48 protein-coding genes (1 of these 48 only partly in view) are annotated in these 57,282 nt (G+C 69.2%); 23 read left to right on the top strand and 25 right to left on the bottom strand.

Going from position 1 to position 57,282, the window contains the following annotated elements; genetic code table 11:
* Positions 1-809: the 5' portion of a LacI family DNA-binding transcriptional regulator gene (locus ACFC1W_RS08275; protein WP_375990874.1), read on the bottom strand. The gene continues 268 nt to the left of window position 1, outside the view; the window shows 809 of its 1,077 coding nt (coding positions 1-809); the start codon lies at positions 807-809; its stop codon lies off the left edge, out of view.
* A 140-nt stretch (positions 810-949) separates the two neighbouring features.
* Between ACFC1W_RS08275 and dinB the strand changes: the two genes are divergently transcribed.
* On the top strand, positions 950-2,146 hold the full coding sequence (gene dinB, locus ACFC1W_RS08270; protein ID WP_375990871.1) for a DNA polymerase IV: 1,197 nt from the start codon (positions 950-952) through the stop codon (positions 2,144-2,146).
* A gap of 79 nt (positions 2,147-2,225) precedes the next feature.
* Here the strand turns inward: dinB and ACFC1W_RS08265 are convergent, their stop codons facing one another.
* Positions 2,226-2,849 carry an NADPH-dependent F420 reductase gene (locus ACFC1W_RS08265; RefSeq protein WP_375990868.1) on the bottom strand — a complete coding sequence of 208 codons (624 nt, stop codon included), beginning with the start codon at positions 2,847-2,849 and terminating at the stop codon, positions 2,226-2,228.
* 119 nt (positions 2,850-2,968) lie between these two features.
* Between ACFC1W_RS08265 and ACFC1W_RS08260 the strand changes: the two genes are divergently transcribed.
* The 3 genes from ACFC1W_RS08260 (at position 2,969) to ACFC1W_RS08250 (ending at position 6,593) form a co-directional block, all read left to right on the top strand.
* Positions 2,969-3,466 carry a MarR family winged helix-turn-helix transcriptional regulator gene (locus ACFC1W_RS08260; protein WP_375990865.1) on the top strand — a complete coding sequence of 166 codons (498 nt, stop codon included), beginning with the start codon at positions 2,969-2,971 and terminating at the stop codon, positions 3,464-3,466.
* Between the two features lie 124 nt (positions 3,467-3,590).
* Positions 3,591-4,694: an aromatic acid exporter family protein gene (locus ACFC1W_RS08255; RefSeq protein ID WP_375990862.1), complete on the top strand. Its 1,104-nt coding sequence runs from the start codon at positions 3,591-3,593 to the stop codon at positions 4,692-4,694.
* Between the two features lie 9 nt (positions 4,695-4,703).
* Positions 4,704-6,593, top strand: coding sequence for a BCCT family transporter (locus tag ACFC1W_RS08250; protein ID WP_375990861.1), 1,890 nt, complete (start codon positions 4,704-4,706; stop codon positions 6,591-6,593).
* A 62-nt stretch (positions 6,594-6,655) separates the two neighbouring features.
* Here the strand turns inward: ACFC1W_RS08250 and ACFC1W_RS08245 are convergent, their stop codons facing one another.
* The 3 genes from ACFC1W_RS08245 to ACFC1W_RS08235 form a co-directional block, all read right to left on the bottom strand.
* A complete protein-coding gene (locus tag ACFC1W_RS08245) occupies positions 6,656-9,661 on the bottom strand; it encodes a family 43 glycosylhydrolase (RefSeq protein ID WP_375990859.1) in 3,006 nt (1,001 codons plus the stop codon).
* Positions 9,662-9,784: 123 nt separating this feature from the next.
* A complete protein-coding gene (locus ACFC1W_RS08240) occupies positions 9,785-10,405 on the bottom strand; it encodes a hypothetical protein (protein WP_375990857.1) in 621 nt (206 codons plus the stop codon).
* 150 nt (positions 10,406-10,555) lie between these two features.
* Positions 10,556-12,982, bottom strand: coding sequence for a family 43 glycosylhydrolase (locus ACFC1W_RS08235; RefSeq protein ID WP_375990855.1), 2,427 nt, complete (start codon positions 12,980-12,982; stop codon positions 10,556-10,558).
* Positions 12,983-13,249: 267 nt separating this feature from the next.
* Between ACFC1W_RS08235 and ACFC1W_RS08230 the strand changes: the two genes are divergently transcribed.
* The 3 genes from ACFC1W_RS08230 to ACFC1W_RS08220 are packed head-to-tail and all read left to right on the top strand — an operon-like array spanning position 13,250 to position 16,322.
* Positions 13,250-14,590, top strand: coding sequence for an ABC transporter substrate-binding protein (locus tag ACFC1W_RS08230; protein ID WP_375990852.1), 1,341 nt, complete (start codon positions 13,250-13,252; stop codon positions 14,588-14,590).
* The gene (locus ACFC1W_RS08225; protein WP_375990849.1) at positions 14,587-15,498 is read left to right on the top strand and encodes a carbohydrate ABC transporter permease; all 912 of its coding nucleotides are present in this window, start codon (positions 14,587-14,589) and stop codon (positions 15,496-15,498) included. Before ACFC1W_RS08230 ends, ACFC1W_RS08225 begins: the two co-directional genes overlap by 4 nt.
* Complete coding sequence (locus tag ACFC1W_RS08220; protein ID WP_375990847.1) at positions 15,495-16,322, top strand: carbohydrate ABC transporter permease; 828 nt, start codon at positions 15,495-15,497, stop codon at positions 16,320-16,322. Before ACFC1W_RS08225 ends, ACFC1W_RS08220 begins: the two co-directional genes overlap by 4 nt.
* Here ACFC1W_RS08220 and ACFC1W_RS08215 read toward each other — a convergent pair.
* Positions 16,309-17,349 (bottom strand): LacI family DNA-binding transcriptional regulator, encoded by a 1,041-nt coding sequence (locus ACFC1W_RS08215; protein WP_375990845.1) that lies wholly within the window; start codon positions 17,347-17,349, stop codon positions 16,309-16,311. The genes ACFC1W_RS08220 and ACFC1W_RS08215 overlap by 14 nt on opposite strands.
* A 164-nt stretch (positions 17,350-17,513) precedes the next feature.
* On the opposite strand from ACFC1W_RS08215, the gene ACFC1W_RS08210 reads away from it, so the two are divergent.
* Positions 17,514-18,509: a LacI family DNA-binding transcriptional regulator gene (locus tag ACFC1W_RS08210; protein WP_375990842.1), complete on the top strand. Its 996-nt coding sequence runs from the start codon at positions 17,514-17,516 to the stop codon at positions 18,507-18,509.
* Positions 18,510-18,610: 101 nt separating this feature from the next.
* Here the strand turns inward: ACFC1W_RS08210 and ACFC1W_RS08205 are convergent, their stop codons facing one another.
* From ACFC1W_RS08205 to ACFC1W_RS08195, 3 genes are all read right to left on the bottom strand, one after another.
* Positions 18,611-21,547, bottom strand: a complete 2,937-nt coding sequence (locus ACFC1W_RS08205; RefSeq protein WP_375990840.1) for an immunoglobulin-like domain-containing protein — start codon at positions 21,545-21,547, stop codon at positions 18,611-18,613.
* A gap of 268 nt (positions 21,548-21,815) precedes the next feature.
* Positions 21,816-23,468, bottom strand: coding sequence for an FAD-dependent oxidoreductase (locus ACFC1W_RS08200; protein ID WP_375990837.1), 1,653 nt, complete (start codon positions 23,466-23,468; stop codon positions 21,816-21,818).
* A 105-nt stretch (positions 23,469-23,573) separates the two neighbouring features.
* Positions 23,574-24,488 (bottom strand): NAD(P)/FAD-dependent oxidoreductase, encoded by a 915-nt coding sequence (locus ACFC1W_RS08195; RefSeq protein ID WP_375990833.1) that lies wholly within the window; start codon positions 24,486-24,488, stop codon positions 23,574-23,576.
* A gap of 76 nt (positions 24,489-24,564) precedes the next feature.
* Between ACFC1W_RS08195 and ACFC1W_RS08190 the strand changes: the two genes are divergently transcribed.
* Together ACFC1W_RS08190 and ACFC1W_RS08185 are read left to right on the top strand one after the other, a co-directional pair.
* Positions 24,565-25,155, top strand: coding sequence for a helix-turn-helix domain-containing protein (locus ACFC1W_RS08190; protein WP_375990832.1), 591 nt, complete (start codon positions 24,565-24,567; stop codon positions 25,153-25,155).
* A gap of 140 nt (positions 25,156-25,295) precedes the next feature.
* The gene (locus ACFC1W_RS08185) at positions 25,296-28,052 is read left to right on the top strand and encodes a LuxR C-terminal-related transcriptional regulator (protein ID WP_375990829.1); all 2,757 of its coding nucleotides are present in this window, start codon (positions 25,296-25,298) and stop codon (positions 28,050-28,052) included.
* Between the two features lie 54 nt (positions 28,053-28,106).
* On the opposite strand, the gene ACFC1W_RS08180 is transcribed toward ACFC1W_RS08185, so the two are convergent.
* The 4 genes from ACFC1W_RS08180 to ACFC1W_RS08165 form a co-directional block, all read right to left on the bottom strand.
* Positions 28,107-28,352, bottom strand: coding sequence for a hypothetical protein (locus tag ACFC1W_RS08180; protein ID WP_375990827.1), 246 nt, complete (start codon positions 28,350-28,352; stop codon positions 28,107-28,109).
* Entirely contained in the window at positions 28,349-28,969 is a 621-nt protein-coding gene (locus tag ACFC1W_RS08175; RefSeq protein ID WP_375990825.1) for a DUF2306 domain-containing protein, read from the bottom strand. Before ACFC1W_RS08175 ends, ACFC1W_RS08180 begins: the two co-directional genes overlap by 4 nt.
* A gap of 46 nt (positions 28,970-29,015) precedes the next feature.
* Positions 29,016-30,053, bottom strand: a complete 1,038-nt coding sequence (locus tag ACFC1W_RS08170; protein ID WP_375990824.1) for an NAD(P)-dependent alcohol dehydrogenase — start codon at positions 30,051-30,053, stop codon at positions 29,016-29,018.
* 131 nt (positions 30,054-30,184) lie between these two features.
* Positions 30,185-30,640 (bottom strand): MarR family winged helix-turn-helix transcriptional regulator, encoded by a 456-nt coding sequence (locus ACFC1W_RS08165; RefSeq protein ID WP_375990821.1) that lies wholly within the window; start codon positions 30,638-30,640, stop codon positions 30,185-30,187.
* A 93-nt stretch (positions 30,641-30,733) separates the two neighbouring features.
* Between ACFC1W_RS08165 and ACFC1W_RS08160 the strand changes: the two genes are divergently transcribed.
* From ACFC1W_RS08160 to menE, 5 genes are read left to right on the top strand one after another with little or no spacing between them, the layout of a single operon-like run.
* A complete protein-coding gene (locus tag ACFC1W_RS08160) occupies positions 30,734-31,651 on the top strand; it encodes an SDR family oxidoreductase (protein ID WP_375990818.1) in 918 nt (305 codons plus the stop codon).
* Positions 31,648-32,538, top strand: a complete 891-nt coding sequence (locus ACFC1W_RS08155; RefSeq protein ID WP_375990815.1) for an amidohydrolase family protein — start codon at positions 31,648-31,650, stop codon at positions 32,536-32,538. Before ACFC1W_RS08160 ends, ACFC1W_RS08155 begins: the two co-directional genes overlap by 4 nt.
* A 1-nt stretch (position 32,539) precedes the next feature.
* On the top strand, positions 32,540-33,730 hold the full coding sequence (locus ACFC1W_RS08150) for an acyl-CoA dehydrogenase family protein (RefSeq protein WP_375990813.1): 1,191 nt from the start codon (positions 32,540-32,542) through the stop codon (positions 33,728-33,730).
* 43 nt (positions 33,731-33,773) lie between these two features.
* The gene (locus tag ACFC1W_RS08145; RefSeq protein ID WP_375990811.1) at positions 33,774-34,226 is read left to right on the top strand and encodes a MaoC family dehydratase; all 453 of its coding nucleotides are present in this window, start codon (positions 33,774-33,776) and stop codon (positions 34,224-34,226) included.
* Positions 34,227-34,242: 16 nt separating this feature from the next.
* Complete coding sequence (gene menE / locus ACFC1W_RS08140) at positions 34,243-35,763, top strand: o-succinylbenzoate--CoA ligase (RefSeq protein WP_375990808.1); 1,521 nt, start codon at positions 34,243-34,245, stop codon at positions 35,761-35,763.
* A gap of 21 nt (positions 35,764-35,784) precedes the next feature.
* Here the strand turns inward: menE and ACFC1W_RS08135 are convergent, their stop codons facing one another.
* The 5 genes from ACFC1W_RS08135 to ACFC1W_RS08115 all read right to left on the bottom strand — a co-directional run bounded on the left by ACFC1W_RS08135 (position 35,785) and on the right by ACFC1W_RS08115 (position 40,175).
* A complete protein-coding gene (locus ACFC1W_RS08135; protein WP_375990806.1) occupies positions 35,785-36,636 on the bottom strand; it encodes a PaaX family transcriptional regulator C-terminal domain-containing protein in 852 nt (283 codons plus the stop codon).
* Positions 36,633-37,436, bottom strand: coding sequence for an ABC transporter ATP-binding protein (locus ACFC1W_RS08130; RefSeq protein ID WP_375990804.1), 804 nt, complete (start codon positions 37,434-37,436; stop codon positions 36,633-36,635). The genes ACFC1W_RS08135 and ACFC1W_RS08130 overlap by 4 nt, the downstream gene beginning before the upstream one ends.
* Positions 37,429-38,253 carry an ABC transporter permease gene (locus ACFC1W_RS08125; RefSeq protein WP_375990801.1) on the bottom strand — a complete coding sequence of 275 codons (825 nt, stop codon included), beginning with the start codon at positions 38,251-38,253 and terminating at the stop codon, positions 37,429-37,431. The genes ACFC1W_RS08130 and ACFC1W_RS08125 overlap by 8 nt, the downstream gene beginning before the upstream one ends.
* The gene (locus ACFC1W_RS08120) at positions 38,250-39,104 is read right to left on the bottom strand and encodes an ABC transporter permease (RefSeq protein ID WP_375990799.1); all 855 of its coding nucleotides are present in this window, start codon (positions 39,102-39,104) and stop codon (positions 38,250-38,252) included. Before ACFC1W_RS08120 ends, ACFC1W_RS08125 begins: the two co-directional genes overlap by 4 nt.
* A gap of 84 nt (positions 39,105-39,188) precedes the next feature.
* A complete protein-coding gene (locus tag ACFC1W_RS08115) occupies positions 39,189-40,175 on the bottom strand; it encodes an ABC transporter substrate-binding protein (RefSeq protein WP_375990797.1) in 987 nt (328 codons plus the stop codon).
* Between the two features lie 251 nt (positions 40,176-40,426).
* Here ACFC1W_RS08115 and ACFC1W_RS08110 point away from each other — a divergent pair, with 251 nt between their 5' ends.
* The 4 genes from ACFC1W_RS08110 (at position 40,427) to ACFC1W_RS08095 (ending at position 44,307) form a co-directional block, all read left to right on the top strand.
* Positions 40,427-41,302 carry a methylenetetrahydrofolate reductase gene (locus ACFC1W_RS08110; RefSeq protein ID WP_375990795.1) on the top strand — a complete coding sequence of 292 codons (876 nt, stop codon included), beginning with the start codon at positions 40,427-40,429 and terminating at the stop codon, positions 41,300-41,302.
* A complete protein-coding gene (purU, locus tag ACFC1W_RS08105) occupies positions 41,299-42,174 on the top strand; it encodes a formyltetrahydrofolate deformylase (RefSeq protein WP_375990792.1) in 876 nt (291 codons plus the stop codon). Before ACFC1W_RS08110 ends, purU begins: the two co-directional genes overlap by 4 nt.
* A gap of 53 nt (positions 42,175-42,227) precedes the next feature.
* Positions 42,228-43,637 carry an aminomethyl transferase family protein gene (locus ACFC1W_RS08100; RefSeq protein ID WP_375990789.1) on the top strand — a complete coding sequence of 470 codons (1,410 nt, stop codon included), beginning with the start codon at positions 42,228-42,230 and terminating at the stop codon, positions 43,635-43,637.
* Between the two features lie 88 nt (positions 43,638-43,725).
* The gene (locus ACFC1W_RS08095; protein WP_375990787.1) at positions 43,726-44,307 is read left to right on the top strand and encodes a PadR family transcriptional regulator; all 582 of its coding nucleotides are present in this window, start codon (positions 43,726-43,728) and stop codon (positions 44,305-44,307) included.
* 162 nt (positions 44,308-44,469) lie between these two features.
* On the opposite strand, the gene ACFC1W_RS08090 is transcribed toward ACFC1W_RS08095, so the two are convergent.
* The 4 genes from ACFC1W_RS08090 to ACFC1W_RS08075 all read right to left on the bottom strand — a co-directional run bounded on the left by ACFC1W_RS08090 (position 44,470) and on the right by ACFC1W_RS08075 (position 50,733).
* The gene (locus tag ACFC1W_RS08090) at positions 44,470-47,340 is read right to left on the bottom strand and encodes a DUF6351 family protein (RefSeq protein WP_375990785.1); all 2,871 of its coding nucleotides are present in this window, start codon (positions 47,338-47,340) and stop codon (positions 44,470-44,472) included.
* 148 nt (positions 47,341-47,488) lie between these two features.
* Positions 47,489-48,364, bottom strand: a complete 876-nt coding sequence (locus tag ACFC1W_RS08085) for a PaaX family transcriptional regulator C-terminal domain-containing protein (protein WP_375990783.1) — start codon at positions 48,362-48,364, stop codon at positions 47,489-47,491.
* 82 nt (positions 48,365-48,446) lie between these two features.
* A complete protein-coding gene (locus ACFC1W_RS08080; RefSeq protein ID WP_375990781.1) occupies positions 48,447-49,559 on the bottom strand; it encodes a 5-methyltetrahydropteroyltriglutamate--homocysteine S-methyltransferase in 1,113 nt (370 codons plus the stop codon).
* 172 nt (positions 49,560-49,731) lie between these two features.
* Positions 49,732-50,733, bottom strand: a complete 1,002-nt coding sequence (locus ACFC1W_RS08075; RefSeq protein ID WP_375990778.1) for a helix-turn-helix transcriptional regulator — start codon at positions 50,731-50,733, stop codon at positions 49,732-49,734.
* A 62-nt stretch (positions 50,734-50,795) separates the two neighbouring features.
* Between ACFC1W_RS08075 and ACFC1W_RS08070 the strand changes: the two genes are divergently transcribed.
* Positions 50,796-51,935, top strand: a complete 1,140-nt coding sequence (locus ACFC1W_RS08070) for an epoxide hydrolase family protein (protein WP_375990775.1) — start codon at positions 50,796-50,798, stop codon at positions 51,933-51,935.
* A 197-nt stretch (positions 51,936-52,132) separates the two neighbouring features.
* Here ACFC1W_RS08070 and ACFC1W_RS08065 read toward each other — a convergent pair whose 3' ends face one another.
* Both ACFC1W_RS08065 and ACFC1W_RS08060 read right to left on the bottom strand, forming a co-directional pair.
* A complete protein-coding gene (locus ACFC1W_RS08065) occupies positions 52,133-52,486 on the bottom strand; it encodes a hypothetical protein (protein ID WP_375990772.1) in 354 nt (117 codons plus the stop codon).
* A gap of 255 nt (positions 52,487-52,741) precedes the next feature.
* A complete protein-coding gene (locus ACFC1W_RS08060; RefSeq protein WP_375990770.1) occupies positions 52,742-53,359 on the bottom strand; it encodes a TetR/AcrR family transcriptional regulator in 618 nt (205 codons plus the stop codon).
* Between the two features lie 70 nt (positions 53,360-53,429).
* Here ACFC1W_RS08060 and ACFC1W_RS08055 point away from each other — a divergent pair, with 70 nt between their 5' ends.
* The 3 genes from ACFC1W_RS08055 (at position 53,430) to ACFC1W_RS08045 (ending at position 56,353) form a co-directional block, all read left to right on the top strand.
* Positions 53,430-53,909: an ester cyclase gene (locus ACFC1W_RS08055; RefSeq protein WP_375990768.1), complete on the top strand. Its 480-nt coding sequence runs from the start codon at positions 53,430-53,432 to the stop codon at positions 53,907-53,909.
* Between the two features lie 277 nt (positions 53,910-54,186).
* Positions 54,187-54,936, top strand: a complete 750-nt coding sequence (locus ACFC1W_RS08050) for a hypothetical protein (RefSeq protein ID WP_375990766.1) — start codon at positions 54,187-54,189, stop codon at positions 54,934-54,936.
* A gap of 289 nt (positions 54,937-55,225) precedes the next feature.
* Entirely contained in the window at positions 55,226-56,353 is a 1,128-nt protein-coding gene (locus tag ACFC1W_RS08045) for an FUSC family protein (protein ID WP_375990763.1), read from the top strand.
* A 398-nt stretch (positions 56,354-56,751) separates the two neighbouring features.
* Here ACFC1W_RS08045 and ACFC1W_RS08040 read toward each other — a convergent pair whose 3' ends face one another.
* On the bottom strand, positions 56,752-57,174 hold the full coding sequence (locus tag ACFC1W_RS08040; protein ID WP_375990760.1) for a hypothetical protein: 423 nt from the start codon (positions 57,172-57,174) through the stop codon (positions 56,752-56,754).
* Positions 57,175-57,282: the final 108 nt, after the last annotated feature.

Raw genomic sequence — 57,282 nt, 5'->3', positions numbered from 1 at the left:
ATCTCGAGTCCGCGATGGTGCGCGGCAGTGTAGACACCGACCGCCATGCGGTCGTTGAAGCAGAAGACGGCGGTCGGCCGCCGGTCGTCGGGCAGGTCGAGGAGCCCGTCGAAGGCGGCACGACCACCCTGCGCGGAGGTCTCGCCGGCCACGCGAAGTGCCGGATCGACCGGGATGCCCGCCTCGGTCAGCGCCTCGACGTAGCCGTCGTAGCGCAGCGTCGAGGCGATGGGCGCATCGTCGGTGTCGAGGAAGGCGATCCGCCGGTGGCCCGCCGCCACGAGCTCGCGTACGGCGGCGAGGCCGCCGGCGCGGTCGTCGGGCACGACGCTGCGGAAGCCGCCGCCGTCGGGGCGACAGTCGAGGAAGACCGTCGAGGCGGGGAGTCCTTCGGGCGCCTCCACGACGCGGTGCCACATGCACGCGTAGATCATCGCGTCGACCTGCTGCGCCGAGAGGGCGGTGATCGCGTCGCGCTCGATCACCGGGTCGCCGTCCGTGTTCACGAGGAAGACGAGGTGCCCGCTCTCGCGGGCGGCGTCCTGCGCTCCAGCAAGCATCCGCCCCGCGAACGGCGTCGTCGCGATCTGGTCGGAGATGAGCCCGACAGTGCGGGTCTGCTGGGTGCGCAGGCCGCGGGCGACGGAGCTCGGGGCGTAGCCGACGGCTCGCGCGGCGTCGCGGACGCGCTGCCGGGTCTGCTCGGGGATGCGCGACTCCACATCGTTCATCACGAGGGAGACAGTGGTCACGGACACGCCTGCCGCAGCCGCGACATCCGAGATCCTCGCCCTGACCACGTTCCACATCCTTGTGATAAATCGATTTAGCGAACGGTCATGATTATGGACCCGTGGAGCTGCATCCGTCAAGAGGGGTGATGCCCGATCGGATGTCCCCGGTGAGTGGGACGATCCGCAGACGGAGCGAGCGGGCGGGAGGGGCGGCGATGCGAGGCGAGGCGACCGTGCTGCACGCGGACCTCGACGCGTTCTACGCGTCGGTCGAGCAGCGCGATGCTCCGGCGCTCCGCGGCCGGCCCGTCATCGTCGGCGGCGGAGTGGTGCTCGCGGCGAGCTACGAGGCGAAGGCTCGGGGCGTGCGCACCGCGATGGGCGGCCGTCAGGCGCGGGAGCTGTGCCCCGATGCCGTCGTCGTGCCGCCGCGCATGGAGGCGTACTCCGCCGCCAGCCGCGCCGTGTTCGAGATCTTCCGCGACACGACACCGCTGGTCGAAGGAATCTCCATCGACGAGGCGTTCCTCGAAGTGGGAGGGCTCCGGCGCATCGCGGGCTCGCCCGAGCAGATCGCCGTCCGCCTCAGGAAGCGGGTGCGCGCCGACGTCGGGCTGGCCATCTCGGTCGGCGTCGCGCGCACGAAGTTCCTCGCCAAGGTCGCGAGCGCGGTCAGCAAGCCCGACGGGTTGCTCGTCGTCGAGCCCGATCGCGAGCAGGAGTTCCTGCTGCCGCTGCCGGTCGAGCGGCTCTGGGGTGTCGGCAAGGTCACCGCCGAGAAGCTCCACCGACTCGGGATTCACACCGTCGGCGAGCTGGCTGAGCTGGAGGCCGCCGCGGCCGAGCGGCTGCTGGGCAAGGCGACCGGCGCGCATCTGCACGCCCTCGCCCGGCTGCGCGATCCGCGCCCGGTCGACACGACGAAGCGCCGTGGATCCATCGGCTCGCAGCGCGCACTCGGCAACCGCCCGCGCTCCCCCGACGAACTCGACCTCATCCTCACCCAGATCGTGGATCGCCTCGCCGCTCGCCTCCGCGACCGAGATCGCGTGTGCCGCACGGTCGTCCTGCGCCTGCGCTTCGGCGACTTCGCAAAGGCGACGCGCTCACACACCGTCCGGTTCCCGACCGACCGCACCGCCGTGCTCCTCTCGGTGGCACGGCGGCTGCTCGCCGCCGCCCAGCCCGAGATCACCCAGCGCGGCATCACTCTCATCGGCCTGTCGCTCTCTCAGCTCGGGCGGGCTGACAGCATCCAGCCGGAACTGCCGATCGACTGGGACGACGGGGCCCGCCTCGACACCGTGCTCGACGCGCTGCGCGACCGCTTCGGTGCGACGACGGTCTCGCGTGCCGCGCAGCTCGGGCGCGATCCCGGCTGGTCGACGCCGGTCCTGCCGGAGCACGAATGACCCACCCGCGACGTCGAGCCGTCGCGAGCGGGCCATGCTCACGCCGAGGAGCCCGGAGACCTACGGGCTCGCGCCGGCGTCAGGCGCGGACGGCGAACCCGCCGGTCCAGGCGACCTGCTCGCGGACGGCGAGCACCATCTGGAGGAAGCCCACCGCCTCGAGCTCACGGGCGCGCTTGAGGGCGCCGGCATCCGCCACCGACACGCCGCCGGCGGAGACGACCTCGGTCAGCTGCGCCTTGGCCGCGTCGTCGTCGCCTGCGACGACGACGGTCGTGGGCACGCCGCCGACCTCGCCCGAAGCCAGGGTCGCCGCGAAGTTCGTGTTGAACGCCTTGATCACCCGCGCGCCCGGGAGCGCCGCCTGCAGCTCGGTCGCGGCCGAGGAGTCGGCGGGCACCGTGAGGGAGTCGAAGGTGGCGAAGTCGACGGGGTTGGTCACGTCGACCACCGTCTTGCCGTCGAGCGCGTCACCATAGGTCGCGACGACGTCGGCCAGTGCCGGGTACGGGATCGCGAGCACGACGATGTCGCCGGTCAGGGGCTCTCCGAATGCCGCGACCGCACCCCCGACCTTCGCCGCCAGTTCCTGGGCCTTCACCGCATCGCGCGCGACGACCTGCACGGGTGCCCCGCCCTCCGCGGCGATGCCTGCGATCGCCGACCCAATGTTTCCCGTACCGATGACGGAGATGCCTGCCATGATCTGATCCTCCACATAGAAAGTTGTACTAGCAACTAAGAGAGGTAACTTGTTTGCAGCTGCATCTATTCCGCGCGTCGGGGTCGCAGCGGTGGGCGCGACGCTAGACTCCCACCGTCATGGCCTATCAGGTGCCCCGCATGGACGAGCTCCAGTCGAGAGCGTGGCTCGCGCTGGTATGGACGGCCGAGTTACTGCCCGCCGCGCTGGACGCCCAGCTGCAGGCGGACTCCGACATGACGCACTTCGAGTTCATGGTGCTCAGCACGCTGCAGCAGGCGAAGGGCGCCGCACTGCGAACGACGGACCTCGCCGCAGCGGTCAACTCCACGATGCCGCGACTGTCGCGCGTGGTCGGCAAGCTCGCCGAGCGCGGTCTCGTCGAGCGGCGCGGCGCCGATGGCGACGCGCGCGTGGTGATCGTGCACCTGACGAGCGCGGGGCGCCGGGAGCTCGTCCGCGCCGTCCCACGGCACATCGACCGCGTGAAGGAGCTCGTGATCGACCGGCTGACGCCCGACGAGCTCGAGGGGCTGGCCGCCGCCCTCGAACCCCTCGTCGAGCGGCTGGACCCTCAGCAGCGTGTCGGCTTCGGCGAGCGCGGCGCCTCCGCCTGACCCGCCCCCCTCAGCGACCAGCGGCGACCGCGGCCCGGCGGCACCGCGGTGCCGACCTCACCTCCGTCATCGACGACGTCCGCCGGTCTTCAGTGGACACAGCCCCGAGCGCGAGAATCGTCGCATGACCCGACGAGTGATGACGGCGCCGGCGCGGTGGCTGCGGGCGATGACAGAACCGGGCCGGCTGCTGATCGCGTTGAAGACAGGGGTCGCCGCGGCCCTGGCCTGGTACCTCGCTCCCCTCCTGCCCATCACGGACGATCAGTACTCGTACTATGCGCCGCTCGGGGTTCTCGTGAGCATGTACCCGACGGTGGCGGCATCCGCTCGCTCCGGCCTGCAGGCGATCATCGGTCTGGCCATGGGGATCGGCCTGGGGCTGCTCGGCGTCGCGGCACTCTTCGCGGGGGTGCCGGGCGTGCTGGCACTTGCCGCCGTGGTCGGTGTGGGCGTGCTGTTCGGCGGAGTGCGCGCCCTCGGCGTCGGTCGAGACTGGGTGGCGATCGCCGCGCTGTTCGTGCTCCTTCTCAGCGGCGGTGACACCGAGGATTTCACTCTGTCGTACCTGGTGACCATGGCGTTCGGCGTCGTCGTCGGCATCCTGGCGAACTTCATCATCGTGCCGCCGCTGTATCTCGAGCGAGCCAGCGAACGCCTGTCCGAACTGCGCGACACCCTGAGCGCGCTGCTGGGAGCCATCGCGGATCACGTGCAGGAGGGGACGGTGGACGCCGAGGCGTTCGAGGCCGCATTGGCGGAGCTCGACCAGACGGCGGCCGACGTCCGCGCCGAAGTCTACGAAGCCGACGAGAGCCGGAAGGTGAACCCGCGCGGCCGGCGTCACGGTTCGAAGCCGCAGGAGAACCTCGATCGACTCCAGGCCCTGGAGCGCGTGGTGTTCTATACACGCGAGTTCGCCGATGTCCTGGTGACACTCGCCCGTGCGAACGACGTCAATCTCGGGCGTGACGTACGCCCCGCCCTGTCACACGCCATCCGGACCTGCGCCGCGCTGGTGGCCACCCCGGTGCACGCCGACGACTCGCCGATGCGCCTCGCGGAGGCCAACGCGGCAGTGGAGCGGTATCTGGTCGCGCTGTCGGGAGTACACGGCGGCGGGGCGTCGATCGTCGCCCACCAGATCACCCCCGCGGCTTTCCTCCGCCGGACCATAGATGCGTCGGTGCCGTTCGTCCGCACGGACAGCGCCGAGACGCCGGATTAGGGTGGACGGATGACCACGCAACGGCCGGCGCGTGCGACAACCAGCGGACGCTCGTCGACCATCAAGCGATGGGTGTTCTGGCCCGCCGCGCTCGTCACGCTGGCGTTCAGCGGGTTCGCACTGGTCGCGCCGCATCTCGCCGAGGAGTTCTTCGGCGCGGTGCAGTCGACGATCGTCAACGCGTTCAACTGGTACTACGTGCTGATCGCGGCGTTCTTCGTCGTCTTCGCCCTCGTCCTCGGATTGAGCCGGTTCGGAGACATCCGCCTCGGTGCCGACGACGACGAGCCCGAGTTCTCGCTCGGTGCATGGTTCTCGCTGCTGTTCGCGGCGGGAATGGGAATCGGGCTCGTGTTCTATGGAGTCAGCGAACCGCTGAGCCACTTCGCCCAGCCTCGACCGGGCGTGAGCGGAACGCCCGAGCAACTGGCGCAGTCGGCACTCAGCCAGACCTACCTGCACTGGGGCGTGCACGCGTGGTCGATCTACGTCGTGGTCGGCCTGGGGCTCGCGTACGCCATTCACCGGCGAAAGCGCCCGATCTCGATCCGCTGGTCACTCGAGCCGCTTCTCGGCAAGCGCGTCGAGGGCGCCTGGGGCAATGCGATCGACGTCGTCGCCCTCGTGGGCACGCTGTTCGGTGTGGCGACGTCCCTCGGCCTGGGCGTGCTACAGATCAGTGCGGGTCTGGATGCCGCGGGACTGTTCGAGCCGTCGGTCCCTGTGCAGATCGGCATCATCGCCGTGATCACGGTGCTGGTGCTCGCATCGGTGCTGTCGGGCGTGACCAAGGGCATGAAGTGGCTGTCGTCGTTCAACCTGATCCTCGCCGGCCTGCTCGTGGTGTACCTGCTGGTGTTCGGCCAGACGGAGTTCCTGCTGCGCGAGTGGGTGCAGTCGATCGGCAACTACATCCAGAACTTCGTCGGCCTCTCCTTCAATGTCAGCGCCTTCCAAGGCAGCGCCGGCGAAGCCTGGCAGGCGGCCTGGACGTCGTTCTACTGGGGCTGGTGGATCTCCTGGGCGCCGTTCGTCGGCATCTTCATCGCCCGGATCTCCCGGGGCCGCACGGTGCGTCAGTTCGTGGTCGGCGTCATCGTGGTGCCGACGCTCATCACGATTCTGTGGTTCAGCGTGCTGGGAGGATCGGCGCTGTTCATCGAGCTGACCACCCCGGGCGCCCTCACACAGCCGGACGGCACCGTCAACCTCAATACGGCGCTGTTCGAGATGCTCGAGTACATCCCCGGCACCCCGGTGCTCACCCTCGGGGTCATCGTGCTGATCGCCGTCTTCTTCGTGACGTCGTCGGATTCGGGTGCGCTCGTGATGGCGATGCTCGCGACCGGTGGGCAGATCAGCCCTCGCCGGTGGGTGCGGGCCTTCTTCGCGCTGACCAGCGCCGTCCTCGCGGTCGCTCTTCTGCTCTCCGGCGGCCTGCAGGCTCTTCAGACCGCCGCCATCATCATCGCGCTGCCGTTCAGCGTTGTGATGCTTCTGATCTGCTGGTCCACGGTCGTCGCGTTCAGCCGCGAACGTCGCGCGTACGACCGGGCGGCGCGCGCGCAGTTCGTCGACCACATCGGCGAGTACTACGGTCTCGAGGTGGAGGAGCCGACCGCGCGGGGCGCGCTCCACGAGCCCTCCTGGATCCGACGACTCGCGCGCCTCGCCGGCCGGCACCGGGACCCTCTCCCGCCGGGTCCCGACATGGGATACGCCACCGATGGGCCCCCGCGTCACCCCTCGCTGCGGGCTCTCGAGGCCGAGAACGCGGAGCCTGCGGGTGTCCCGACGACGGATGTGGACCGCGTGGTCGATCACGACCCCCGCGCCCTCGACGACGTGCACGAGATACCGGACCGCGAGATCGACCACGGCGGCGATCCCCTGCGGTAGCGGCGCACGACAGAGGAGAAGGGGGCGGCCCGATCCACCGACCGGGCCGCCCCTCCTTCAGCTCAGCCGCAGCTGCGTGCGGCGTACTCGGCGTCGAGCGGGACCGTGACCACCTCGCCCCCGACCGTCGCCGAGGCCTCGACCTCGATCTCATCGGCCGACACAGACGCCTGGCGCGAGCTGAACGCGTGCGCCACCGTCTTGCCCGGCGCGAGCGGTGCGAGCGCCTTCGACCCGAACGCCGTGGACAGCTTCAGCGTGACCGGCACGTCGTCGTCGTTCGTCACCTGTGCGGTCAGCACCACCTTGCCGGCGACGCAGCGCGTCTGCGCGGTCACACTCACGTCGAGCGACGGGGCCGCCGCCTCCAGCACACCCAGGCGGGCCAGCTGAAGGCTCAGTGCACGCTCGGGCGCGTCGATCTGGTTCTGCGTTCCGGGCGTCGCGGCCGCAGCGGCCTCTGCGTCGGCGAGCAGCTCCTCGAGCTCGGCCCACTCCTCGGCCGGGTAGTCGGCCTCGTCCAGCGTGCCGGCGTGGGCGATCGCGGCCTCCAGGTCGCTCTCATCGAGCGGGAGGTTCTGCGACGTCAGCGTGTCACTCAGCAGGTAGTGGTCGAAGTCGACGTGGCCTCCTGCCTGCTGGGTCGCGTAGTTGAACAGGCCGACCCGGTGTCCCATGAAGTGGGTGAGGGTGCCGTCCAAGGTCTGCGGCCCCACGCGGTTGCCGAGCTGGTGCCACGTGATGCCGTCCAGGCTGTAGTAGAACGTCGTCCACAGCTGCCCGACCGGGTTCGCGAAGTCGAGGTCCGCCTTGAGGTGCACCTCGGTAGCCGATCCGAGATTCGCCGTCGTGCCGGGCAGGAACGACTCGATCGCCGCCTGGTCGATGGTGGTCGTGAACGGCTGGGTGCGGTTCACGACGCCGACGGTGTTGACGCCGCCCACGCGCTTGACCGCCACGTACGAGAAGCCGCGGTTGTACGCCGCGAGTCCTGCGACGTCGCCGTCCTTCATGCCCGAGATCTCCAGCTTGGTCTCGGCCGACTGCCGCGGGCCGAAGGTGCGCTGCGAGAGCGTGTTGCGCGCCTCCTCGAGGTACGCGGCCTCGTCGTCGTTCGCGAGCTTGAGGTGCTTCATGCTGCCCGTGAGGACCTTGCCCGTGGTGAGACGCAGCCAGCCTTCGCGGTCGGTGAGCGACCAGTAGCGGTTGTCGGGGGCGTGGTTCCACTCCCACGGCAGCGCCAGACGTGAGCCGTTCGGCGCGATCTCGTCGGGATGCGGCGCCTCGACGGAGACCGGGCGTCCCTTGAGCGACACGTCATCGACCTTGAAGTCCATCAGGTGGGTGTCGGGTGCCGTCGAGGGCGTGCTGGTCCACGGCGTCTCGATGAAGATGCGCATCGATGAGAGGCTCTGCGATGCCGGGACCGTGAAGCTGCCCGATATCGTCGCCCACTGCCCGCGGGTCGCGGTGACGCTCGCGAGGTTCGTGAACGTGCTGCTCCCGTACCGCGCGGTCGCGATGAACTGCTTCGTCGCCGGGCTGTTCGGATTCTCGTACTTGACCTTCGCGGAGATGTCGTACGTGACGTTGTGCTGCACCTTGCCCGACACGTCCTGCGCCGGACCCGATCCGGTCGTGGTGCGACCGGTGACCTGCACGGAGCTCGCGCCGGATGCGGCATCCGTCGACGATGTGAGCGTCGCGGTGTCGTTCACGATCCAGCCGGCCGTGCCGTCCTCGAAACCGGGGTTGGTGAACAGCTCGACGCCGAGAAGCGATTCGTCGATGTCGGGAGCCGCCGGGATCTGCCAGTCCTCGTCCATGTACGCGCGGTGCGGCGCGTCGTTGTCGAAGTCGTCCGACACGACGATGCTCTTCTGCCGCTCGTAGAGCTCCTCTTCGGGCGAGAGCTCGATCGGCTTGGCGAACGCCCCGTTGACGGGCACGGCGCCGTTGTTGCCGAATGTGGGCCAGCCGTCGGACCAGGTCGCCGGGATGAGGGCCGGGATGCGCCCGATGGGGAACGTGTCGCGGAAGAACATCCCCGACCAGTCGGTGGTGCCGTTCTCCCCGGCGATCGGGACGAGGCTGCCCTGAGCGAAGCCGTTCGAGTTCAGGACGCCCTTCGCCTCGTACGGGTTGCTGCCGTCGGCCGTCGCATACCGGCCGAGCAGCTCGTCGGAGCGGAACAGCGCGACCTGCCGGCCCTGACCCGACGGCCAGGTGATGATCACGATGTAGTACTTGCCGTCGATGTACTGCACCTGCGCACCCTCGAAGAGGCCGCCGATGAAGGACGCGCCCGGGTAGTCGGAGGTGCGGAGGATCTGCGGGTACTCCGCGACGACGGTCTTCATGTCGCTGCTCAGCTTGACGGCGCTCGTCGAGCCCGAGCCGTAGAAGATGTACGGCGTCCCGTCGACATCGAAGAAGAGCGAGGGGTCGTGGAACGCGCGGCCCAGCGCGATGCGCTCCCATGAGCCGTTGTCGATGTCCTCCGTGACGTAGAGGTACGAGCCGCCCAGGTTGTTGGTGTTGAACGCGACGTACCACTTGCCGTCGTGGTAGCGGATGGACGAGGCCCACTGGCCCTGCCCGTACGACGACTGGCCGTTGCGCAGCGAGAACGAGTCGCTGATGTCGGCGCGGTCGAAGACGTAGTTGACGATCTCCCAGTTCACGAGGTCGTACGACTTCATGATCGGCGCCCCCGGGCTGAGGTGCATGGTGGTGCTGATCATGTAGTAGATGTCGCGGCCCTCGTCGTTCTCGGACGCGGGGATCCGCTCGACCGACACGTCGGGGACGTCGGCGTTCATGAGCGGCACGGTGTAGGTGCCGTCGCCCTTGTCGGTGGAGGTGTAGCCGGATGCCGGGTTCCACGGCTCCGCGGCCTGTGCCGGGAGCGCGGCGGGAGCCAGCAGAAGCCCGGCGGCGATCGCGGTGGCGCCGGTGAGGGCGATCGAGCGCAGCCCCCGTCGCGGGTGGGATCGGTGGGTGTCGGTTTCAGTGGAGCGCGACCGGCGCGCGTGGCGCGGGGGCCGTGGAGCGGATGCCTGAGACAACGGTTCTCTCCTTCAGTCAGGCGTGCGGGGAGGCGCCGGTCGCGGTTCGACGGCGCTGTCGAGTGAAGCGGGGGTCGGGAGGGGCGGGGGGCCGCCCCTCCCGCGGTGAGGGATCCGGTCTGATCAGAACGCGTCTTCCCACAGGGTGAGGGTGAGGGTCGCCGAGTAGCTGCCCGGGGCGACGTCGACCGGGGTCTTCAGGACGAGGTCGGCATTCGCGTCCCACGAGCCGACCGCGCGCGCGCCACTGGAGTCGATGGCCATCGAGAGGAACTCCTCGCCCTCGAGTCCGACGTTGTTGGGCGCCTCGTCGAAGACGGTGCCGACCTCGGGGCCTTCGGCGACCTCGCCGTCGGCCTCGGTGAGCAGGTGCGGCGTCCAGCCGAGGTGCTCCGGACCGAGCTCGGGGGCACCTGCGGCGGTGAAGGCCGACGACTGCCCCGTCACGTACCAGAACACGCCGTCCGGCACTTCCTCGCGGTCGTCCGAGACCGTGACCGTCGGCAGAACGCCGGCGAACTCGCGCAGGTCGGCGTCCTGCGACTCGACCTCCGTGAGTGCCGCCGACGTGGAGGCGACGCTCATCGTGAGCGCGCCGACCGGCGGCAGCGCCGCGATGTCGACGGTCACATCGACCGCGTCGTCGCCGACTTCGTCTGCGATCGCCGCGCCGGCGACGCCGAGCAGCAGCATCCCTCCGACTGCTCCCGCGGCGAGCCGCCCCATCATGCCTGTCTTCTTCATCTTGCCGTCTCCGATCTTGCGCGGCGCGCCGCGCCGCGAGGTGGTGTCGGCGGCCGGATCGTCCGGCCGCTCACGGTCTCGCACCGAGGTGCGGACCGCAGGTGGGTGGGTGGGGTGGCGGCCGTTCCCGGCCGCCACCCCGGGTGTGCGTCAGCCGCAGCTGTGCGCGCCGTACGCCGCCTCGACGACCCCGGTCAGCGGTTCGCCGCCGACGGTCGCCGACACCGACACGGTCGCGGCGCCCGCGGTGACCGTGGCCAGGCGCGTGGTGAACGCGTTCGAGACCGTCTTGCCGGCCGCGACCGTCACCGACTTCGAGCCGAACGCGGTCGCCACCGACGCGGTGACCGGAACGTCCTCGCCGTTGGTGACCTTGACCGTCAGCACCGTCTTGCCCGCGACGCAGCGCGATGCCGCCTCGGCGCTGACATCGAGCGCGAGCTCATCGGCCTCGGTGAACGAGAGCGTGTCGAGCTCGAACAGGTCGCCGGTCCCACCGCTGTAGGTGAAGAAGACGTCCTGGGTTCCCGTCGCACCGGAGAGGTCCGCCGACAGCTCGGTCCACTCACCGGTCGCACCCGTCACGGGGAGGGTGCCCACGACCGGGCCGGTCTCGCTGCCCGTGCGGACGGAGATGGATCCACCCGCCTGGAGCGGCTTGACCTTGACCGTCACCTCAGCGGCTCCGGCGTCGCCGAAGTCGACCGACGACAGCGCGGTCCAGTCGCCGTTGTCGATGTCCTTCACGACGAGGTTCGGAGCCTCCGCGCCGAACTGCGTGGAACCGTCCGCGACCTTCTGGGTCGCGATGCCCTTGCTCCACCCGAACGTCTCGGCCTCGAAGGTGCGGAACGGATCGAAGTCGCGCACCTGCTCGACGCCGGCGTAGGTGCCCACGACCTGCTGGATGGTGCCGTCCGCGTTGAACGCCAGCTCCTGGATGTGCGGGCTGCGGTAGCCCTGGGTCGTGTTGCCGTTGATCCGCTTGTTGAGCGTGGGAGCGTGGTACGTGAAGTAGTACTTGCCCTCGAACTTGAAGACGGACTGGTGGTTGTTCCCGCCGGTGCCGGTCCCGAAGAACTGCGACTGGTTCGGGAAGAGCACCCCGACGTACTTCTCCTTCGGGAAGTTGGTCGGGCTGTCCGACATCATGTACGGAATCTGGCCTCCGCCCGGGTACCCGGGAAGCGGCGTCTGGTTGCCGCCGAAGTCGTTCCCGCCGAAGTGCGACGAGTAGGTCAGGTAGTACTTGCCCTCGCGCTCGAACACGTGCGCGGCCTCGAACGACACGGGGGTGTCGACGACCATCGCCGAGCCCTTGGTGGTGACCATGTCGTCCTCGAGCTCGATGACCCGGATGTTCTTCGGGTTGTTGTAGCGCTCGGCCGCGGGCAGGCTCGTCGAGGCGGGACCGCCGCCGAAGTACAGGTAGTTCTTCCCGTCCTTGTCGACGAGCGGAGCCGGGTCGAACTTCCAGGCGACGTCCGCAGCACCCGGCGTCGAGCCGTTGATCAGCGTGCTGGTGCGCTCGCTGACCCAGGGGCCGAGCGGGCTCTCACCCGTGATGACGTTGCTCGAGCCGCCGCCGTTGGCGTAGTAGAGGAAGTACTTCTCCTCACCGTCGACGACCTTCTTCGCGAACCCGGGAGCCCACGAGTTGCCGGTGAACGGCGCCACGCCCTGCGGGCCGGCCACCTGGATCTCGCCGTGGTCGGTCCAGTTCACGAGGTCCTCCGAAGAGATCAGCGTGATCTGGTTGATGTTGCCGTAGTTGATCGACGGTGAGATGCCGGTGATGGGGTCGGGCGCGTACCCCTGCGTGTCGTTCGTCATGAACATGTAGACGCGGCCGTCCTCGGCATAGCCGAAGCCGTCGGCACCGAACTTGTGGCCGATCAGCGGGTTGTGCTCGCCGGGGAGCTTGCCGACGACCTCGATGGTCTTCGAGGGCGGCGGCGGCGGGGGCGTGCCGATCAGCGAGACGTCGTCGACGACGAAGTCCATGAGGTGCGTGTCGGGCGCCGTCGACGGGTCGCTGGTCCACGGCGTCTCGATGAACAGACGGGCAGTCGCCACGCTCTGACCCGCGGGGACGGTGAACGTCGAATTGATGTAGCCCCACTGTCCGCGCGCCGGCGTCGTGCTGGCGAGGTTCGTGTAGGTGCCGCCGCCGTAGTGCATCGTCGCGAAGAACTGCTTCGTCGCGGGGCTGGCGGGATTGTCGTACTTCACCCTTGCCTTGATCGCGTACGTCTGGCCGGCCTGGATCTTGCCGCTCAGATCCTGCATCGGGCCCGAGCCGGTCGTCTGCCGAGCGGTGATCTTCACCGCGGACGCGCCCGAGAACGCGTCATCGACGATCGACAGGGTGCCGCCGTCCGTGCCGTTCCCGTTGTTGACGAACCATCCGTCGAGGCCGGCCTCGAATCCGCCGTTGACGATGAGCTCTTCATCGGCGGCGGTCGCGGGAGCCGCGAGCCCGCTGACGATGAGCGCTGTCGCGGCGAGAGCCGCGCCCAGCACGCCGGCCATCCTGCGGCGCACGGCCGCACGATGTGTGATCTCCCTGGTGGTCAAGGTCTCCTCCTCATTGATCGATCAACCTCGGTCCGCCTGCACCGCGTGAACGCGGGGGGACGTGGGGTGGGCGTGATTTCCCCTTGCCTCAGATCTGCTGAGCACTGCTGCGTGCGACCCGACCCCAATGGCGGATTCTCGCATGTTAGCGGTCACAGCGACCCATGACAATACCCAGTTGTTCGCGCTATCAAAGTCGTGCATGATCGAGGGAAGCCACGAGCGGCGCCCGTTCCCGTCGATCCCGCTCGACGCGAAGGAGCGTGCATGGTCAGCATCGGATTCCGCGCGCGCCGCCGCCTGGGGCGGTCGACACGCGGTCGCATCGCCGTGCCCGTGCGCGCCGTCTCCGCGCTCGCCGTCGCGGGTTCGCTGCTGCTCGGCGGCTGCGCGGCCGCCCCTTCCGACGGACCGATGACCTTCTGGTCGTTCACGGGGATCCAGCAGGGCGAACAGGTCGAGGGGTACCTCGAAACGCATCCGGGCGCCCGCATCGAACTCAGCGAAGTGGGCACCTCGGCCGAGACAGCCGACGCACTGACGGCGGCGCTCGCCGCAGGTCACGCGCCCGACCTGGTGCTGATCCAGGGCGACGATCTCCCGCGCTTCCTCGATGCCGAGGACCACTTCGTCGACTTGAGGGACTTCGGCGGCGACGACGTGGGCGGCGAGTACCTCGATTGGGCACGGGATGCCGCGACCACGGCCGGCGGGAAGGTGATCGGCGTCCCCACCGACGTCGGCGGCATGGCGCTCGCGTACCGCGCGGACCTCTTCGCGGCGGCGGGATTGCCCACCGACCCGGAGGAGGTGGCCGCGCTCTGGCCGACCTGGGAGAACTTCGTCGAGACCGGCATCCGATTCTCGGCGCGGTCCGACGTCGCGTTCGTCGACAACGTCTCGACCACCGTCTTCGTCAACGCCGCCAACCAGCTGCCCGTGAAGTATTACGGCGACGACGGCGAGCTCGTCCACACGTCGAACGCGGGGCTCGAGCGCGCCTTCGACGTGGCGCTGCGCGCCCATGAGGCCGGCATCGGCGCCGGCGCCGCCGCGTTCACACCGGGCTGGTCGGCGGCCATGGCCCGCGGCGACTTCGCCGTGATGCCGGCGCCGTCATGGATGCTCCGCGTGATCAGGTCGACCGCACCCGACTCGCATGGCGCGTGGCGGATCACGTCGGTTCCCGGTGTCGCGGGGAATTGGGGCGGCAGCTATCTCGCGATCCCGGCCGGGGCGCAGCATCCCGAAGCCGCATGGGACTACATCGCCGCGACCCAGGCCCCCCGAGCACAGCTCGAGCACTTCGAATCGGGCGGTCCGCTGCCCGCCTCCCGGGATCCGTACCTCCAGGACGCCTTCGCCTCATACGGTGACGACTTCTTCGGACCGTCGCGGATCGGCGAGGTGCTCACCCGATCGATCGTCGACATGCCGGCGGTGCGCCAGGGACCGGCGTCCACCACCGTCGACACCGCCTTCGTGCAGACGCTCGCCGCCGTCGAGCAGGGCTCCATCCGACCCGCGACCGCGTGGCGCTCCGCCCTCGATGCCATCGCCGTCGCTCTGCCGCCGTCGGCCGCGACCGACGTCGCGGACGACCGTTGATCGACCGACCTCGCCTGAGGTGGGTCTCCCGGTGGGACGCCGCGGCGCCCTACCTCTTCCTCGCGCCGTTCGCCCTGGTCTTCGCGGTGTTCACGGTGCTGCCCTCGGTGGCCACGTTCGTGCTCGCGTGGTGGCAGTGGGACCCGCTCGGCGCGCGCACGTGGGTCGGCGCCGCCAACTTCGAGCGCCTCGCCGCCGACCCGCGGTTCTGGACCGCGACGACCAATACCCTCGCCATCGCCGCCGCGGCGACGATCATGCAGGTGGGCATCGCCCTCGGGCTCGCTCATCTCATCCATCGGGTTGCCGGTCGGGCGGTGGGAGCTGTGCGGGTCTCCCTGCTCGTCCCGTTCGTGACGTCGGGCGCGGCGGTCACGATCCTCGTCGCGCAGCTGCTGGACCGGGACTACGGGTCCGTGAACCGCCTGCTGCACGCGGTCGGGCACCCGCACGTGGATGTGCTGGCGCAGCCGTGGGGAGCGTGGGCCGTGGTCACCGGCATCGTGGTCTGGCGCACCTTCGGGTTCACGACGCTGCTGATGCTCGCCGTGCTCAGCGCCACGCCGCGGGATGTGTTCCGGGCGGCGGAGCTGGACGGCGCCGGAGGGTGGGCTCAGTTCCGCCACCTCTCTCTCCCCCTGCTCGGGCCCGTCATCGCGTTCAGCGTGGTCACCTCCGTCACCGGGGCGCTGCAGCTCTTCACCGAGCCTCTCCTGCTGGACCCCACCGGCGTCACCTGCGGTCCAGCGCGCCAGTGCCAGACCCTCGCGCTGCTCGTCTACGAGGTCGGGTTCCGCGATTTCCAGTTCGGATACGCGGCGGCAGTGGCCACCGCGGTGTTCGCGATCGCCGGCGCGGCCGTCGGCGCTGCGCTGGTCGTCGGCCGTCGCCTGGGGTGGACGACGTGACCCGTTCCGCGCGGATCGAGGTCACCGTCGTGGTGGCCGCGGCGATCGTGTGCTGGCTGCCGATCTGGTTCATGGTGGTGGTCGCCTCGCGCGACTCGGCGTCGGCGACGACGTTTCCTCCGCCGCTCCTCCCGGGTGGATCGCTCGTCGACAACGTCGGAACGGTCCTCGCGGCCGTGTCCTTCGGCCGGGCGCTGGTGAACTCCGTCATCGTCGCGGGATGCGTCGCGGTGGGCGGTGCGCTGGCGTGCGCGCTGGCGGGCTTCGCCTTCGCGAAGCTGAGCTTCCCCGGTCGACGCCCGCTGTTCGTGGTCGTGCTGCTCGGTCTGACGCTGCCCGTGCAGCTCGCGGTGATCCCGCAGTATCTGCTCGTCTCCGCGTTCGGCTGGGTCGATTCGCTCACGGCGCTGATCGTCCCGGCGCTCGCGAGCGCCTTCGGGGTCTTCTGGATGCGCCAGTACATCGTGGCGACGCTGCCGGACGAGCTCCTCGATGCCGCCGCATTGGATGGCTGCGGCACCGTGCGGACATTCCGCCACGTCGCCTGGCCCCTCGTCAGGCCGGGAGCAGCGGTCCTCGCCGGCATCCTGTTCGTCACCACGTGGAGCGACTTCATGTGGCCGTTCATCGTGTTGCGCTCTCCCGGCGGGCAGACCGTCCAGGTCGTGCTTCGCGCGCTGCAGGGCGAGTACGGCGTCGACTACGCCCTGGTGTTCACGGGTGCACTGCTCGCGACGGCGCCGATGATCTTGATGCTCGTCGTTGCGGGACGGCGCATCACGCGTGACGGGATCGCTCGCGCCCCGGGGATCACACGCCGCTGAGCATCGATCGCTCTCCTCGGGCGCCGTCGTGGACCGGCGCGGTGCTCTGTCGCGCGACGAGCCCCGCACGAGCCTGCACCTCGGACGCGAGTTCGTCGTCCGCCGCCAGGAGACGTGCGACGACGGTCGCGGCGAGTTCGTCCGTGCGCGACGAGACGGCGGTGAGCGGCACTGCTGCATGACGCGCGTCGGCGTGGTCCTCGAGACTCACGATGCTGAGATCCCCCGGCATCCGCACGCCACGCATTCGCAGCCCCCTCACTGCGCCCAGCGCGAACGAGACCGTGGGCGCGAGCAGCGCGGTGCAGTCGGCGAAGGCTCCGGCATCCTGCCCGAGACGGAACCCTGCGTCGGCGTCGGCGCCTGCTCCCTCGATCGACCGGAGCCGGACACCCCGGACACCCGGGATACCGCTCCCGGCGTCGGCGGGGCGTGCCGTATCCGGGCACGCGAGCGCGATCCGGCGGTGGCCGAGCCCGGCCAGGTGCTCCACGGCCACGGCGACCCGGGCCGGCGAGTCGGGCCCGAGCGCGAGCATCCTGTGCCGTCCTGCCCTCGGCACCTCCGCATGGGTCGTCTCGGCCAGCGACCTCAGTCGCTCACGCGCGAGCGGGTCGGCCACGATGAGCACGATCCCCGCCGTGCCGGGCTCACCGATGCGCGCGGCCGCGCTCGCGCGCGAACGCTCGTCGGCAGGGTCGACATCGACGATCGTCAGAGCAAGTCCGGCCCGATGCGCCTCTCGGGCGACGGCGTCGACGAGCAGCCCCGACTCGCGCCATCCCTCCGCTGCCACCAGCGCCACGAGCTGAGGACGCACGCGGCCGGCGAGGGTGCGCGCCGACGCATTCGGCTCGTACCCCATCCGCCCGGCGATCTCGAGCACGCGTCGCCGCGTGGCCTCGGTCATGCCGTCCTGCCCGTTCACCGCTCTCGACACCGTCGTGTGCGAGACGCCGGCCAGCCGTGCGATGTCGTAGATCGTCGGCGGATGATGCCGCGCCAGCTCCTGCTCGACCGCCGTCATGCTCACTCCGGACGGAACCGCGCAGGCAACGGGCGGCGCGACCGGCCGCCGTCTGTCCGCCGTGGGACGCGAGACGCGGCTAGAGTCGCAAGGTACCTCGGCACCGACCCGAACAGACCCGGATGCAACCACCGTCCCCTTCTCACGCGAAACCGCATGTCACGATGCAGGATGTCGCGGACAGAGCCGGCGTCTCGGCGCAGACGGTGTCGAACGTGATCAACGGCCGCACCGAGCGCGTCGGCGCCGAGACCATCGACCGCGTGACCCGAGTGATCGATGAGCTGGGATACCGGCTCAATCAGAGTGCCCGCTCGCTCCGGAAGGGGCGGACCGGGATCGTCGGCCTCGGACTCCCGGTGCTCGCCTCCGAGTACTACAGCGAGCTTGCCGAACGCCTGTCGGTGCGATTCGCCGAGCGCGGCATCCGACTCGTCGCCGAGAACACGGGCGGCGCGATGGCTGCCGAGGTCGAATCCCTCGCGGCATCCCACCTCGAGACCTATGACGGCTTCATCCTCGCGGTCGCAGCGAGTGAGTCGGTCGATCTGAACCGTCTGCTGCCCACCAAGCCCATCGTGCTGCTCGGCGAGCGTGCGCTGTCCAGCCGATTCGACCACGTGCTGATGGACAACGTCGCGGGCGCGCGCACGGCGACCGGACACCTCCTGGATCGGGGGTCGGAGTCGCTGGTCGCACTCGGCGGCGATCGATCGGGTCCGGAATCGGTGCAGACGCTGCGCACGCGCGGCTTCGACGAGGCCCACCGGGAACGCGGCCTCGAGGCGCACCCGGACCGGGTCGTGAACGGCGGTCTCGACATGGCCGACGGGTACCGAGAGGTGAGCGCCCTGCTCGACCGCGGCGTCGGGTTCGACGGGATCTTCGCCCTCACCGACTCGTGCGCGCACGGCGCGCTCCGCGCGCTCGCCGACCGTCGGGTCCGCGTTCCGGCCGACGTTCAGGTCGTGGGATTCGACAACGTCCGGGCGAGCGCCTATACGACTCCGCGCCTGACGACGATCGAGCCCGGCAACGACGAGATGGCCGACGAGATCGTCCGCGTCATGATGGCGCGGCTGCAGGCGGGCGCCGCGGCCGGCGAGCTGCATCGCAGCACGGCGCACGCCCGGCTCGTGGTGCGCGAGAGCACACGCTAGAGCTTCCGCAGGGCCGGTCCGGCCGGCGATGTCGCCAATCCGCCACTGTCGGCGGGCGTGCCGGTGGGGGGCCGCAGGACGCGACCCCCCACCGACTCGGGTCACCCTGTGCAGGACGCCGCTCCGTACTCGACGTCGTACACGGACTGCTCGCGATCGTCTCCGTCGCCGGCCGACACGGTCACTGTGACAGATCCGGCCGGGATGTCCGCCGCACGGGTCGTGAACACCGACGAATGCGTCTTGCCCGCGACCACGGCGCCGATCTGCTTCGCACCGAAGTCCGAGCCGATCTGCGCGGCGATCTTGCGCTCGTCGTCGTTGGTGACGGAGACCGTCAGCAGGACCTTCCCGCCCACGCAGCGGGACGACACGGCGACCGAGGCCGCCACGGCGGGGAGCACCTCGAACGACGCCGTCGCCTCGGAGGCGAGCAGGATGTCGAACCCGAGGAACTCGGCCTTCACGGTCTGCGCGCCCTCAGCGAGGTCCGCGGGGAGCGTCGCCGACGCCTCGCCGTCCTCGAGGTAGACGGTCTCGGACCAGTCGCCGAGGCTGAACCGCACCTGGCCGCCGGTCTCGAAGCCGTCGGCGGCCGACACGGATGCCGTCACGACGGTGCTGTCGCCCGCGCGGACGTCGTCCGCCGAGACCTCGACCGTGGTGGCGACGTCCTCGTTGGGGATGCCGCGGATGCTGTTCCACTCGCGCAGGGTGATCGGGATCACCGTGCCGTGACGCGGACGCGGGACGCCGGCGTTGGTCATCGTGATCGTCTTCGCCTGCCACGTCTGCGCCTCGATGTTCGCCTCGCACGCCGCCTGGTATCCGCCGCCGTTCGTGTAGCGGTCTCCCCACAGGTAGAACTGGCCGGGGCACGCGGTGTCACCGGGGTTGGCCTTGAAGATCACCGGGCCCTCGTAGCCGGCGTTCGACTGCCACGTCGTGCGACCGAGCGCCGGGGCGATGAGCTCCCACGCGTTGATGTCGCTGTCGAGGAAGTCGGTGTGCTTCTCCGAGAAGATGTCCGACCCGGCGTTGCCCGCCTCGTTCTTCGTCACGCGGTAGTACTCGTCGCCGACCTTGATCGCGGTGGTGTCGATACGCGACTGCGGAGCCGGGTTCTGCCACACCTTGGGCTCGGAGAACGTCTGGAAGTCGCGCGTGATGTTGTACCACATCTGCGCGTTCCCCTGACCGGTGCGGTTGATCGGGTCGTTCCACAGCGACTGCGCCCAGAACACCGCGTAGGCGCCGATCTCGTCGACCCAGAGCGACTCCGGAGCGAACGCGTTGCCGGCGTTGTCGGGCGCCACCTTGACGTGACGCTGAGGCGTCCAGTTGACCAGGTCGTTCGACTCGAACACCTCGATGTACTGCGTGTCGTTGATCGCGTACCCGCCCTGGTCGTACCAGTTGAGGTCGGTGGCGATCATGTAGAACGTGTCGCCGTCGGGCGAGCGGACGATGTGCGGGTCACGCAGACCCTGATCGCCGAGCTGCGAGACGAGCGACGGCCAGCCCCCGGTGAGGCCGGTCCAGTCCAGCGCGGTGTTGCCGTTGGACGTCGCGAACATGATCTGCTCACCGTCCGCGATGCCCTCGCCCTTGAAGTAGCCGAGGAAGTACCGCTCGTTCTCCTCCTCGCGGGGCAGTGGCTTCACGACGACGTCGAAGGTCTTCTCGACCTCGGCGTCGCCCTTGGCGACGGTCGCGGTGAGCGTCACGTCGACCTCGGCGTGGCCGTACGCGGGGCGCGTGACCACACCGGTCGGCGAGACGGCGTCGGAGTCGGACTCCCACGTGATCTCCGAGCCCCATCGTCCGGCGTCGGGCAGTGTGATGTTGCCGCGCACGTTGTCGGTCTCGTAGAGCTCGAGGTCGAGCGCGTCGCGGTCGACCGAGTGTCCGTCATCGAACTCGGCCGGGACGGTCACCTGGATCTCGCGGACGGCGACGGACTCCGTGCCCTTGCGCAGGGTGGCGGTGAGCGTGGCGGTCGCGTCGGGCTCGCCGAGCGCCGGGCGCGTGATCACACCGCGGATCGGCACCTTGCGAGCGCTGTTCACGGCGGGCGGGTTCACCACCTCGACCACGGCCGGGTCGGACGACGCCCACGTGATCGCCGAACCGGCGACGCCACCGAGCTTGGGCAGCTCGAGGTTCTCGACGATCGCGCTCGTGAGTCCGAGGTCGATGGCCGCGGCATCCGCTTCCACGCCCTCGTCATTGCCCTGCGCCGCACGCTGCGCGACCTCGGCTCCGCTCAGGCCGCGGTCGTACACGCGGAAGTCCGACAGCGTGCCACGGAACGAATAGTTGCCGGGCACCTGCGAACGCGCGAGGAAGTTGCAGTTCGTCCCTGCGGCGTTGACCGACGGGGGCGTGGTGATCGTCGCGGACTGCGCGTGCTGCACGCCGTCGACGAACAGGGTGCCGGTCCACGAGGTGCCGTTGGCGTTCGGCGTCTGCGTGTAGGTGATGTGCTTCCAGACGCCCTCGGGCAGGCGCACGCGGTTCTGCTGCACGTTGACGTTGCCCGCGGCCACGCGCAGGCGCTGCGTGTTCGACGAGAACAGCTGGCCCTGCTGGCCGGTGGTGGCCTCGCACGACGCCTTGTTGCCGAGGCTCCAGATCTGGTGCTCGCCGACGTTGGCGGGGTCGATCCAGATGTCGTAGTCGACGGTGATCGCCTGCATGCCGGCGGTCAGGTCGTTCGGCAGCCGCACGTACGCGCCGGAGAGGGCGTCGGCGTAGTCGTCGGGATTGAACCGGATGCCGCGGCCGTCCCGCGCCGCGTTGTCGGGGTTCACCAGCGTGGCGTCGGCTGCCGCACCGGCCGTGCCGGTGTTGGCGACGCGCGTGCCCGTCGTCTCGTCGAGGAGGAACTGGTGGACGAGACCGTCGACGACATCTTCGTAGACGGGCTCCGCAGCCGCGGGTGTGGCGGCGATGACGCCGACGCACAGAGCCGCCGCAGCGGTCAGCGCGGTGACGCGACCCCTGCGTCGGTGTCGGGTGGGGGCGGGATGGGCCATGGAGCACTCCTTCGTGCGATCGTCGGACGAGTGTGGTCCGCCGCGAGAGCTGGGGCTCGGACGGCGGCAGACCGAGGTTTATCCATCAACCTCGGTCTGCTTCGCATGTTAGCGGTCACACTACGGGTTGCCAAGAGGCAATGGCTGACCGAGCTGAGGCGTGCCCGCGCTCCGAGCACGCCAGACGTCACATCTGCGCCGAGACGACGTGTGCGAGGTGACGTTTCGGCGCGGATACGACGTCTCGACGGCGTACCCGCGCCGGGCGTCACACTCGGACGGGGTCGGGCGTGCGAGCGGCGACGCCCGCGGCCCAGGTGCGGTAGCCGCCGTCCAGGTTGCGGGTGTCACGGCCGTGCTGGGAGAGGATGCGCGCGGCGGTGTGTCCGCGCTGTCCGACCTGGCAGTGCACGATGAGCGGGCCGTCGGGCAGTTCATGCAGACGTTCGCGCAGATCGTCGACCGGGATGTTGATCGCGCCGGGGATCGCACCGGCGGCGTGCTCCGCGGGGGTGCGGACGTCGATCAGGGTGGCGCCGCCGCCGAGCGCGTCGTCGAGCTCGTGCCATTGGATGCTCGAGGTCGTGCCCGCGCGCAGGTTGTCGGCGACGTAGCCGAGCTGATTGACGGGGTCCTTCGCGGAGCCGAACTGCGGCGCGTACGCCAGTTCCAGGCGCGCGAGCCCAGACGCCGTGATGCCGCCCGCCATCGCGACGGCGATGACGTCGATGCGCTTGTCGACGCCCTCCCCTCCGACGATCTGCGCGCCGAGGATGGCGTCGGTGACCGGCTCCACCAGCAGCTTGATCGACATCGACTCCGCGCCCGGATAGTAGGTGGCGTGAGACGCGGGATGGGTGTGGATGACCCGGTGCGCCCGGCCGGCGGCGGCGAGCTGCCGCTCGCTCCAGCCGGTCTTCGCTGCAACCACGTCGAAGATCTTCACGATCGCGGTTCCCCATGCCGGCGTGTTCCGTTCGTCGCGCCCGACGATCACGTCGGCGACGGAGCGGCCGTGCCGGTTGGCGAGGCCGGCCATCGTCACCAGGGCGGGCTCGCCCGAGATCGCGTCGATCTTCTCGATGCCGTCCCCCACGGCGTAGATGTGGGGGTCGCTGGTGCGGTTTCGCCCGTCGACCGCGATCCCTCCGGTGGGTCCCAGCCGCAGACCGGCGGTGCGGGCGAGGTCGACGTTGGGGACCACGCCGGACGCGTCGATGATGAAGCTCGGCCGCACGCCGGTGCCGTCCGCGAGGAGAACGTCGCCGCCCTCGATGCTCTCGATCGTGACGGACGTGCGCACGTCGACGCCGTGGCGGCGCAGCTCCGTTTCGATCGGGCTGGTCATCTCGGGGTCGAGCGGGCTGAGGATGTGCGGGCCCCGCTGGATGAGGGTGGTGTGGATGCGGCGGCGCACGAGATTCTCGACCGCCTCCAGCCCGATGAACCCGCCGCCCACCACGAGTGCGGACGGGTGATCGGACACGGAGCCGACGAGTTCGTCGATCGCGTCGACGTCTTCGACGGTGCGCAGCGTGTGGGTGGGGATGCCGGAGTCGCCGGTCGCCGCCCGCGCGGAGGCGCCGACCGCCAGGATCAGCTCGTCGTAGGTCTCGACCGAGACATCGCCGCTGCCGAGCTCGAGCACGGTGATGGTCTTCCCCGCTGGGTCGATGCTGACGACCTCATGGCCGGTGCGCACATCGAGCCGGAAGCGAGCCGCCAGCGACGCCGGGGTCTGCAGCAGCAGAGAGCCGCGGTCGCGGATCACGCCGCCCACGTAGTACGGCAGGCCGCAGTTCGCGTAGGAGACGTACGGTCCGCGCTCGAACACCACGATCTCCGCTGCCTCGTCCAGGCGCCGCAGCCGTGTCGCCGCCGACATCCCCCCGGCGACACCGCCGACGATGACCGTCTTCATGTGGACTCCTCGCAGGGGTGGTTCGGTATACCCCTATGGGTATCGTACTATACCCCCGGTAGTATCCGCATGTCCGCTGCAGCGGCGGGGCTGCGGGTTCGACGTTCAGCGAGCCCGTGACGTCGCGAGCGCGTGAGCGATCTCTTCCTCGACGAGATCGGTGTTGATCGCGATCGCAGCCGCGGACCCCTGCCCTGCAGCGGTGATGACCTGCGCGCGCGGGTCGGCGGCGTTGCCTGCGACATAGACCCCGGGACGACTCGTCCGGCCTGCGGCATCGTGACGCACCCAGCCGCGCTCGTCCATCTCGCAGCCGAGAGAGATCAGCAACCCGCCGTTGGGGATGAGCCTCGGCCGCACGAACACCGCGGAGCGGGGCACGACAGTGCCGTTCACGAGTTCGACGCCTCGCAGCCGGTCGTCCTCGACGACGAGACGCGCCACGGCCCCAGGAATCGTCGTCACTCCGCGTGCGGCGAGCGCCTCTTCCTGCTCGGCCGTCAGCGTGTCCGTATGGGAGAAGTGAACGACGTCGTCCGACCACTGCCGAAGCAGCAGCGCGTGCGCCACCGCGTCCGGGGTGCCGCCGAGAACGCCGATGGGCTCGTCCTGGACCTCATATCCGTGGCAGTACGGGCAGTGCAGGACGTCTCTCCCCCACCGTTCCGAGACGCCGGGGACCAGGGGCACCTCGTCCGAGAGTCCGGTTGAGATCAGGATGATGCGTGCGGTGAGCGCCGTGCCATCCGACAGCCGAGCCGTGAATCCGGGCGCGATGTCCACCACCTCGCCGTCGATCAGAGTCGCGCCGTAGTCAGTGATCTCCGCACGACCGCGCGACAGCAGCGCTGAAGGAGCCATGCCCTCACGGGAGAGGTACCCGTGCATGTGCGCAGCCGGCGCGTTGCGCGGCGCGCCGGAGTCGACCACCGCCACCGAGCGACGCGCGCGAAGGAGGACCAGCGCAGCGGTCAGGCCCGCGGCGCCGCCGCCGACGATGATGACGTCGTAGTTGTTCATGACGCCAGCCTCAGGGGTACACCGGACTGAGAGCAAAATCTGTTGCCGTTTCTGGGACAAGCCAGCACACTGAGGTGTGGGTGAATCTGCGCGCATCGATGCCGCCCTGGACGCGGTGGGCCCCCGGTTGAGGTGGCTGCGCGGGCAACGGGGTCTCACGCTGACGGCACTGTCCGAAGCTACGGGGATCTCCAAGAGCACTCTGTCGCGGCTGGAGACAGGTCAACGCCGACCCAGCCTCGAGTTGCTGCTTCCCCTCGCCCAGGCGTATCGGGTGCCTCTGGACGAACTGGTCGGAGCACCGGACGTCGGCGATCCGCGGGTTCGGCTGAAGCCTCGGCGCGTTCGTGGACGCGTGGTCGTGCCTCTGACTCCCCAGCCGGGTCCGGTGCAGGCATGGAAGATCCTGATTCCCGGCAGCCAGACCACCCCGCAGCCACGCACTCATGAGGGTTACGAGTGGCTGTACGTGCTGAGCGGGCGGATGCGCTTGATCCTGGGCACTCACGACCTGACGCTGGAGTCCGGCGAAGTCGCCGAGTTCAACACGCACGTGGCGCACTGGTTCGGAAGCGCCGACGGCCGGCCCGCTGAGGTGCTCAGCCTGTTCGGGCGCCAGGGCGAGCGCGCCCATGTCCGAACCGACCGGACGCAGCGCGCGGACTGACGTTGCCCTGCGAACGATCTCGCGACAGCATGAGTCTGCCTCCTTCTGACGCGATCGCCTGCCCGAGCACGGCGGCGTCAGCGGGGTCGAGCGCTGGAACCCGCCCGGACACCGGCGGTGGACGCGAGGGGAATCGCTGAATGGAGAAGGCTCCGCTCTCGTCGCCGATTCTCGAGACGAAGCTCTTCCGCCCCAAGACTCGACGGCAGACCGTGGCACGGCCACGATTGCTGACGACCTTGGACCGCGGGATCGAAGGCCGCCTGACGCTCGTCTCGGCGCCGGCCGGCTTCGGCAAGTCCACTCTGCTCGGCGCGTGGATCGCCGATGTCGCGGCGCGCGAGGACGGCGATCACGCGGTGGCGTGGCTCTCACTCGACAGCAGCGACAACGACCCCGCGTCGTTCTGGACCTACGTGATCGCCGCACTGCGCACCGTCGTTCCGGATGTCGGCGGTGAGGCGCTGACATCGATCGAGGCGCCCGGCTCCCCCTCCCCGCAGTCGCTGCTGACGGCTCTGCTGAACGAGGTGGCGGGACTGGAGAAGGAGATCATCCTCCTCGTCGACGACTACCACCTCATCGAGGCGCGTCAGGTCCACGAGGGCGTGACGTTCCTGATCGACAACCTGCCCCCGAACTTTCACGTCATCCTCGCGTGTCGCTCCGACCCCCCGCTGCCGCTCGCGCGCTTGCGGGCACGCGGCGACCTCGTCGAGGTCCGCGCCGCCGACCTCCGCTTCAGCGCGGATGAGGCCACGGAGTACCTCACGCAGGCGATGGCCCTGCAGCTCACCGCGCAGGAGGTGGCGACCCTGGGCGAGCGGACGGAGGGCTGGATCGCCGCTCTGCAGCTGGCGGCCCTCTCGATGCGGGGACGGGACGACCTCGCGGACTTCGTGGCGGGGTTCGCCGGCGACGACCGCTACGTCGTCGATTACCTCGCCGAAGAGGTCCTCCAGAGCCAGCCGGCCGAGACGCGGACCTTCCTGCTGCAGACCTCGATCCTCCCGCGGATGAGCGCAGCGCTGGCGGCTGCGGTCACCGGACGCAGCGACAGCGGCGCCATGCTGGAAGCACTCGACCGCGCCAATCTGTTTCTCGTTCCGCTCGACGATCGCCGCCGCTGGTTCCGATATCACCACCTTTTCGCCGAGGTGCTGCAGGCGAGGCTGGCCGACGAACGGCCCGACCAGGTGCTCGTCCTCCATCGACGGGCGAGCACGTGGCACGCTCAGCGCGGTGAGCTGGACGCCGCTGTGCATCATGCCCTCGCTGCGCCGGATCACGATCTCGCGGCGCAGCTCATCGAGGAGGCCCTGCCGTCGATGGGTCGCGATCGGCGGGAAGCCACACTCCGGACCTGGTTGGAGGCGCTCCCCGAGGAGGTCTTCCGCAGCCGGCCGGTGCTCAGCCTCGGGTTTGCGGGGGCGCTGCTCTCCACGGGCGAGGTGGAGGGGGTGAACGCCCGCCTGCGGGACGCCGAGCGCTGGGTGAACGCATCCGCCGCGACCGAACTGAGCGGGAGCGGTCCGCCACTGGCGGTCGACGAAGAAGAACTCCGTCGCCTGCCCGGCTCGATCGCGATCTACCGCTCGGGTCTTGCGCTCGCGCAAGGGGACGCCACCGCAACCGTGGATCACGCCCGTCGCGCACTCCTCCTTCTCGACGCGGAAGACGAGTATCGGCGCGGTGCCGCGGCTGCCCTGGAGGGGCTCGCCCTGTGGGGCAGCGGAGATCTGAACGGCGCGTTCGAGGGCTATTCGTCGTCGGTGGCCAGTTTCAGGCGCTCCGGTCACATCGCCGACGTGCTCGGCTGCACGGTCACCCTTGCGGACATCCGGCTCACCCAGGGCCGACTGGGTGACGCCCTCTCGCACTATGAGGCGGCGCTGGAGTTGGCCCTCGCACAGTCATCGCAGGTTCGCCGCGGCATCCCGGACATGCATGTCGGTATCGCCACGATCCTGTGCGAGCGAGGCGAGCTGGAAGCCGCCGGCAGTCACCTGGACCAGGCTCTCGCGCTCGGCGACTCGGCGGGGCTGCCGAAGTATCGGTACCGATCGCGGCTCGCGATGGCTCAACTGCGACAAGCCCGCGGAGACCTCGCCACCGCCGCCGAACTCGTGGATGAGGCTGAGCGGTTCTTCGTGACGGACATGGCGCCCCTCGTTCGACCGGTCCCTGCTGCGCGGGCGCGGATGTGGGTGCATCAGGGCAGGACCGCGGATGCTGTCGCCTGGGCTCACGAGTCGGGACTGTCCCCCGCCGACGAGCTCAGCTATGCGCGCGAGTACGAGCACATCACCCTCGCTCGGATCCTGGTCTCGCAGGCTGGCCGGCGCGGCGGCCGGCCTGACCTCGACGATGCGCTCGCGCTGCTCACGCGGTTGCGCCTTGCAGCGGGGGAAGGAGGCAGGACGGGCAGCGTCATCGAGATCCTGGTCCTGCAGTCCCTGGCCCACCGGGCACACGGCGACCTGCCATCGGCGGTCGACTCGCTCACGGAAGCGTTGCGGCTCGCCGAAGGGGAAGGCTATGCGCGGGTCTTCCTGGACGAGGGCGCGGCCCTGAGCGCGCTGCTCGAAGCGGTGGCCGCGGATGATCCCGTGCGAGACTACGCGTCGCAGCTGCTGCGGATGGCGCGGGGCCCGGAGCGGGCACCGGCGGCGGCAGACCGGGTCGCGGTGCTCGCCGAGCCGCTGAGCGAGCGCGAGCGCGAGGTGCTCCGCATGCTCGCTACCGAGCTGAGCGGACCGGAGATCGCCCGGCTGCTCGTGGTGTCGGTGAACACCCTCCGGACGCATACGCAGAGGATCTATACGAAGCTCGGCGTCAACAACCGCAGGTCCGCTGTCCTCAGGGCGCGGGAGCTGGGCGAACTGCCCGGCCGGTGATGGCCGCGTTCCGATCGTGCCGCGTCGCCGCGCACACGGCCTGACAACAGCCCGTCACTTGCCCTGGCCTGATTCACGCACCGCGTGGACGGAGAGCAGAACCACGCCGAGGTCGCGAATCCTGTTCAGGATGCCGTGCAGTGCAGCCTGGTCGGCGATGCGGCCTCGCAGCGTCGTCGTCCCGTCGGGCTCGCGCGTGAGTGCGAGCCCGCCGAGCCACTCGGCCCATCTGTCCTCGATGTGGCGCCCGATGCGCAGTTCGTAGTCGACGGGCCGATCGTTCGCCGCGCACCCGTTCATCGACCGACCACCGCGAGATCGGCAGCCGGACGAGCGACGCTCCGAGGCGCTCGACGGATCACCCATTCGGCGACGGCGACGTTGATCGCCCATCCGCCGGCGTTCAGCAGGGCGACGCCGACCTGACCGGTTCCGATCAGCGCCTCACCGAAGCCGAGAGTGAACAGTTGAGTCGCAGCGCCGAGCCCGATCGCGTACGCACGGATCATCCACGCCCGGTGCCGGCGCAGACGACGACGCAGGACGGCGACGACACCGAGCGCGATGAAGACACCCATTCCGACTGCGGCGACCAGCCGAAAGGCGAAGAGCAGTGTCCCGTCATCCTCGAGCGCAGCGAAGGCGAGCCAGACACCCGAGGCAGCCGCGAGGACCGAGCCGACGACGGCCAGCCGGCCGGCGACACGGTGCCAGGCGGGTCGCCGGCTGCGCAGGCTCACGGAGAACTGGAGTGCGCCGAGGACGACGAACACCGTCGCTCCGACGACGTGAGCCATCACCGGCAGCGACACCCCGCCCGCGCCCCCTGCGGCAGAAGCGGCAGAACCGGCATCTCCGGAGGCTTCGGCCAGTCGGCGCACGGCATTCGCGAGGAGGGGCAGAAGTCCGAATGCCATGAGCCCCACCGGAAGAAGCCTGGCCCGCATCCCCACCCGTGACGTCTCACTCATGGCGGGGACCGCTCTCGCGTGCCGCCCGGGCGAACGTCGACGCCGGGTGTGCGGGCTCGGGCGCTACGGCGACGACGACGCTTCCGCGCTTGCGGCCGGTGTCGACGTAGCGATGGGCCGCGACGATCGCGTCCAGCGGATACTCACGATCGATAACGGGTGCGATGTCGCCGATCTGCGCCAGATGCATGACGTGCTGCAGGTCAGCAGCCCGGTACTCGCCGGGACCCGTCACGACGGTGATCCCGAATCTCCGAGCATCCCGCTTCGCGCGGAGGAGCGACCGGAGATCAGCGGCCACCAAGAGCACCGCGCCGCCCGGGTTCAGGATTCCCCGGACCCGGTCTACGGGGGCGTTTCCGACACAGTCGACGATCACGTCGTAGCTGACGTCGTCCGCGGCGAAGTCCTGCACGCTGTAGTCGATGGTTCGCGACGCACCGAGACGCGTCGCCAGCTCGTGATTGGATGCGCTGCACACGGCGGTCACCTGGGCCCCGACCGCGCTCGCGAGCTGCACGGCGGCAGTGCCGACCGCCCCGGAGGCACCGTTGACGAGCACGGTCGTTCCTGCGGTGATCGCAGCCTGGTTGAGGTAGGCCTGAGCGGTGATGCCTCCGAAGACGAGGCTCGCAGCCTCTGCGAAGCTGAGCTCGCCGGGCTTGTGGACTACCGCATCCGTCGACGTGACGACGGCGTACTCGGCGTGCCCCCCGAAGCTGCTCCCCAGCATCGCCACCACCTCATCGCCGGGTGCGAACCCCGTGACGCCCTGGCCCATGCGTTCGACCACGCCGGCCACCTCCATGCCGAGCACCCGGCGACGCGGCCGGAAGAACCCGAGAACGAGCGAGGACGGCAGCCTCAGCCCCGCCGGGATGTCCCTGGAGCGCGACCGGTGGTCGGCGGCGCTCACGGTCGTCGCGTGGACGCGAACGAGGATCTCGCCGCGTTTCGGCTCGAGGTCGGTGATCTCCTCGATCCGGACGACGTCGGGCCCGCCGAATCGACGGTAGACAGCAGCTTTCATGACCTTCTCCTCCAGGTGGTGAGCGACGTGCGCTCTTCATCTGTCGAGCAAGGTATGGATCGATGTGATGACGCGGCATCACCACATGTGGTGATCTTCGGTGCGGATGACCGGAGCTGCCCGCCCCGGCTTCACTCCTCGGGGAAGGCGAGAGTGCGCAGCAGCCGCATGAGGGTCTCGCGGTCGTCGGGGGCGAGCTCCGCGTGCACGCGCTCTTCGGCGGAGCGAGCGGCCTCGCGCGCACGCACGGCGAGGTCGCGACCGGCGTCCGTGGCCACCACGACGTTCGCACGCCGATCGGCGGGATCCGGCTTCCGCTCCACCAGACCGCGCGACTGCAGCTCGTCGACGAGGGTCACGACCTGGCTCGGATCGAGCCGGAGGAACTCGGCGAGCTCGCGCTGGGACGGGCGGGCATCACCCGCCGCCAGGACGAGCACCGAGTATGAGCGTGCTTTCAGCCCGTGGGCGGCGAGCGCACCGTTTCCCTCGGTGAGGGAGATCGCGTTCGCCCTTGCCAGCAGGAAGCTCAGGTCGTCTGTCAGCGTGGACGACCTGAGGCCCACGGCATCGACGGACTTCGGCATGACGTCGATGCTAGCGGAGGTGATGGAGAAACAGAATGATTGACTTTTTCAACAGTCCGCACTTCAATGGAGTCCGACACGAAGGAGTCACCAATGTCGCTGCAAGGCAAAGTCGCCATCGTCACCGGCTCGGGTCGCGGCCTCGGTCTGGCGTACGCCCAGGAGCTCGCCCGGCTGGGCGCAGCGGTCGTCATCAACGACGTCGACGAGGCGACAGCGGCCGAAGCGGTCGCCTCGATCGAGGCTGCGGGCGGTCGCGCGGTCGCCGTCGCCGCCCCGGTCGGCTCCACCGAGACCGCGAAGCGACTCGTGCAGACGGCGGTCGACACGTTCGGACGACTCGACATCCTCGTCACCAACGCGGGAGTGCTTCGCGACACGGTGCTGTGGAAGATGAGCGACGACGACTTCGACACCGTCATCAACGTGCACCTGCGCGGCACGTTCACGTGCGTGCGCGAGGCGGCCACCTGGATGCGCGAGAACCAGGTCGCCGGTCGCATCATCTGCATCGGGTCCCCCACCGGTCAGCGCGGCAACTTCGGCCAGACCAACTACGCCGCCGCGAAGGCCGGCATCGTCGGCATGGTGCGCACCTGGGCGCTCGAGCTCAAGAAGGCCGGCATCACCGCCAATGCCGTCATCCCGGTCGCCGCCACCGCGATGACCGCGACGGTTCCGTACTTCGCCGCCGCCGTCGAAGCCGAAGCGGCCGGCGAGCCGATGCCGGCGTTCTTCCGCCACGACCTCGGCTTCGGCACGTCGGACGACGTCGCCGGGCTCATCGCCTACCTCGCATCGGATGCCGCGGCCGGCGTCACCGGTCAGGCGATCGGCATCGGCGGCGACCGCCTGCAGCTGTGGTCGCACCCCGAGCCCGTCGCCACCGCGTACCATGACGGCGGCTGGTCGTACGACGACCTCGTCGCGGGGTTCGCCTCCGCCGCAGGCGACCTGCAGAGCGTCGGCGAGAAGTTCCCGCCGCTTCCCGAGGAGCTCCAGCGGCCATGACGCGCTACGAGCCGCGGATCGACCTCGACGCGATCACCGCGATCGACGTGCACGTGCACATCGAGGTCGACGCCCACGGTCACGCGTCGCTCCCCGCCGACATCGCCGAGGCCGCGTCGGCGTACTTCCGCGCCGACGGGCCCCGTCCCGACCTCGAGTCGATCGCGGACTACTATCGCGAGCGCAAGATGGCCGCCGTCGTGTTCACCGTCGACGCGCACACCCAGCTCGGCCACCCCGCCCTCTCGAGTGCCGAGATCGCCGAGGGCGCGGCGCGCAACAGCGACGTGCTGATCCCCTTCGGCTCGGTCGACCCGCGCGCGGGCGCCGACGCGGTCGACCGCGCACGGCGCCTCATCGACGAGAACGGCGTGCGGGGGTTCAAGTTCCACCCGACGGTGCAGGGGTTCGACCCGTCCGACGAGGCGCACTTCCCCCTCTACGAGGTGCTGCAGGACGCCGGTGTGGTCGCCCTGTTCCACACCGGCCAGACCGGCATCGGCGCGGGCATGCGCGGAGGGCGGGGCTTCCTGCTCGGACTCTCGAACCCCATGCTTCTCGACCCCGTCGCCGCTCGGTTCCCCGACCTGCAGTTCATCATGGCGCATCCGTCCGTGCCCTGGCAGGACGAAGCCCTCGCCGTCGCGACGCACAAGCACAACACGTGGATCGACCTGTCGGGGTGGAGCCCCACCTACTTCCCAGAATCGCTCGTGCGCGCCGCGAACTCGTACCTCAAGAAGCGCGTGCTGTTCGGGTCGGACTTCCCGCTGCTCACCCCCGACCGGTGGATGAAGGATGCCGGCTCCGCCGCGTCGTTCAAACCCGAGGTGATGCCGGGCATCCTGAAGCACAACGCGGCCCGGCTACTCGGACTCGGCGGTTGACGTGCCGGCGCTCGAAGCCGAGGCGACCTTCGGGTTCGACCCGTATGCGGTGGCGGCCGATCACCTGAGCCCCGCCGCGCAGTCGGCGCTCGGGCGGCTGCAGGACACGCTGGACCGCAGCATCCGCCCCCTGCTCGCCGACGCCTGGGAGACGGCGACCATGCCCGGCGCGGTGTTGGACGCGCTCATCCCCCTCGACCTGATGCAGCCGCGCGGAGTGGATGCCTCGGAAGCGGCGTCGAGCATGTTCTCGGGCTTTCGCAACTACGTACTGGCGCGCACCGACGTCTCGGTCGCCACGCTCTACAACGCGCAGTCGGGCCTCTTCCGCACCGCTGTCCGCCTGGGCGGGTCAGCGGAGCAGGCCGCCCGGCTCGACCCGCTCGTGCGCTCGTTCGAGCTGCGGGGCGTGTTCGCCCTCACCGAGCCGGAGCACGGCTCGGACATCGCCGGGGGGCTAGCCACCACTGCACACCGCGACGGCGACGAGTGGGTGCTCGACGGGCGGAAGAAGTGGATCGGCGGCGCGGCCGGGTCCGACGTCCTGGTCGTCTTCGCCCGCGACGTCGACGACGAGGCGGTCAAGGCCTTCCTCGTACCGACCGGATCGCCCGGGGTGCGCCTGCAGCCGATCGGCGGCAAGATCGCGCTGCGCCCCATGCAGAACGCCCTCATCACCCTCGACGACGTGCGGGTGGGCGAGGAGTCGAGGCTGCAGAACGTGGATGGATGGCACGACGTGTCGCGGATCCTCGGCGCGATGCGCGCGGACGTCGCGTGGATCGCCGCCGGACTTCAGGCCGGCGCACTCGATGCGGCCGTGCGCTACGTCCGCGAGCGGCGCCAGTTCGACCGTCCGCTCGGCGGGTTCCAGCTCGTCCAGGAGAAGCTCGCCCGCATGCTCGGCAACACCGTCGCGTCGCTGTCGATGGTCGCCGCACTCTCGAGCGCCCAGGACCGCGGCGTGTTCGCCGACGTCAACTCGGCACTCGCGAAGCTGCAGACCGCGCGCCTGGCGCGGGAGACCGTCGCGCTCGCCCGGGAAGTGGCCGGCGGCAACGGGATCCTCCTCGAACACGACGTCGCCCGGTTCTTCGCCGATGCCGAGGCCGTGTACTCGTACGAGGGCACGCACGAGATCAACGCCCTCATCGTGGGCCGCGCCCTGACGGGCACGGCAGCCTTCACCTGACCCTCGCACCACAAGCCTGACCCGGCACTCAGAAGGAGAAACCATGACCACCACCGTCGCCTACGAAGACATTCCGAGCCTCGCCGGGACCGACCTCGGCTGGACCGAATGGCTCGAGGTCACGCAGGACCGCGTGAACCTCTTCGCCGACGCCACCGACGACCACCAGTGGATCCACGTCGATCCCGAGCGAGCCGCCGAGGGTCCGTTCGGCGGCGCGATCGCCCACGGGTTCCTGTCGCTCTCGCTCACGGTCAAGTTCTGGTCGGAGCTCTTCGACGCCACCGGGGTCACCACGCGCGTCAACTACGGCCTCGACAAGGTGCGGTTCGTCTCACCGGTCAAGGTCGGCGCCCGCGTGCGGATGAACGCCGTCATCGATGAGGTCACCGAAGTGCGCGGCGGATACCAGTTCGCCGTCGACCAGACGATCGAGATCGAGGGCGCCGACAAGCCGGCCGTCGTCGCCCGCGGTCTGTACCGCTTCTACGCCTGACCTCCCGGATCGACCAATGCACCACCTCGGAATCGGGTTCTGGCTCGGCAAGCGCCGCCTGCGCGACCCGGACAAGACAGCCGTGGTCTTCGACGGCGAGAGCCTGACCTACCGGCAGCTGGCCGACGCCGCCGACCGCGTCGCCGCCGTGCTCTGGCACCGGGGCATCCGCAAGGGCGACGCCGTCGCCTACATCGGAGAGAACAGCCCGCAATTCCTGCAGGTGATGTTCGGGGCAGCCCAGCTGGGCGCGGTGTTCGTGCCGGTGAACACGCGGCTCGCGGCGCCCGAGATGCGGCACGTGCTCGCCGATTCGGGGGCGCGCGCGCTGATCCTCGACCCCGAGTTCCTCGATCGGGCGATGCCCGGAGTCGAGGCGGGTCGCATCGCCCACGTGATCGTCACGGGTGCGGGCCTGCCCGAGCACCCCGGGCTTGCTCAGCTCATCGCGACGGCGACCGGCGGGCACACGCTGGCCGAGGTCGGTCACGACGACCCGGCCGCGATCATCTACACCTCGGGCACGACCGGGCGCCCGAAGGGCGCTGTGCTCAGCCACGGCAACCTCACGTGGGTGGCGCTCAACTGCGTCGTCGACTACGACGTCGTCTCGACCGACGTGTCGCTGATGATCTCGCCCCTGTTCCACGTCGCCTCGCTCGGCATGGGCGCGTTGCCGGTGATCCTCAAAGGCGCGACGCTGGTGCTCGAGAAGGGCTTCGAGCCCGGCCGGGCGCTGGCCCTCATCCAGCAGCACCGCATCACCATGCTCAGCGGCGTGCCGACGACCTACCAGATGATGGCCGATCACCCCGCCTGGGCCGGCACCGATCTGACGTCGCTGCAGAAGCTCACGTGCGGAGGGTCCGCCGTGCCCACGCGCATCCTCAACGCCTACGAAGAGCGTGGCCTGTCGTTCTCGCAGGGATACGGCATGACCGAGACCTCGCCCGGGGCGACGTCGCTGTCGCCGGCGATGACACGCGAGAAGCAGGGCAGCGTGGGGCTGCCGCACTTCTTCACCGAGGTGCGCATCGCCGACGAGCACGGCGACATGGTCCCTCGCGGCACCGTCGGCGAGATCCAGGTGTCGGGGCCCAACGTCTTCCTCGGCTACCACGGGCTGCCCGAGGCATCCGCCGATGCGTTCACGGACGACGGCTGGTTCCGCTCAGGCGACCTCGGATACCTCGACGACGACGGCTACCTCTACATCTCCGATCGGCTGAAGGACATGATCATCTCGGGAGGAGAGAACATCTACCCCGCCGAGGTCGAGAACCTCATCGCCGACATCGAGGGCATCTCGGGCGTGGCCGTCGTCGGTGTGCCGGACGAGCGGTGGGGCGAGGTGCCGTGGGCGGTCGTCACCCTGCGGGACGGGGCCGAGGTCGACACCGAGAAGGTGCGCGACCACCTCGACGGACTGCTCGCGCGGTACAAGCTCCCCAAGAACGTCGTGGTCGTCGAAGACCTGCCGCGCACGGCGTCGGGCAAGGTCCGCAAGGCCGATCTGCGCGAGCGCTTCCGCCGATGAGCGTGCCGCGGCGCGGATGCCTCAGCCGACGAGCGTGGCGAAGTCCCTCACGGCGGGGAACGCGAACTCGCGGTGCCGGCGCGTGAACAGCTCGAAGCTTCGATCGGCCGGCCAGTCGTCGCCCATGTACTGACGGGGAAGCCGCGGGTCTGCGCGCAGCAGGGCGAGCCAGTCGGCGACGAGAATCGTCCGCGCGGTGATCGGCGGCAGGTCGGACGCGGCGTCGTCGTGCTCCCAGTGCGCGATGAACTCGTGATGGGCCGTCCGGATGGCCTCGACATCCCAGGCCAGGCGCACGGTCTCGGTCATCGGGAACCCGTCGAGCTCGGCCGCCGAGAACGCGTTGACCGACATCGGCGGCAGATCGGGGATGATGGCGCCGAGCGCGGCGGCGAGGTCGACCGCTCCGGGCGCGATCCACAGCCCGTCGCGCAGGAGTGCGAAACCCGACCAGGTGAGGGCCGCCCGCAGCCGGTGACGCAGATCGCGCAGGTGCTCGGGCACCGTGAAGGTGACGACCGTCCAGCCGTCGCTCTGCGGCTCGAAGGGCGCCGGTCCGTTGACGCGGACGGATGCCTCACGCAGCACCTCGCTGCCGTGCGGCGTGAGCAGGAACCCGATCTCCCGCCCGAGGCGCGTGCGCTCCAGCACGCCGCTGCGCACCATGCGGTCGAGATTCGTCCGGACGGCGGATGCCGCGACCCCGGCGCTCTCGAGCGCGCCGATCAGCACGCTCGCACGCAGCGGCTCGAAGTACCTGTCGCACACGTACTCGCCGAAGAACGCCAGCAGCAGCTGCCGCGGCTTGCGCGTGAGGATCGAATCGTCGGTGCCGCCGAAGACCGCGAGGGCCGTGCCGGTCGCGCCGCTCACGCCGCGCTCGGCCGCACGGCCTCACCGCGCTTGGCTCGCTGGATCTGCTCGTACACGTGCGTGCGCAGCTCGGTGAAGCGCGGAAGCGCCCGCGTCGTGATCTGATCGCGCTCGGGCGCGAGGTCGATCGCGAGGTCCTCCTGCACCCACGTCGGCGACTTCGACAGCACGATCACGCGCTCCCCGAGGTACACCGACTCGTCGATGTCGTGAGTGACGAAGAGGATCGACATCCCCCGTTCGCGGTGGAGGGTGCGCACCAGGTCTTCGAGGTCGGCCCGGGTCTGGGCATCCACCGCAGCGAAGGGCTCGTCCATGATGAGCACCTCGGGCTGATACGCGACCGCCCGCGCGATCGCCACGCGCTGCTGCATGCCTCCCGACAGCTGCCACGGGTAGCTCTTCGACGCGTGCTCGAGACCCACCGCCATGAGCGCGTCGTCGATCAGGCGATCGCGGTCCGCCCGCGAGAGCTTCTTGTGCTTGAGCGGCAACTCGACGTTGCCGCGCACCGTGAGCCACGGGTACAGGCTGCGGCCGTACTCCTGGAACACCAGCGCCATGCGCGGCGGCGGAGCGGTGACCCGCTTGCCGTCGAGCTCGACCACGCCCTCGGTCGGCGCGAGGAGGCCCGCGATGCACTTGAGCAGCGTGGTCTTGCCGCATCCCGACGGGCCGACGATGCAGACCAGCTCGCCCGAGTTCATCTGGAAGCTGATGTCGCCGATCGCCTCGACGTTTCCGGTCGACGCCTCGTACACCTTGCGCAGGCGTTCGACTTTCAGCAGCGTGTCAGGCACGCTCCACCTCCTTGATTCCGTGGTACCAGCGCAGCACCCGCCGCTCGACGAATCCGAAGATCACCGCGAGCAGCACGCCGATCAGGCCGAGCAGCACGATGCCGCTCCACATCTCGGCGATGAGGTAGTTGCGCTGGAAGTAGACGATCCGGTAACCCAGGCCCGAGGACGAGAAGAACATCTCGGAGATCACCATCAGGATCAGGGCGATCGAGAGGCACTGACGCACCCCCGTCATGATGCGCGGGCTCGCCGCGGGCAGCACGAGGAACCGCAGGCGTTCCCCCCGGGTGATCGCGAACGACCGCGCGGTCTCGGTCATGACCGAGTCCGTGGCGCGCACGCCCTCGATGGTGTTCAGCAGCACCGGCCAGACGGCGCCGGTCACCATCACGACGACCTTCATCATGTCGTTCGCTCCGACGAGGACCGCGACGATCGGGATCAGGACAGGGGGCGGCACGGCACGGAAGAACTCGAAGATCGGCTCGAGCAGTTCGCGCAGCCAGCGCACGAGTCCGATGACGGTGCCTGCGGCGATGCCGAGGACGACGGCGAGCACGATGCTGATCGCCAGCCGCGCGAGGCTCGGCAGCACATCGTCGACGAAGGCGGGCCCGATCCAGGTGTCGACGAACGCCTCGAAGATGACGAGCGGGCTCGGGAAGAACAGCGCATGCGAGATGGACGACCAGATCCCCCAGATCACCAGCAGGACGATCGGCAGACCGAGGGCGTAGGCGGTCTTCTCGCCGAACTTCGCCCAGGCCCGCGAACGGCCGCGCGGGGTCACGACCGTGCTCGTGTAGAGGGTCACAGCACTTCCTCCCCGCGTACCGACTGATGCCACGACAGCGTCCGGCGCTCGATCGCGCGGAAGCCGAGGTTCACGAGCAGGCCGAGCATCCCGGTCACGATGACGAGTGCGTACACGGTGGTCCACTGACCCGCCTCACGGGCGATCATGATCGCGCGACCGAGGCCGGGGATGCTGATGAACATCTCGGCGGTGATCGCGAGGATCAGCGCCACTGTCGCGGCCAGTCGCAGCCCGGTCATGAGGTACGGCAGCGCCGTCGGGAAGACGAGGTTCACGATCCGCGAGCCTCTCGTCAGCCCGAAGCTGCGCGCCGTGTCGCGGGCGACCGCGTCGACATCCGCCACGCCGTACAGCACCTGGATGAAGACCTGCCAGAAGCTGGCGTACACGATGATCAGGAGAGCAGCCTGCAGCTGGTAGCCGAACATCAGGATCGCGAGAGGGATCAGCGCCACCGACGGGATCGGACGCAGGAACTCCACGGTGGTGTGCGTCGCACGCCGCAGGAAGGGCACCAGCCCGATGACGGTGCCGAGCACGACCGCGAGGACGGTGGCGATCAGCAGGCCGATCGCCCACGAGGTCAGGGTGCGGCCGACGTTGCGCCAGAACTCGAGGTCGCCCATCAGCACGACCAGCCGCCCGATCGTGTCGGTCGCGGTCGGGAAGTACGCCTCGTTCACGATGCCGAGGGTCGGCAGGAGCTGCCACGTGACCAGGAACCCGGCGATGCCCGCGAGTCCCAGCACGACCTTGCGAAGCGTGCGCCCCCGGCGCCGGCGGCGGAAGCGCCCGTCGTCCGCGCCGGCCGCCGGGGGGACGGCCGGGACGTCGGGAACGTCTGTCATGACGACAGTCTGCATGGTGTCTCTTCCGGCAAGGACGGGGCGGAGTCCGCGGGCCGCGGCATCCGCCCCGTCGCTGTCATCGTGCTACTGCTGCTGGATCAGCCGGCCGTAGTCGGGCTCCGTCTCGATGTACTCGAACTCGACGGCGAGGGCGCCGAGGTCTTCGATACCGGCGTCGGCGAGGTCCCAGGTGAACGTCGGGAGCGTGATGCCCGCGGCCGCCTCCTCCGGGATCTCGAGGTTGGTCGCGATCGCCGCGCGCACGGCCTCCTCGTTGTCGGAAGCCCACGCCAGCGCCTCCGTCATCGCGGCGGAGTACGACGCCACCAGCTCGGGATCCTCGTCGAGGAGCGCCTGCGTGGTGATGTTCGTCAGCACGGTGAGGCCCGGGATCGTCGCCTGGTAGGGAGCGACCACCGAGGTGCCCCCGCCCCCGACGATGATGCCGCGGAACGGGTCGGGTGCCCAGGCGGCGTCCATCGTGCCTGCCTCGAGCTGCGCGGGCACATCCGGGAAGGCGACCTCGACGAACTCGATGGTCGAGGGGTCTCCGCCGTCGTCCTGAACGGCCTTGCGGATCGTGAGGTCACCGGCAGCTCCGAGGGTGTTGACCGACACCTTCTTTCCGGCGAGGTCGGCCGGGCGCGTGATGCCCGAGTCGGCGAGGGCGACGACGGCGTTCACGTCGGTGCCCTCCGCGAGGCTGTTGGCGTAATTGCCGACGATCGTCACGCCGAGGTCCTGCAGGTCGGCGCGAATGGGGCCGAACGGCTGACCGATCGCGAACTCGATGTCGCCGCTGAGCAGCGCGGGGATGGCGTTGGCTCCACCCTGGGCGGGCACCACCTCGATCTCCAGACCGTGCTCCTCGAAGATGCCCTCGTCCATCGCAGCCCACAGCGCGCCGGTCTCGGCGATCGGAAGTGCGGCGACGCGGACGGTGGTGAGCTCACCCGAGCCGGTATCGGCGTCGGAGGGGCTCGAGTCGGGGTCGGCGGCGGAATCGGAACAGCCGCTCAGGGCGAGGGCGGCGGCTGCCAGGACGCCGAGGGTGGCAAGACTCTTCTTCATTGACGGGCCTCTCAGGAACGGGTGCGGGGTCTCCGGCCGCCGGAGTCGGTCCGACAAGAGTCGGAGTCCTCACCGCGGCGTGCCGGACATGACACATCGTGCGCCCCTCGACCGAGATTGTCAATGATTTCATGACGCCCGTCACAAAATCATTGAACTATCACGCACCCCTCTTGCCATTACCTATGCACATAGGTATCGTCGGTCTCCCGGGACGCGACGACGCGCCCGGTGACGAAAGGACCGCAGTCATGGCGCACGCGAGCCCCGCCTCTCCGTCGGCTGCCGCGCTGGTCGACGGCTTCTCGCTCGAGATGACCGGCAAGGACGTCGCGGGCCTGCACGAGGCCCGCGCGATCATCCCCCGCGGGACGAAGATCAACGTCACCTTCCTGGGCAACGAAGACCTCGAGATGCGCGTCGCCGCCGCGCGGGCCGTGAAGGAGTCGGGTTTCGTCCCCGTCCCCCACATCTCGGCACGGCGACTGGAATCCCCCGCACAGCTCGAGGAGTTCCTCGGCCGGCTCCACGAGGTCGGCGCGACCGAGCACGTCTTCGCGGTCGGCGGCGACCCTGCCGATCCGGCCGGCCCCTATCCCGACGCGCTGTCGCTGATCCAGTCCGGGCTGCTGCAGCAGTACGGGGTGCGCGAGGTGTCGATCGCGGGCTACCCCGAGGGGCACCCCGACATCGCCGACGACGTGCTGTGGCGCCACCTCGACGAGAAGGCGCTCGCCCTCGCGCAGCAGGGCCTCGACGCCGTCATACTCACGCAGTTCGCGTTCGACACCGAACCGGTGGTCGACTGGATCGCGGCAGTCCGCGAACGCAGCATCGACGCGCCGATCCGCGTCGGCACACCCGGCCCTGCCGGCATCAAGCGGCTCATCTCCTTCGCCCGACGCTTCGGGGTCGGCGCGAACGCGATGATCGTCAAGAAGTACGGCTTCTCGCTCACCAACCTGATGGGCACGGCAGGACCCGACCGCTTCGTGTCGGACCTCGCCGAACAGCTCCCCGCGGCGGCGACGGTCAAGCTGCACTTCTACACGTTCGGCGGTCTTCTGGCCACCGCTCAGTGGGCGCGGGAGTTCGTGGCCGCCGAGTACTCCGGCGCGGTGCAATGACGCCGCGCCTCGAGGCGACGCACGACCACGCCTGCCTTATCGTGCACGGCCCCGACCGGCCGGGCATCGTCGCGGCGGTCACTGCCCTCGTGACGCGGATCGGCGGGAACATCGTCACGCTCGATCAGTACTCCGACAACCCTGAAGGCGGGGAGTTCTTCCAGCGTGTCGTGTTCCATCGTCCCCATCTGGAGGCGGCACTCCCTGCCGTCGAGGCCGATCTCGACGAGACGCTCGGACCGCTCGGGATGACCTGGCGGCTGACCGACCAGTCCATCCCGAAGAGAATGGCGATCCTCGCCTCCACGAGCGACCACTGCCTGCTGGAGCTGCTGTGGCGTCACCGCCGCGGCGAGCTGCCCGTGACGATCCCGATGGTGATCTCCAACCACACGAACACGGCAGAGGATGTGCGTTCGTTCGGGATCCCGTTCTTCCACGTGCCGGCTCACGGGCCCGACAAGACCGCCGCCGAAGCCCGGCTGGTCGAGCTGCTGCGCGGCAACGTCGACTTCGTCGTGCTCGCGAGGTACATGCAGATCCTGTCGGACTCGTTCCTCGAAGAGGTCGGCGTGCCGATCATCAACATCCATCACTCCTTCCTGCCCGCCTTCATCGGCGCCGCGCCGTACCGCAAGGCGAAGGAGCGCGGGGTGAAGCTCATCGGGGCGACCAGCCACTACGTCACCGAAGATCTCGACGAGGGTCCGATCATCGAGCAGGACGTGGCGCGGGTGTCGCACGCGATGACCGCCGCCGACCTGCAGGCGCGAGGTGCGTACGTCGAGCGTGCCGTGCTCTCGCGCGCCGTCCAGTGGCACGCCGAAGACCGGGTGATCCGTCACGGCAACCACACGATCGTGTTCACCTGACGGCTCCGACCGCATCCCGAAGAACAGAATCCCAACGAACAGAGAGGTTCCTCATGGCTCAGAATCTGCAAGAGCTCATCGACGGGCGAAACCCCGTCGAGATGCTGCGCAACTCGCAGATCGGCTCGTACATCTACCCGGTGGTCCCCGCCGACTTCCAGAACTGGATCAAGGAGCAGCGGGCCTGGCGCGAGGCATCCGTCCTCTACGACCAGTCCCACCACATGGACAACGTGTTCTTGAAGGGCTCCGACGCCATCAAGCTGATCTCCGACACGGCGATCAACTCGGTGGCGACGTTCCCGGTGAACCGCGCCAAGCAGTACGTGCCGACGACGGCGTCGGGGCACGTCGTGGGCGACGGCATCCTGTTCCACGAAGCCGAAGACGAGTACGTCTACGTCGGCCGCGCCCCGGCGTCGAACTGGCTGATGTACCACGCCGAGACCGGGGGCTACGCGAACCTCGACCTCACCGTGGACCGCCGCTCGCCCTCGCGGCCCTACGGCGATGCCGTCGCACGTCGGTACTACCGGTTCCAGATCCAGGGACCGACTGCGTGGCAGGTCATCGAGAAGCTCAACGGAGGGCCGCTCGAGCAGCTGAAGTTCTTCAGCATGTCGGAGATGCAGCTCGGCGGGGCGCGCGTGCGCACCCTGCGCCACGGCATGGCCGGTGCTCCGGGCCTCGAGATCTGGGGACCGTACGAGCACCACCACCGCGTGCGCGACCTCATCGTCGAGGCGGGCGCCGAGTTCGGCCTCGTGCCGGTGGGCTCGCGCGCGTATCCCTCGAACACCCTCGAGTCGGGCTGGATCCCGTCGCCGCTGCCGGCGATCTACTCGGGCGAGGCCGAACGCGGCTACCGCGAGTGGCTCGGCGTCGACAGCTACGAGGCGACGGGCACCCTTGCGGGCTCGTTCGTCTCGGACGACATCTCGGACTACTACCTGACGCCGTGGGAGCTCGGCTACGGATCGTTCGTCAAGTTCGACCACGACTTCATCGGTCGCGACGCGCTCGAGAAGATCGACCCGGCGACGCAGCGGCGAAAGGTGACTCTCGCATGGAACGCCGAGGACGTCACCAGGATCTTCGCCTCGCTGTTTGATGTCGAGGGCGACAGCTACAAGTTCTTCGACCTTCCGCTGGCGAACTACGGGTCGGCGAATTACGACTCGGTGACGGACGCCGACGGCAGCGTCGTCGGGTTCTCGATGTTCACCGGGTACAGCGCCAACGAGAAGCGTGCGCTGTCGCTCGCGACGGTCGCCCCCGATGTCCCCGAGGGCGCCGAGGTGACGGTCGTGTGGGGTGAGCCCGACGGCGGCACGACGAAGGCCTCGGTCGAGCCGCACCGGCAGCTCGAGGTGCGGGCGGTCGTGTCGCCGGTGCCCTACTCGACCGTCGCACGCCAGAGCTACCACGGCGGCTGGCGGACCGGGTACCGCGAGTCGGCCTGAGACAGCCCCAGGCCCGGTCGACCAGAGGGGGTCCGTCCTGACAGGGCGGGCTCCCTCTGTCGGTACGCTCGGGGAGAGAGGAGCGCCCATGAGTCTGCGATACGCGCTGCTGGCGATCCTGCGGGTCGGCCCGCTGTCGGGCTACGACCTGCAGAAGCAGTTCCATCAGTCGGTCGGTCACGTGTGGCATGCTCCCGACTCGCAGATCTACCCCGAGCTGCGCAAGATGGAGCAGCTCGGTCTCGTCGAGGGCGAGGAGCAGCCGCGCGGCGAGCGCGGCACGCGGCGCCTGTATCACGTGACGGATGCCGGCGACCGGGCGTTCGTCGAGTGGATGGCCTCACCGCTGGACTACCAGCGGGTGCGCGACCCCTCGCACTTGCGGGCCGCGTATCTGGAGACCACCACCCCCGAAGCTGCGCGCGCGTTCCTCGAGCGCCACATCGCGCAGTGGGAGGGTGAGCTCGCCCAGTGGGAGCAGGAGCTCGAGCGCATCGACGCGGTCACGAACCCCATGCTGATCCGGCGTCTCGCCGTGACCGCCGATGCCGATCGCGAGCGCACCATCGCCTACAAGCGCTTCGCCTACGAGGGTCTCGTCGATCGTGCCCGCGGCGAGATCGCCTGGGCCCGGCGCGGCCTGGCGCTCGTCGACCGCGTCCACCCGTAGCGGCTCCGCGGCCCCGCGTGAAACGCGCGGGAGATTCGGGTACTTCGAGCGCACCCGGGGCCCCGAAACCCTTGTTCGTCCCGAGCGTTTGACGCGCCGCCGCTCACACACGCCGAGGGCGGGCCCCCGGGTCGAGAGCCCGCCCCTGCGTGTGCTGCCGGGTCAGCGGACCTTGACGCCGTGCCGCGATTCGAGGGTCACCGCGGGGTATCCCTCCTTGGTGCCCGTGACCGCGACCGTGATCTCGGTCCGGCGGTCGTCGCGCGTCAGGCGGTACGTCCGCTCGGTGGCGGCCGCGATCGGCACCCCGTCGCGAAGCCACTGGTAGGTGAATGACGTGCCGGGCGTCCACAGCAGCGGGAGCGCGATCACCTTCGCACCGACGATCGGCGAGCCGATGACGAGCGGCGGTGTCGCCAGTGCCACCTTGAGCGTCGGCTCCGAGGTCGACGAAACCGTCTGATACCCGCGCAGGCTGCCTGTCACCTCGACGGTGATCCGGTCGCCGATCATCGTCGCTCGCACGTGCAGGGTCGCCTTCGTCTCGCCGCGCAGCGGCTTGCCGTCGGCGAACCACCGGTAGGTGAGGCGGGCGCCGGGAGTCCAGTCACCGGTCACGGCCTTCAGCCGCGCCCCGACCACGGGAGTGCCCTCGATCACCGGCACGGTCGCCAAGGCGACCCTGGCGGTGCCGCCCGACACGCGGCTGACGGCCACGAATCCTTCCGCGGCTGCCGTCACCCGCACCGAGATCGTCGCGCCGACGAGCTCGATGCCCGGGGTGAACGTCGCGCCTGTCGCACCATCGATGACCGCGGCGTCCGCGAGCCACTGGTACGACAGCGTCGCGCCCGCCGTGGAGGAGGCCGCCGAGGCCGTGAGCGGAGAACCGACCCGCGCCGATCCGGTGATCTTCGGGATCGACACATCGGCCGGTTCGGTGTCTCCGAAGTCGAGCCAGGTGCCCTCGAGCTCGGCGTAGCCCTGCGGACGCTCGTCCCAGTCGCAGACGCCCGACGGGAACGTGGCCAGCAGGCGCGTCCACTGCTCGTCGCTCAGCTCGGGGTAGTCGGCGCGCGCCGGCTCGGTCAGCTGACACTTCAGTCCATCGGCGATGAGCGGCATGCCCGCTTCGGCCCGCGGCTGCGAGTGATACGGGTACAGCGTGTTGCACGTACTCGTCGGGTCGTCGTAGTCGAGGGTCTCTTCGATGAACGTCATCTGGGAGTCGAAGCATCCGTCGGTCAGATCCGCCGGCCGCGCGGCGATGGTGCGCGCACGGTCTTCGGGGCCGCCGGCGGCCTCGATGGCGTCGAGCCACTGCTCCAGCTTGTCGAGAGCCTGGACGCGCATCTGGTTGGTGTTCGCGCCGATGTTGGCACCCGTCCAGTTGACGTGGGTGCCGGCGTCGCCGTAGGCGGCGAGCATCCGCTCCCGGATGATGGCCGAGCGGTAGCGCTCGTGGAAGTCGCCGGTCGGGTCGGTGTAATTGCGGATCTCGATCACCGGCGTCCACCCGAGGCCACCCGTCATCATGTTGACGCGTCCGGTGGCGTAGGCCCGCTCGATCGCCTCGATGCTCGCCTCGGAGCGCTCGACGGTGCGGTTGCCGTCGATGCCCATGCCGCCGATCTGCTCGTTGAGCGAGACGAACTGCTCGGCGGTGATCGCACCGCTCTGCAGGGCGTTCCAGCCGTACTGCACGCCGACGTTGTCCGGCTCGACGCGCAGACCGCGGCCCTCGGCATCCGTCCCGTACACGTTCTTCACCATGTCGGCGATCGTGCAGCGCAGACCGTCGGGGTTGGTCGGCGACCAGCGGTCGGCGACGGGGATCGCCGCCGCGCAGCCCCGGTTGGGGTCGTCGACGCCGTCGAAGAACGTGAAGCCGAAGCAGGTGCCGGGAACGGCGTGGCCGGTCACCGCGACCTTCTGCGCGTCGGTCCACCCCGCGCCCGCCGGCGAGTTCCAGTAGTTCAGCAGCCCGCGACAGTCGTGGCCGCCGATCGTCGTCGAGCGCTCGTCGGGATAGCCGATCTCGCCGAGGACGCCGTCGATGATGCCCGGGTAGTTGTTCGACAGCAGCAGCTGCTGCATCGTGCCGGCCGAACCGCCCGAGCCGATGGTGTACTCGACAGGGCCGAGCTGCTCGATGACGTGCTCCTTGACCATCATCGCGGTCTCGGCGCTGGTGACGTCGTTGCAGTTCTGTGCGTAGACGTTGAGGGTGGCGGATGCCACGGCATAGCCGCGACTCAGGAACAGGTCGTTCTGCACGCCGCCGGTGCTGGTGCCCTGCCAGTACCCGACGCCGCATGCGCCGCCGAAGGTGTAGGCGAGCTTGCCGTTCCAGCCCGGGCCGGCCGCCCCGGGCGCCGGGGCTGCGGTGCCGGGAGCGTGCAGCACGGCGGTCTCGTAGACGGCACGGTTGATGGTGCCGCGCTCGACGCGCACGATGTAGGGGACGGTTGCGCCGTCGACAGTCGTGGTGGCGAGGTTTCCGGGGGTGGATCCGTCGACGGGATAGTCCGCGAACTGGCCGGCGGTCGTGCGGTAGCGGTAGGTGACGACGGGCGTCGCGACGTGGCAGTCTTCGTCGACCGCCCCGAGATTCCAGGGTGCCGCACTCGCTGTGCAGTACATCGGATGCTGCGGACCTGAGAACACCGGACCGGTGACCGGGTGGTTCTCGATCTCGATGGAGGCCTGCACCTTCCCGCCGTGCTTGCGCACGACCTGAATCTCGCTGACGCCGATCGGGAGTCCGTCGACCAGGCCCACGCGGGCTCCGTCGAGCAGCTGGAACGCGTCCGTCACCTCGACTCCGGCGGCGAAGACGCGGTCGTCGGCCTTTGCGCCGGCGACGGCGATCAGGGCGTCGCCGCCGGTCACACTGTCGGCGCGCCCCGACAGTACCTCGATCGACACCCGCGGCGCGGCCGTGGCCGCCACCGGCACGAGCAGCCCGGCGATGAGCGCGCCGGCTGCGGCTGACACCCCTAGCGCGAGCACATTCTTCCTGAACCTGTTCATCTCACCCTCCGTAGACACCGTTGTCTCGAGCGTCGGCTGCGTCGCCGCCACGCGCCCAGAGTAGAACTTGCCGTGACGATCGGCAACAAAACTTCAAGTATTGATCCGGCGGCGTCGGCATCGGCTCCCGGACGCCGGGCGGGGCGCGTCAGGGGCGCAACCGGCGAACGGTCACCCGCTCGGCGAGCTCGATCGAGATGGGGGTGATCTCTGCGCGGACGCGCTGCTCGGCGGGCGCGCCCATCGCGTTGTAATGACCGACCCACTGCCGGCGTGTGGCGGTGCGAGGCCAATCCTCGGGGACGAGTTCCCTCGGAATCGCGTTGTCGAGAAGGCGGAACGCCTGCCAGCGCAGCATGAGGCGGGTGCGCTCGGCAAGGGCAGCCGCGGGTGTCGCGGACTGATCGACCGCGGCGACGGCTGCCGCGAACGAGCGATACTCGTCGGCGATCGAGGCAAGATCCCACGCGGCCTGCGGGCCCCCGGCGATCGAGGTCTCGACGCTCGCGCGCATCGAGGTCACGTCCCGCACATCGAGCTCACGCAGCTGGGCCATCGCGTCGGCGGCGTGATTGCGGGGCGAGATCCACACTCCGTCGTACAGCGGCATGAATCCCAGCCAGCGCAGGCGAGACCGGGCGAGGTGGCGCACCGCCCGTTGCGACTCGGGGATCGAGAAGGCGAGCACACTCCACAGGCCGTCCCATGGCTGCTCCTCGACGCCGAACGAGTCGAGCCACGCGGCCTCTTCGTCAACGATCGCGGACGCGCGCGCGGTCAGCCGATGCGCGGTGCGACGCCCGCTTCGCTCCGCCGAGAGCAGGCCGTTGCGCACCATCCGTGTCAGCGTGGCGCGGGCCGCCGCTTCCTTCAGGCCCAGGTCGCCGAGCACCGCGACGAGCGCCCCGGTCGGAAGCCCCTCGTCGACGTGCCACCAGTAGTCGCCGAAGAGTGTCAGCACCTGCCGCACGGGTGAAGCGCGCCGGATGCCTTTACCCGCCGGCTGCTCGTCGACCCCGGTCATGGTGTTCATCATCCCAGGCCGCAGCGACCATGAGCGCCCGGATTCAGCGACTGGATTCAGTTGCCGGATTCAGCGGCTGGAGTCAGCGCCAGACGTCGGCGGCGATGTCGACGACCTCGCGCACCTTCGCCCACTGCTCCTCTTCGGTGAGGAGGTTGCCCTCCTCCGTCGAGGCGAACCCGCACTGCGGGCTGAGAGCGAGCTGGTCGAGAGGGGCGAACGCGGATGCCTCGTCGATGCGCTGCGTGACGGCATCGACGTCTTCCAGGTCGCCGGTCTTCGACGTGATGAGCCCCAGCACGACCGTCTTGTCGCCCTCGGGGAGGAACCGCAGCGGCTCGAACCCGCCGGCCCGTTCGCTGTCGTACTCGAGGAAGTAGCCGTCGTAGCCCGTGTTGCCGAGCAGCTGTTCGGCGACCGGTTCGTACCCGCCCGACGAGATCCAGGTGGAGCGGAAGTTGCCGCGGCAGACGTGAGTGGTGACGACGAGATCGTCGGGCTTGCCGTCGAGGATGCGGTTGAGGATGCCGGCGTACCGCTCGGCGATGCCGTCGGTGCGGATGCCGCGCTCCCGCGCCTTCTCGAGCTCGACCTCCGAGCAGAGATAGGCCCACGCGGTGTCGTCGAACTGCAGATAGCGGGCACCGGCTGCGTAGAACGCGGCGAGGGCGCCGCGGTAGGCCGCGACCAGGTCGTCGACGATGTCTTCCCGCCCGTCGTACGCCGACGCGGCGATGTGGTCGGGCTCGAGGCGGAAGTCGAGCACGGTCGGCGCGGGGATGCTGAACTTCGGCACAGCTCCCGTGGTGCGCTCGAGCACGTCCTTGAGCGAGCGGAAGTGATCGAGGAACGGATGGGTGTCGCTGAAGCCGATCTTGCCGGTGACCTCGATGCCGTGAGGCTTGGTCTGGACTCCCTGGAACTGGATGCCGTGGTCGAGCTCGACGATCTCGACCCCGTCGAGGAAGCCGAAGAAGTCGAAGTGCCACCACGCGCGCCGGAACTCGCCGTCGGTCGCGAGCGCCAGCCCGGCGTCGGCCTCCCGTGCCACCAGTTCGGTGATCGCCGTGTCTTCCGCGATGCGCAGAGCCTCGGCGTCGATGTCACCGGCCGCGAATCGTCGGCGTGCGGCGGCGAGCTCGGCTGGGCGGAGGAAGCTGCCGACGACATCGGCGCGGAATGGGGGCGTGGACACCTCGCGAGCGTAACCGAACCCTCCCTCCATAGGGAAACGGCTGCGTCAAACGCCGCAATCATCGCCGCGCTGCAGCACCTCGCTCATGTTGCTCGAGTCCACCGGTCGCCGGCTGCAGTGAGAAGTCGAATCGGCGACTGCGTGGCCGGCATCCACGCCTCGGTACGCCGGGCTACGGGTTGATTGTGAGTACCTGGCCCGGCTGCAGAGTGGGGATGGCGTCTGTGCCTGCGGCTGCCCGAAGGAACCTGCTGGTGAGGCGAGCGAACGCGGCCCTGAGTTCGTCGCCCTCGATCACTTCGATGTCGGTGCCGAGTTGGGTCAGCCAGAGCGCGAGCGCATCCGGGTCGTCAGAACCTATGTCGACGCGGCATGTGTGCGCGTCGATGGGTTCGATGTCGATCGGGATGACGAGCTTCGCCGCGACCGTGGCCGCCGGGGCGTGCACGAGCAAGCGGGCGCGGTACTTCCACCCCGCTTCGATGATGCGCCGGACGACGTGCCGGACGACAGCCTCTTCAGCGATCACCCGGGCCCGGAACCGGGCGCCGGTGGGTGGGTGTGCGGTCATGCGGTCGATGCGGAAGACGCGCCAGTCCTCGCGGTCGAGATCCCAGGCGAACAGGTACCAGAACGGCCCCCAGCTCAGCAGCCGCTGCGGCTCGACATGGCGTGCTTGTTGAGTGGAGCCGGGTTTGGTGTACCCGAACCGCAGGCGCTCGTGCCCGCGGATCGCCGTGGCGACGGCGCCGAGTGCCGAGATGTCGAGCGGAGGAATGGTTCCGGGCACGATGCTCGTGGTCTCGCGGATCGCTTCGACACGGCGGCGCAGGTGCGACGGCATCACCTGTTCGAGCTTCGCGAGCGCGGTGAGTGAGGTCTCTTCGATGCCGAATCTCCACGCCGCGACCGCGCCGAGGCCGACCGCGACGGCGACGGCCTCGTCGTCGTCCAGCAGCAGCGGTGGCATGGTGGTTCCGGCCGCGAGCCGGTATCCGCCCGCGACGCCGGGGCGCGCGTCGATCGGGTAGCCGAGCGACCGCAGCTTGCCGATGTCGGCGCGGACCGTTCTCGCGCTGACGCCGAGCCGGTCGCCGAGCTCGGCGCTGGTCCAATCTCGTTTGAGCTGGAGCAGGGACAGCAGCTCGAGCAGGCGCGCCGACGTCTCCCACATGCCTCGATGATCTCAGCAATCGCGGAAGGAAGTCTGCCGCAATTGCCGGAAGGGTCGGACGTATGAACACACACGCCGCACTCACACCCTTCCGTATCGACATCCCACAAGCTGACCTCGACGATCTGGGCACGCGGCTGGCCGGCGCGCGCTGGCCTTTCGCCGTACCCGGTCGCGATGATCGCCGCGACTTCAGCCGCGGCATCCCTCTCTCTTATCTCACAGAGCTCGCGGAGTACTGGCGCGACGGGTACGACTGGCGGGCGGAGGAGGCGAAGCTCAATGCCTATGAGCAGTTCACGACCGTGGTCGACGGTCAGACATTCCACGTCGTGCACGCCAGGTCGGTCAACCCCGAAGCGACCGCGCTGCTGCTCAACCACGGCTGGCCGGGCTCGTTCGTCGAGTACCAGCTGCTGATCCCGCTGCTGGCCGACCAGTTTCACCTGGTGATCCCGTCGCCGCCTGGATTCGGGTTTTCGACCCCGCTGTCGGCGACCGGCTGGGAGATCGGGCGGACGGGCGACGCATACGCCGAGATCATGACGCGCCTCGGATACGCGCGCTTCGCTCTTCACGCCACCGATCTCGGTACCGGCATCATGGGCCGAATCGCGGGGGTCCACCCGCACCGTGTCATCGGCACGCACTACGGCAGCGATCGCGTCGTGCTCGGGCTGGTCGGCACGCTGTTCCCGCTTCCCGACGGCCTGTCCGCCGAGGAAGTCGCTCAGCTCGAAGCGATCCAGGCAGAAGCCGCCGCCGGTCGCGGATACCTGGAGATGCAGAACCATCGCCCTGACACGATCGGCCCCGCGCTGACCGACTCGCCGGTCGCGCAACTCGCGTGGATCGTCGAGAGGTTCCGGTTGCCCGACAACACCGGCTCCACGCCGGACGAGACGGTCGACCGCGACCAGCTGCTCACGAACGTGAGCCTGTACTGGTTCACCCGCAGTGGTGAGTCGAGTGCGCAGTTCTACTACGAGGGGGCGCACACGCCGCTCGAGCTGAGCATGGCGCCCGAGGTGCCTGCCGGATGGGCGGTGTTCGACAGCCACCCGCTCGTACGCCGCACGATGGACCCGTGGAGTGCGGCCGCCCACTGGAGCGATTTCGCCGAGGGCGGCCACTTCCCGGCGATGGAGGAGCCGGAGCTGCTCGCGAGCGACATCCACACGTTCTTCCGCGACCTGACCTGATCCTGCGGTGCCGGCGGACGGGGGCCCTGCCCGCCTGCACCGAACACTCCGCCAGAGGGGGCCCTGGGCGGGTCACCCTAACCGGACCTGTGCCCGATACGGGCATTGTCGCCCGCGCGCTCTCGCGCGATTGCGGTCCCTACCGGTTGCGGGTCGCCGGTCAACGCGACTTCTGGCGCCGGGTGACCGAATCGCTCCTACCGTGTCCTGTCTTGCGCCTCGCGACCGACCGCAATCTCAAGCGTCGTCTCGAGTAGCGCCAGACGCGCCTTCTGCTTGACGATCTGTCGGTCAATGCCTCTGAAGCTGTTCAGCCCTAGGTCGCCGTGGCTTCGATACTCAAGGAGCGCGAGGCGTCCTTTCGTCCTCTCTATCTCGACGCGTACGGCATCGCTATCCGCGAGCCCGGAAAGCAATATCTGCTCTCGGCGCTGGACAACACTGCCCCAAACGAACAGTGCGAGCCCGATCGCTAAGACGGCGACGCCCGCCTGAGGCCAGTACCGAAAGCCAGCGATGACCGCTGCAGGCTCACCGAAGAGCGCTGTCAATCCGCTCCCAACAAGTAGCGCGCCGCCGGCGGCACGAGTTTGTCCACGCACGCGATCGATCGTATGGGGCAACTCGACGGTGAGCGGGCACCCCCGCGGTACGAGCAATGGCGGGATCAGGTGACCCGCTTTCCTTCAGGCACGATCCCTCAGCGGGCGGAGCGCGGATGAGCGACGATGCTTCGCGGCGCGCCTCGTACGTGCGGAAAGTCCGCCGGCAGGTGGGACTGTATCCGCCGCGGCTCGGGCATCAGCTTAGCCCGCGTCGACGAGCAGTTGGGCGACGAGAGTGTCGGATAGCCAGGACTCGAAGCGGGCGACCGGCCAGTTGGACTCGTGAACCAGTTCGCCGTACACGCCGGGCGCGGCGTAGGCGCGAAAGACAGCTTGTGCGTCCGAAAGAGGCAGTCTCAGATGGTCTGCGATCGACGCGATGAGGGTATCCATGACGCGATTGCGTCCGCGGAGTTTCGAGCGGAGGAGTTCACGCGTGGGTTCGTCCTCATCCATCGCCGCGTCCAGGATGCGGACGACGTCGAAGTCCGTGGAATACAGCGTGCTGAGCCATCTCGCCGCTCCGCGTAAGCGATCTACGGGTGCGGGGTAGGCGAGAACTTCACGCGCGAGGTCACGCGCGCGAGCGCGCTGAAGCCAGCGCTCGCAGATCACGTTCAGAATCTCCCGTTTGGTGCCGAACGATGCATACACGGTGCGGTTGGCGACCCCCGCCTTGCGCGCGATGGCTTCCATGCTCGTCGCCGAATAGCCGCCCGCAGCGAACAGGGCCTGCGCAGCGTCAGCGATCCGAACCCTCGTGGCATCCGCCTGCTCCTGCCGGTACGACTTGCGAGGGGTATTGACAGCGTGGGTCACAGGTCTCACACTACAAGTGCAATGGATGCAGAGGTACTGCATTGAATGCGTTATAACTGCAGGAGGAAGGATGAACGTAGAGACGCTGCCACCGGATGTCCGGATCGTGGAGCGCATGCTCCGAGAAGGGTTCGGAGCAGGCGATACGGCCGTTGTCGACCAACTTTGCGATCCGCAACTCGTCGAGCATCAACTTGGGGTGTCCGGAACCGGTGCACCGGCCATCGTCAAAGTCAAGGAGGCCATCGAACAGGTGCACCGGGGAATGCCTGACCTGGTGTTCACGGTGGCCGACTGGAGCCAACACGGAGAGACCGTGTGGCTTCGCGCGGAGGCGGTCGGCACGAACACCGGCCCATTCCTCGGCCCACCCACCGGGCGCGCGGTGCGCTTCTCGGTAATCGATGTGGCGCGGGTCGTCGGCGGCCGCATCGTCGAGCACTGGGGAATTCCGGACAGGTTCGCCCTTCTGCTGCAATTGGGGCGCTTGGACGAGATGCTTCCTCGCCCGAATTCGCTCTCAAGCGCTGCACCAGCGGCTACTCACTAGAAAGGTCTTTGACCATGCACCGTCAAGGCGCCGCAGTCGTCATCCTCGCCGCGGCCGCGTGCGCCGTGGCGTGTGCCAGCATCGCGACGACGCCGCAGTCCTCAGTTTCACCTACTGGAGGCGCGGACTCCGTACAGACCATGCATATCCAAGAGCTCGGCGGTCGCTCGATCATGGTCGAGCCGTTCGCCGACTTCCGATGTCCTCCGGCGACCTCGTATGGGTTTCCGGCGTCGACCCCGGCATCGTGGCGAACAACGCAGACATGGAACCGGTGATGACTGTCCAGACCGGCGAGGTCTGGGCGGCGATGGAGTTCGGGCATGGTGCCATCTGGGCCAGCGAGGCACGGGCAGGAGGGAACGCGACAACGCTTCTCAAGGTCGACGCCGCCACCGCGGCGGTAGAGCGATTCCCGCTGCCGGAGCCAGGGATCCCGCCGGAATCGTCGATCGGTGTCACCGACGACGCGGTCTGGGTCATCATCGCGGGCGCGACGGACGGCCGACGATGGAAGGTGCTCGGTCTCGACCCGGAATCCGGGGCCATCACTCACTCCATCGACGCCGGCCAAGACGCCGTCGCCGCCGCGCGAGGCGGGTTCGGCTCGGTCTGGGTCACCCGCCCCATCGGCGGGGTCGACCGGTACGACCCCGCCAGCGGCGAACTCCAAGCCCACATCCCGCTCAGCCGCAGCTCGACCTTCCTGACCATCGGGCCCGACGCCGTCTGGATTATGAACCAACTCGGAGAGGTCGCCCGCGTCGACCCACGCACCGACGAGGTCATCGCAACGATCGCCGCCAGCCCCAGCCGCGTTCAAGGCGGCGATATCGTCGCGACACCCACGACTGTGTGGATGCAGGCCAACGCATACCTGGGCATCAAGATCGACCCGGCCTCGAACTCGGTGACGAAGCGGCTCCTCCCCTCGGAAGGCAGTGGCGGCATCGCCGTGGCCGCCGACGGTGCCGTGTGGATCACTGCCCACGACGAGCAGAAGCTCTATCGCGTACCGCCGGACTGAGTGCACAAGTGCGCTCGTAAGCCTGCGATGCCAGCTGTACTGCCTGGCACAGACAAGCGCGCGCGGAAACCTTCCGACGAGTCCAGCCCACGCGCGAGCGGCATCCCTTACCGGGCGTTGCTCGGAGGCGGGGCCGCCAGCGCGCATTTCGGTTCGTTGCCGGACGCGGACATGCGGGCATCGCAAGTCTCTGGCCATGTCGGCCCGGAAAATCGGGGTCCTATACTGATGCCTGATCGACACGGAGGGGTGGGGTCGATCGCCGGCTCAAGGCCGAGCGACGGCGCGGATGCCAGCCGACATCGAGACTTCGGTGGGTGGCGCACCGCCGCAGAACGGGGTCATCATGAAGCTCGCCGAGGTCTTCGGCTTCGACAAGTCCAAACTGAACTGGTCGCTGGGGCTGACGGTCGCGATCGCGATTTTCATCCCGCTCGTCCTTCTAGCGCTCGTCGGTCAGGATGTCTACTGGCTGAGCGTGTCGTTCGGCGTACTCTTCGTCGGGCTCGGCGATCCCGGGGGTCGGCTCGCCACGCGCGCGACCTATACCGCGGTCTTCGGCGTCATCGGTGCCATAGTGACCGCATGGGCTATCGCGGTCGGCAGTGCCGGCTGGGTGCTCGTCACCCTGTCGACCGTGGTGATCACGCTTGCGACCGGGCTGGTGATCCGGTTCGGAGTGCGCCGATTCGTCACCGGGTCGCTGCTGACGGCCTGGTTCCTCATCGCGATATCCCTCCCGCCGGGATTCGGGGCGGCCGGGATCACGCTCAACCCCTGGCTGCAGGCACTTGCCTGGCTGGCCGGCGCCGCAGCGTGGTTCGTGCTGAGCTCAATCGTCTCGGCGGTGCGTCGCCGCCCCGAGCGGGCTCCGCTCGTGGCCGAACTCCCCACCGACACGACGGGCAGCGCGCTCACCAAGCCGGTCGTGGTCTACGCGGTGCTGCGCACCCTGGCGGTGTCAGGGGCGGTAGCGATCGCGTTCGGCTTCCAGCTGCCCTACGCCGATTGGATGCCGCTTGCGGCCCAGGTCGCGATGAAGCCCAACGCCCAGCAATCGAGACTGGCCGCGACGCAGCGGGTGGTAGGTACCGCGCTGGGCGCCGTCGTCGCCATCGTCCTCTTGCTAACGGTCGATCAGAAGTACGTTTTGGCAGGCGCGATGGTGCTGCTCGCGCTGGTGGGCGGGGCATTCAGAACCGCGAATTACGCCCTGTACACTGCCGGCATTGCCGGGACCGCCCTCATCGCGCTGGACATCTCTGATCCGACGAACCTCACCAATGAAAGCCTCCGGATACTCTTCACGCTGATCGGCGTCGCCATCGCGATCGCCGTGATGGCGTTGGCCGGTGCGCTCGCCAAACGCGACGCCAGCCGCGATCGGGGTATCGAAGCCGGGTCTCCCACCCAGTAGGGCACACCCCGCGATCCCTCATACGGGCGAGGGATCCCCATTCGGGCACGCCACGAAGGAGGGACTTCGCGGGCGCGCAGAGGGCGTCGCCGACGCGCACGCCCCAGATCGTGATGAGGAAGCGCAGATCGCCGTCCGACCGCTGGGACAGCACGGCGACGTCGGCAGGTGTCCGAGCGCTCCAAGCTCGTCATCGCTCCAACCATGAGGCTCGACCGCGGGTGGGCCACCAGCATCCCAGGCTGGGGGGGCGACTCAGCTCGCCGACGGCGCCGAGGTTTCATGCAGAGACACAGGGCACCCGCAGCACGTCCGCGCTATCGTGGGCGCAACTCCGAGCCGCTCCGCTGCTTCGCCGATGTCATCCTGTTCGGGTGCACCAGTCGGAGCCGCTCGACTTATCGGGATCCCCCATTGGCAACGTACTCACCGACCTGTGTCTTGCCGTCCTCAAGATAAACGGGGACGACGGTCTCCTTGAGGTCTACGTTGGACTGTCGCTTAGCCTCATCGAGGGATGTTGCAGTCGGGCCGAAGACGGCGTCGTAATACGCGTACCCCTCCACGCCGTTAGTCGCGACCACCAAGATGAGATCCGGATGCGCGCCGGGATCCGACTTCAAACCAACCCCGAACTCTCCGAAAGTCAGGCCAGTCGCGTTCGTTGCATAGCTGTCTACAATGGCCGACGATTCGCCCGTCTCCGCGGACGCAATCTGTGGGGTTGCCGACAACGCGATCCCCGCGAGTGATCCGACTACGGCTCCAACAACAATGGTCGATCCCACTACCGCGACAGCGATGACACGGTTCCGCTTCATGAATCCACGCTCCTTTACGGGTAGACCTGGAACGGTGCGGCACTGTACTTCGTGGTGTACCCCGAGCCGTTATATGCGTATCCGGTCCCAGTCGCCTGCAGTTGAACG

Source organism: Microbacterium sp. NPDC056003 (assembly GCF_042274785.1).
Taxonomy (GTDB): Bacteria; Actinomycetota; Actinomycetes; order Actinomycetales; family Microbacteriaceae; genus Microbacterium.
The sequence above is the reverse complement of the archived record's forward strand: the minus strand, read 5'-3'. Positions and strand labels throughout refer to the sequence as shown.

Excerpts from the sequence above, each read along its gene's own strand:
- ACFC1W_RS08100 (WP_375990789.1), top strand. The coding sequence starts at position 42,228 with ATGGCTCAGAATCTGCAAGAGCTCATCGACGGGCGAAACCCCGTCGAG.
- ACFC1W_RS08040 (WP_375990760.1), bottom strand. The coding sequence starts at position 57,174 with ATGAAGCGGAACCGTGTCATCGCTGTCGCGGTAGTGGGATCGACCATT.
- ACFC1W_RS08110 (WP_375990795.1), top strand. The coding sequence starts at position 40,427 with ATGGCGCACGCGAGCCCCGCCTCTCCGTCGGCTGCCGCGCTGGTCGAC.
- ACFC1W_RS08050 (WP_375990766.1), top strand. The coding sequence starts at position 54,187 with ATGACTGTCCAGACCGGCGAGGTCTGGGCGGCGATGGAGTTCGGGCAT.
- ACFC1W_RS08115 (WP_375990797.1), bottom strand. The coding sequence starts at position 40,175 with ATGAAGAAGAGTCTTGCCACCCTCGGCGTCCTGGCAGCCGCCGCCCTC.
- ACFC1W_RS08215 (WP_375990845.1), bottom strand. The coding sequence starts at position 17,349 with ATGACGGCGGTCGAGCAGGAGCTGGCGCGGCATCATCCGCCGACGATC.
- ACFC1W_RS08120 (WP_375990799.1), bottom strand. The coding sequence starts at position 39,104 with ATGACAGACGTTCCCGACGTCCCGGCCGTCCCCCCGGCGGCCGGCGCG.
- ACFC1W_RS08155 (WP_375990815.1), top strand. The coding sequence starts at position 31,648 with ATGACGCGCTACGAGCCGCGGATCGACCTCGACGCGATCACCGCGATC.
- purU (WP_375990792.1), top strand. The coding sequence starts at position 41,299 with ATGACGCCGCGCCTCGAGGCGACGCACGACCACGCCTGCCTTATCGTG.
- ACFC1W_RS08160 (WP_375990818.1), top strand. The coding sequence starts at position 30,734 with ATGTCGCTGCAAGGCAAAGTCGCCATCGTCACCGGCTCGGGTCGCGGC.
- ACFC1W_RS08240 (WP_375990857.1), bottom strand. The coding sequence starts at position 10,405 with ATGAAGAAGACAGGCATGATGGGGCGGCTCGCCGCGGGAGCAGTCGGA.
- ACFC1W_RS08250 (WP_375990861.1), top strand. The coding sequence starts at position 4,704 with ATGACCACGCAACGGCCGGCGCGTGCGACAACCAGCGGACGCTCGTCG.
- ACFC1W_RS08265 (WP_375990868.1), bottom strand. The coding sequence starts at position 2,849 with ATGGCAGGCATCTCCGTCATCGGTACGGGAAACATTGGGTCGGCGATC.
- ACFC1W_RS08045 (WP_375990763.1), top strand. The coding sequence starts at position 55,226 with ATGCCAGCCGACATCGAGACTTCGGTGGGTGGCGCACCGCCGCAGAAC.
- ACFC1W_RS08075 (WP_375990778.1), bottom strand. The coding sequence starts at position 50,733 with ATGTGGGAGACGTCGGCGCGCCTGCTCGAGCTGCTGTCCCTGCTCCAG.
- ACFC1W_RS08165 (WP_375990821.1), bottom strand. The coding sequence starts at position 30,640 with ATGCCGAAGTCCGTCGATGCCGTGGGCCTCAGGTCGTCCACGCTGACA.
- ACFC1W_RS08145 (WP_375990811.1), top strand. The coding sequence starts at position 33,774 with ATGACCACCACCGTCGCCTACGAAGACATTCCGAGCCTCGCCGGGACC.
- ACFC1W_RS08205 (WP_375990840.1), bottom strand. The coding sequence starts at position 21,547 with ATGGCCCATCCCGCCCCCACCCGACACCGACGCAGGGGTCGCGTCACC.
- ACFC1W_RS08185 (WP_375990829.1), top strand. The coding sequence starts at position 25,296 with ATGGAGAAGGCTCCGCTCTCGTCGCCGATTCTCGAGACGAAGCTCTTC.
- ACFC1W_RS08095 (WP_375990787.1), top strand. The coding sequence starts at position 43,726 with ATGAGTCTGCGATACGCGCTGCTGGCGATCCTGCGGGTCGGCCCGCTG.
- ACFC1W_RS08090 (WP_375990785.1), bottom strand. The coding sequence starts at position 47,340 with ATGAACAGGTTCAGGAAGAATGTGCTCGCGCTAGGGGTGTCAGCCGCA.
- ACFC1W_RS08200 (WP_375990837.1), bottom strand. The coding sequence starts at position 23,468 with ATGAAGACGGTCATCGTCGGCGGTGTCGCCGGGGGGATGTCGGCGGCG.
- dinB (WP_375990871.1), top strand. The coding sequence starts at position 950 with ATGCGAGGCGAGGCGACCGTGCTGCACGCGGACCTCGACGCGTTCTAC.
- ACFC1W_RS08260 (WP_375990865.1), top strand. The coding sequence starts at position 2,969 with ATGGCCTATCAGGTGCCCCGCATGGACGAGCTCCAGTCGAGAGCGTGG.
- ACFC1W_RS08180 (WP_375990827.1), bottom strand. The coding sequence starts at position 28,352 with ATGAACGGGTGCGCGGCGAACGATCGGCCCGTCGACTACGAACTGCGC.
- ACFC1W_RS08070 (WP_375990775.1), top strand. The coding sequence starts at position 50,796 with ATGAACACACACGCCGCACTCACACCCTTCCGTATCGACATCCCACAA.
- ACFC1W_RS08210 (WP_375990842.1), top strand. The coding sequence starts at position 17,514 with ATGCAGGATGTCGCGGACAGAGCCGGCGTCTCGGCGCAGACGGTGTCG.
- ACFC1W_RS08055 (WP_375990768.1), top strand. The coding sequence starts at position 53,430 with ATGAACGTAGAGACGCTGCCACCGGATGTCCGGATCGTGGAGCGCATG.
- ACFC1W_RS08085 (WP_375990783.1), bottom strand. The coding sequence starts at position 48,364 with ATGACCGGGGTCGACGAGCAGCCGGCGGGTAAAGGCATCCGGCGCGCT.
- ACFC1W_RS08230 (WP_375990852.1), top strand. The coding sequence starts at position 13,250 with ATGGTCAGCATCGGATTCCGCGCGCGCCGCCGCCTGGGGCGGTCGACA.
- ACFC1W_RS08195 (WP_375990833.1), bottom strand. The coding sequence starts at position 24,488 with ATGAACAACTACGACGTCATCATCGTCGGCGGCGGCGCCGCGGGCCTG.
- menE (WP_375990808.1), top strand. The coding sequence starts at position 34,243 with ATGCACCACCTCGGAATCGGGTTCTGGCTCGGCAAGCGCCGCCTGCGC.
- ACFC1W_RS08175 (WP_375990825.1), bottom strand. The coding sequence starts at position 28,969 with ATGGCATTCGGACTTCTGCCCCTCCTCGCGAATGCCGTGCGCCGACTG.
- ACFC1W_RS08255 (WP_375990862.1), top strand. The coding sequence starts at position 3,591 with ATGACCCGACGAGTGATGACGGCGCCGGCGCGGTGGCTGCGGGCGATG.
- ACFC1W_RS08170 (WP_375990824.1), bottom strand. The coding sequence starts at position 30,053 with ATGAAAGCTGCTGTCTACCGTCGATTCGGCGGGCCCGACGTCGTCCGG.